General features: G+C 70.8%; 51 protein-coding genes, 1 pseudogene and 1 riboswitch (1 of these 53 running past the window's edge). Of the genes and pseudogenes, 33 read left to right on the top strand and 19 right to left on the bottom strand.

Features of this window, described 5'->3' with window-relative positions; translation table 11 throughout:
- Positions 1 to 1,356, top strand: the 3' portion of a protein-coding gene (locus tag ACGF2Y_RS04450; protein WP_392943197.1) for an ATP-binding protein. Its footprint begins 66 nt before the window's first position; 1,356 of the gene's 1,422 nt are visible here — the last part of the coding sequence; the start codon falls outside the window, past its left edge; it ends in the stop codon at positions 1,354 to 1,356.
- A gap of 342 nt (positions 1,357 to 1,698) precedes the next feature.
- On the opposite strand, the gene ACGF2Y_RS04445 is transcribed toward ACGF2Y_RS04450, so the two are convergent.
- A complete protein-coding gene (locus ACGF2Y_RS04445; protein ID WP_392943195.1) occupies positions 1,699 to 2,895 on the bottom strand; it encodes a serine hydrolase domain-containing protein in 1,197 nt (398 codons plus the stop codon).
- Between the two features lie 153 nt (positions 2,896 to 3,048).
- On the bottom strand, positions 3,049 to 4,254 hold the full coding sequence (locus tag ACGF2Y_RS04440) for a serine hydrolase domain-containing protein (RefSeq protein ID WP_392943300.1): 1,206 nt from the start codon (positions 4,252 to 4,254) through the stop codon (positions 3,049 to 3,051).
- Between the two features lie 155 nt (positions 4,255 to 4,409).
- On the opposite strand from ACGF2Y_RS04440, the gene ACGF2Y_RS04435 reads away from it, so the two are divergent.
- The 8 genes from ACGF2Y_RS04435 (at position 4,410) to ACGF2Y_RS04400 (ending at position 13,626) form a co-directional block, all read left to right on the top strand.
- On the top strand, positions 4,410 to 5,654 hold the full coding sequence (locus tag ACGF2Y_RS04435; protein WP_392943194.1) for a sensor histidine kinase: 1,245 nt from the start codon (positions 4,410 to 4,412) through the stop codon (positions 5,652 to 5,654).
- A 947-nt stretch (positions 5,655 to 6,601) separates the two neighbouring features.
- Positions 6,602 to 7,405 carry a class II aldolase/adducin family protein gene (locus ACGF2Y_RS04430; RefSeq protein WP_392943192.1) on the top strand — a complete coding sequence of 268 codons (804 nt, stop codon included), beginning with the start codon at positions 6,602 to 6,604 and terminating at the stop codon, positions 7,403 to 7,405.
- 16 nt (positions 7,406 to 7,421) lie between these two features.
- Positions 7,422 to 8,411 carry a hypothetical protein gene (locus tag ACGF2Y_RS04425; protein WP_392943190.1) on the top strand — a complete coding sequence of 330 codons (990 nt, stop codon included), beginning with the start codon at positions 7,422 to 7,424 and terminating at the stop codon, positions 8,409 to 8,411.
- 20 nt (positions 8,412 to 8,431) lie between these two features.
- The gene (locus tag ACGF2Y_RS04420; RefSeq protein ID WP_392943188.1) at positions 8,432 to 10,000 is read left to right on the top strand and encodes an FAD/NAD(P)-binding protein; all 1,569 of its coding nucleotides are present in this window, start codon (positions 8,432 to 8,434) and stop codon (positions 9,998 to 10,000) included.
- 20 nt (positions 10,001 to 10,020) lie between these two features.
- Positions 10,021 to 10,536, top strand: coding sequence for a tyrosinase family oxidase copper chaperone (locus tag ACGF2Y_RS04415; RefSeq protein ID WP_392943186.1), 516 nt, complete (start codon positions 10,021 to 10,023; stop codon positions 10,534 to 10,536).
- Between the two features lie 75 nt (positions 10,537 to 10,611).
- Positions 10,612 to 11,478 carry a tyrosinase family protein gene (locus tag ACGF2Y_RS04410; protein WP_392943184.1) on the top strand — a complete coding sequence of 289 codons (867 nt, stop codon included), beginning with the start codon at positions 10,612 to 10,614 and terminating at the stop codon, positions 11,476 to 11,478.
- A 119-nt stretch (positions 11,479 to 11,597) separates the two neighbouring features.
- Positions 11,598 to 12,077, top strand: a complete 480-nt coding sequence (locus ACGF2Y_RS04405) for a MoaF N-terminal domain-containing protein (RefSeq protein ID WP_392943182.1) — start codon at positions 11,598 to 11,600, stop codon at positions 12,075 to 12,077.
- Between the two features lie 157 nt (positions 12,078 to 12,234).
- Positions 12,235 to 13,626 carry an amino acid permease gene (locus tag ACGF2Y_RS04400; RefSeq protein WP_392943180.1) on the top strand — a complete coding sequence of 464 codons (1,392 nt, stop codon included), beginning with the start codon at positions 12,235 to 12,237 and terminating at the stop codon, positions 13,624 to 13,626.
- A gap of 39 nt (positions 13,627 to 13,665) precedes the next feature.
- On the opposite strand, the gene ACGF2Y_RS04395 is transcribed toward ACGF2Y_RS04400, so the two are convergent.
- Positions 13,666 to 14,607, bottom strand: coding sequence for a LuxR C-terminal-related transcriptional regulator (locus ACGF2Y_RS04395; RefSeq protein WP_392943178.1), 942 nt, complete (start codon positions 14,605 to 14,607; stop codon positions 13,666 to 13,668).
- Positions 14,608 to 14,782: 175 nt separating this feature from the next.
- On the opposite strand from ACGF2Y_RS04395, the gene ACGF2Y_RS04390 reads away from it, so the two are divergent.
- The gene (locus ACGF2Y_RS04390) at positions 14,783 to 15,493 is read left to right on the top strand and encodes an SDR family NAD(P)-dependent oxidoreductase (RefSeq protein WP_392943176.1); all 711 of its coding nucleotides are present in this window, start codon (positions 14,783 to 14,785) and stop codon (positions 15,491 to 15,493) included.
- The gene (locus ACGF2Y_RS04385) at positions 15,490 to 15,897 is read left to right on the top strand and encodes a nuclear transport factor 2 family protein (protein WP_392943174.1); all 408 of its coding nucleotides are present in this window, start codon (positions 15,490 to 15,492) and stop codon (positions 15,895 to 15,897) included. The genes ACGF2Y_RS04390 and ACGF2Y_RS04385 overlap by 4 nt, the downstream gene beginning before the upstream one ends.
- A 146-nt stretch (positions 15,898 to 16,043) precedes the next feature.
- On the opposite strand, the gene ACGF2Y_RS04380 is transcribed toward ACGF2Y_RS04385, so the two are convergent.
- Positions 16,044 to 16,601: a TetR/AcrR family transcriptional regulator gene (locus ACGF2Y_RS04380; RefSeq protein ID WP_392943172.1), complete on the bottom strand. Its 558-nt coding sequence runs from the start codon at positions 16,599 to 16,601 to the stop codon at positions 16,044 to 16,046.
- 94 nt (positions 16,602 to 16,695) lie between these two features.
- On the opposite strand from ACGF2Y_RS04380, the gene ACGF2Y_RS04375 reads away from it, so the two are divergent.
- Positions 16,696 to 17,304, top strand: a complete 609-nt coding sequence (locus tag ACGF2Y_RS04375; RefSeq protein WP_392943171.1) for a DUF2867 domain-containing protein — start codon at positions 16,696 to 16,698, stop codon at positions 17,302 to 17,304.
- Between the two features lie 115 nt (positions 17,305 to 17,419).
- Here the strand turns inward: ACGF2Y_RS04375 and ACGF2Y_RS04370 are convergent, their stop codons facing one another.
- The 4 genes from ACGF2Y_RS04370 to ACGF2Y_RS04355 all read right to left on the bottom strand — a co-directional run bounded on the left by ACGF2Y_RS04370 (position 17,420) and on the right by ACGF2Y_RS04355 (position 23,506).
- On the bottom strand, positions 17,420 to 18,436 hold the full coding sequence (locus ACGF2Y_RS04370; RefSeq protein ID WP_392943169.1) for an alpha/beta hydrolase: 1,017 nt from the start codon (positions 18,434 to 18,436) through the stop codon (positions 17,420 to 17,422).
- A gap of 265 nt (positions 18,437 to 18,701) precedes the next feature.
- Entirely contained in the window at positions 18,702 to 20,036 is a 1,335-nt protein-coding gene (locus ACGF2Y_RS04365) for a peptidoglycan DD-metalloendopeptidase family protein (protein ID WP_392943167.1), read from the bottom strand.
- Between the two features lie 133 nt (positions 20,037 to 20,169).
- Entirely contained in the window at positions 20,170 to 21,915 is a 1,746-nt protein-coding gene (locus ACGF2Y_RS04360) for a hypothetical protein (protein WP_392943165.1), read from the bottom strand.
- Positions 21,916 to 22,138: 223 nt separating this feature from the next.
- Positions 22,139 to 23,506 carry a peptidoglycan DD-metalloendopeptidase family protein gene (locus tag ACGF2Y_RS04355; protein WP_392943163.1) on the bottom strand — a complete coding sequence of 456 codons (1,368 nt, stop codon included), beginning with the start codon at positions 23,504 to 23,506 and terminating at the stop codon, positions 22,139 to 22,141.
- A gap of 521 nt (positions 23,507 to 24,027) precedes the next feature.
- Between ACGF2Y_RS04355 and ACGF2Y_RS04350 the strand changes: the two genes are divergently transcribed.
- The 3 genes from ACGF2Y_RS04350 to ACGF2Y_RS04340 are packed head-to-tail and all read left to right on the top strand — an operon-like array spanning position 24,028 to position 27,772.
- Positions 24,028 to 25,083, top strand: coding sequence for an iron ABC transporter substrate-binding protein (locus ACGF2Y_RS04350; RefSeq protein WP_392943161.1), 1,056 nt, complete (start codon positions 24,028 to 24,030; stop codon positions 25,081 to 25,083).
- Between the two features lie 5 nt (positions 25,084 to 25,088).
- Positions 25,089 to 26,696, top strand: coding sequence for an ABC transporter permease (locus tag ACGF2Y_RS04345; RefSeq protein ID WP_392943159.1), 1,608 nt, complete (start codon positions 25,089 to 25,091; stop codon positions 26,694 to 26,696).
- Entirely contained in the window at positions 26,693 to 27,772 is a 1,080-nt protein-coding gene (locus tag ACGF2Y_RS04340) for an ABC transporter ATP-binding protein (protein ID WP_392943157.1), read from the top strand. The genes ACGF2Y_RS04345 and ACGF2Y_RS04340 overlap by 4 nt, the downstream gene beginning before the upstream one ends.
- A gap of 92 nt (positions 27,773 to 27,864) precedes the next feature.
- Here the strand turns inward: ACGF2Y_RS04340 and cobN are convergent, their stop codons facing one another.
- Positions 27,865 to 31,470 carry a cobaltochelatase subunit CobN gene (cobN, locus tag ACGF2Y_RS04335; RefSeq protein WP_392943155.1) on the bottom strand — a complete coding sequence of 1,202 codons (3,606 nt, stop codon included), beginning with the start codon at positions 31,468 to 31,470 and terminating at the stop codon, positions 27,865 to 27,867.
- A gap of 93 nt (positions 31,471 to 31,563) precedes the next feature.
- Positions 31,564 to 31,643: riboswitch (cobalamin riboswitch) on the bottom strand.
- A gap of 374 nt (positions 31,644 to 32,017) precedes the next feature.
- On the opposite strand from cobN, the gene ACGF2Y_RS04330 reads away from it, so the two are divergent.
- The 3 genes from ACGF2Y_RS04330 to ACGF2Y_RS04320 are packed head-to-tail and all read left to right on the top strand — an operon-like array spanning position 32,018 to position 35,713.
- Positions 32,018 to 33,460 (top strand): cobalamin biosynthesis protein CobG, encoded by a 1,443-nt coding sequence (locus ACGF2Y_RS04330; RefSeq protein WP_392943153.1) that lies wholly within the window; start codon positions 32,018 to 32,020, stop codon positions 33,458 to 33,460.
- Between the two features lie 43 nt (positions 33,461 to 33,503).
- Complete coding sequence (locus ACGF2Y_RS04325; RefSeq protein WP_392943151.1) at positions 33,504 to 34,130, top strand: precorrin-8X methylmutase; 627 nt, start codon at positions 33,504 to 33,506, stop codon at positions 34,128 to 34,130.
- Positions 34,130 to 35,713, top strand: coding sequence for a precorrin-2 C(20)-methyltransferase (locus tag ACGF2Y_RS04320; protein WP_392943149.1), 1,584 nt, complete (start codon positions 34,130 to 34,132; stop codon positions 35,711 to 35,713). Before ACGF2Y_RS04325 ends, ACGF2Y_RS04320 begins: the two co-directional genes overlap by 1 nt.
- On the opposite strand, the gene ACGF2Y_RS04315 is transcribed toward ACGF2Y_RS04320, so the two are convergent.
- Positions 35,647 to 36,468, bottom strand: a complete 822-nt coding sequence (locus ACGF2Y_RS04315; RefSeq protein ID WP_392943147.1) for a cobalt-precorrin-6A reductase — start codon at positions 36,466 to 36,468, stop codon at positions 35,647 to 35,649. The two genes, ACGF2Y_RS04320 and ACGF2Y_RS04315, sit on opposite strands and share 67 nt — an antisense overlap.
- A 17-nt stretch (positions 36,469 to 36,485) precedes the next feature.
- On the opposite strand from ACGF2Y_RS04315, the gene ACGF2Y_RS04310 reads away from it, so the two are divergent.
- From ACGF2Y_RS04310 to ACGF2Y_RS04300, 3 genes are all read left to right on the top strand, one after another.
- Positions 36,486 to 37,595, top strand: a complete 1,110-nt coding sequence (locus ACGF2Y_RS04310) for a cobalt-precorrin-5B (C(1))-methyltransferase (RefSeq protein ID WP_392943145.1) — start codon at positions 36,486 to 36,488, stop codon at positions 37,593 to 37,595.
- A 165-nt stretch (positions 37,596 to 37,760) separates the two neighbouring features.
- Positions 37,761 to 38,984 (top strand): AAA family ATPase, encoded by a 1,224-nt coding sequence (locus ACGF2Y_RS04305; protein WP_392943143.1) that lies wholly within the window; start codon positions 37,761 to 37,763, stop codon positions 38,982 to 38,984.
- A gap of 74 nt (positions 38,985 to 39,058) precedes the next feature.
- Positions 39,059 to 39,655 (top strand): hypothetical protein, encoded by a 597-nt coding sequence (locus ACGF2Y_RS04300; RefSeq protein WP_392943141.1) that lies wholly within the window; start codon positions 39,059 to 39,061, stop codon positions 39,653 to 39,655.
- An 891-nt stretch (positions 39,656 to 40,546) separates the two neighbouring features.
- On the opposite strand, the gene ACGF2Y_RS04295 is transcribed toward ACGF2Y_RS04300, so the two are convergent.
- From ACGF2Y_RS04295 to ACGF2Y_RS04265, 7 genes are all read right to left on the bottom strand, one after another.
- Positions 40,547 to 40,912 (bottom strand): hypothetical protein, encoded by a 366-nt coding sequence (locus ACGF2Y_RS04295; protein WP_392943139.1) that lies wholly within the window; start codon positions 40,910 to 40,912, stop codon positions 40,547 to 40,549.
- Between the two features lie 14 nt (positions 40,913 to 40,926).
- Complete coding sequence (locus ACGF2Y_RS04290) at positions 40,927 to 41,139, bottom strand: hypothetical protein (protein ID WP_392943137.1); 213 nt, start codon at positions 41,137 to 41,139, stop codon at positions 40,927 to 40,929.
- A 325-nt stretch (positions 41,140 to 41,464) separates the two neighbouring features.
- Positions 41,465 to 42,577, bottom strand: a complete 1,113-nt coding sequence (locus ACGF2Y_RS04285; RefSeq protein ID WP_392943135.1) for a methyltransferase domain-containing protein — start codon at positions 42,575 to 42,577, stop codon at positions 41,465 to 41,467.
- The gene (locus ACGF2Y_RS04280) at positions 42,574 to 42,705 is read right to left on the bottom strand and encodes a hypothetical protein (RefSeq protein ID WP_392943133.1); all 132 of its coding nucleotides are present in this window, start codon (positions 42,703 to 42,705) and stop codon (positions 42,574 to 42,576) included. Before ACGF2Y_RS04280 ends, ACGF2Y_RS04285 begins: the two co-directional genes overlap by 4 nt.
- Before the next feature lie 220 nt (positions 42,706 to 42,925).
- On the bottom strand, positions 42,926 to 43,225 hold the full coding sequence (locus ACGF2Y_RS04275; protein ID WP_392943131.1) for a hypothetical protein: 300 nt from the start codon (positions 43,223 to 43,225) through the stop codon (positions 42,926 to 42,928).
- Positions 43,226 to 43,522: 297 nt separating this feature from the next.
- Positions 43,523 to 44,707 carry a helix-turn-helix domain-containing protein gene (locus ACGF2Y_RS04270; RefSeq protein WP_392943130.1) on the bottom strand — a complete coding sequence of 395 codons (1,185 nt, stop codon included), beginning with the start codon at positions 44,705 to 44,707 and terminating at the stop codon, positions 43,523 to 43,525.
- A gap of 45 nt (positions 44,708 to 44,752) precedes the next feature.
- On the bottom strand, positions 44,753 to 45,391 hold the full coding sequence (locus ACGF2Y_RS04265) for an HAD family hydrolase (RefSeq protein ID WP_392943128.1): 639 nt from the start codon (positions 45,389 to 45,391) through the stop codon (positions 44,753 to 44,755).
- A gap of 132 nt (positions 45,392 to 45,523) precedes the next feature.
- Here ACGF2Y_RS04265 and ACGF2Y_RS04260 point away from each other — a divergent pair, with 132 nt between their 5' ends.
- The 10 genes from ACGF2Y_RS04260 to ACGF2Y_RS04215 all read left to right on the top strand — a co-directional run bounded on the left by ACGF2Y_RS04260 (position 45,524) and on the right by ACGF2Y_RS04215 (position 52,745).
- Complete coding sequence (locus tag ACGF2Y_RS04260; RefSeq protein ID WP_392943127.1) at positions 45,524 to 45,838, top strand: 4a-hydroxytetrahydrobiopterin dehydratase; 315 nt, start codon at positions 45,524 to 45,526, stop codon at positions 45,836 to 45,838.
- A 46-nt stretch (positions 45,839 to 45,884) separates the two neighbouring features.
- Positions 45,885 to 46,463, top strand: a complete 579-nt coding sequence (locus tag ACGF2Y_RS04255; RefSeq protein WP_392943126.1) for an HD family hydrolase — start codon at positions 45,885 to 45,887, stop codon at positions 46,461 to 46,463.
- A gap of 367 nt (positions 46,464 to 46,830) precedes the next feature.
- A complete protein-coding gene (locus ACGF2Y_RS04250; RefSeq protein WP_392943124.1) occupies positions 46,831 to 47,955 on the top strand; it encodes a MarR family transcriptional regulator in 1,125 nt (374 codons plus the stop codon).
- 83 nt (positions 47,956 to 48,038) lie between these two features.
- Positions 48,039 to 48,275, top strand: coding sequence for a hypothetical protein (locus ACGF2Y_RS04245; protein ID WP_392943122.1), 237 nt, complete (start codon positions 48,039 to 48,041; stop codon positions 48,273 to 48,275).
- Complete coding sequence (locus ACGF2Y_RS04240; protein ID WP_392943120.1) at positions 48,272 to 48,676, top strand: type II toxin-antitoxin system VapC family toxin; 405 nt, start codon at positions 48,272 to 48,274, stop codon at positions 48,674 to 48,676. Before ACGF2Y_RS04245 ends, ACGF2Y_RS04240 begins: the two co-directional genes overlap by 4 nt.
- Before the next feature lie 422 nt (positions 48,677 to 49,098).
- Positions 49,099 to 49,263: a hypothetical protein gene (locus ACGF2Y_RS04235; protein ID WP_392943118.1), complete on the top strand. Its 165-nt coding sequence runs from the start codon at positions 49,099 to 49,101 to the stop codon at positions 49,261 to 49,263.
- Positions 49,264 to 49,273: 10 nt separating this feature from the next.
- Positions 49,274 to 49,567 (top strand): Dabb family protein, encoded by a 294-nt coding sequence (locus tag ACGF2Y_RS04230; protein ID WP_015610041.1) that lies wholly within the window; start codon positions 49,274 to 49,276, stop codon positions 49,565 to 49,567.
- A gap of 198 nt (positions 49,568 to 49,765) precedes the next feature.
- Positions 49,766 to 50,644 (top strand): RNA polymerase sigma factor SigF, encoded by an 879-nt coding sequence (locus ACGF2Y_RS04225; protein ID WP_392943116.1) that lies wholly within the window; start codon positions 49,766 to 49,768, stop codon positions 50,642 to 50,644.
- 234 nt (positions 50,645 to 50,878) lie between these two features.
- Positions 50,879 to 51,745 carry an RNA polymerase sigma factor SigF gene (locus ACGF2Y_RS04220; protein ID WP_030579030.1) on the top strand — a complete coding sequence of 289 codons (867 nt, stop codon included), beginning with the start codon at positions 50,879 to 50,881 and terminating at the stop codon, positions 51,743 to 51,745.
- Positions 51,746 to 51,884: 139 nt separating this feature from the next.
- Positions 51,885 to 52,745 carry a hypothetical protein gene (locus tag ACGF2Y_RS04215; protein ID WP_392943115.1) on the top strand — a complete coding sequence of 287 codons (861 nt, stop codon included), beginning with the start codon at positions 51,885 to 51,887 and terminating at the stop codon, positions 52,743 to 52,745.
- A gap of 224 nt (positions 52,746 to 52,969) precedes the next feature.
- Here the strand turns inward: ACGF2Y_RS04215 and ACGF2Y_RS04210 are convergent, their stop codons facing one another.
- The gene (locus ACGF2Y_RS04210; protein ID WP_392943113.1) at positions 52,970 to 53,185 is read right to left on the bottom strand and encodes a hypothetical protein; all 216 of its coding nucleotides are present in this window, start codon (positions 53,183 to 53,185) and stop codon (positions 52,970 to 52,972) included.
- A gap of 225 nt (positions 53,186 to 53,410) precedes the next feature.
- On the opposite strand from ACGF2Y_RS04210, the gene ACGF2Y_RS04205 reads away from it, so the two are divergent.
- On the top strand, positions 53,411 to 53,923 hold the full coding sequence (locus ACGF2Y_RS04205; protein ID WP_392943299.1) for a MarR family winged helix-turn-helix transcriptional regulator: 513 nt from the start codon (positions 53,411 to 53,413) through the stop codon (positions 53,921 to 53,923).
- Positions 53,924 to 53,954: 31 nt separating this feature from the next.
- A pseudogene (locus tag ACGF2Y_RS04200) lies at positions 53,955 to 55,604 on the top strand (MDR family MFS transporter); the annotation flags it as partial.
- Positions 55,605 to 55,994: 390 nt separating this feature from the next.
- Here ACGF2Y_RS04200 and ACGF2Y_RS04195 read toward each other — a convergent pair.
- A complete protein-coding gene (locus tag ACGF2Y_RS04195) occupies positions 55,995 to 56,750 on the bottom strand; it encodes a TetR/AcrR family transcriptional regulator (RefSeq protein ID WP_392943111.1) in 756 nt (251 codons plus the stop codon).
- Positions 56,751 to 56,921: the final 171 nt, after the last annotated feature.

Raw genomic sequence — 56,921 nt, 5'->3', positions numbered from 1 at the left:
GATGCCGTCGGCTCGGCAAAACCGGGACAGTGCATCCTCATGCGCGGGCGGAGACGAGTCGGCAAGTCCAGCCTCGTCGAAGAATTCCTCCGACGCACCGAGGTGCCGTACCTGTTCTTCACCGCGGCGGGCGGCACGGCGGAGGACGAGCTGACAGAGTTGCTCGACACCGTCGCCAGATCCACCCTGCCGGAGCGGGCACTGTTCTCGGAGGAGACACCAGAGCAGTGGAATGCGGCGTTCAGGCTGCTCGCGGAGATCCTTCCCGACGACAGCCCGAGTGTGGTCGTCGTGGACGAGGTTCCGTACCTCATGGACCGCATCGACGCCTTCGAGGGCATGCTTCAGCGGGCATGGGACCGTCTCCTGAGCCGCAAACCCGTACTTCTCCTCCTGGTCGGCTCCGATCTGTCGATGATGGAGGCGCTGAACAGCTACGACCGGCCCTTCCACCAGCGCGGCCGGGAAATGGTCGTGGGACCGCTGAACCCGGCCGACATCGGCGAGATGCTCGGTCTTGAGCCGGCTGCCGCATTCGACGCCGCCCTCATCACAGGCGGTCTTCCGCTGATCTGCGCGGAGTGGCGGCCCGGGGCCGATGTCTGGGGGTTCCTCCGGGACTCGCTGGACAACCCGATCTCGGCTCTGCTGGTCTCCGCCGAGCGGTCGCTTGCCGCGGAGTTTCCACCGCAGGCGATGAGCAGAGAAGTCCTACGGGCCATCGGAAGCGGCGAGCGAACCTTCACCAACATCGCTCGCGCCGCGGGCGGCATCGCCCACACCACGCTCACCCGAGCCACTGACGTCCTGACCGAGAAACGGGTGGTGGCAGCCGAGCTGCCCCTCTCGCTGAGACCGTCGAAGGAACGCCGCTACCGCGTGGCCGACCCCTACATCCGGTTCTGGCTCGCGTTTCTGGATCCGCACATGGCGGAGATCGAGCGTATGCGGGGGGATCTCACGCTGAGCCGGATCAAGGAGCAGTGGACGAGCTGGCGAGGCCGCGCGATCGAGCCCCTCGTCCGGGAATCCCTCGCCCGCCTCCTGCCGGACGGACTCCTGCCCGCCGCCCCGGCGATCGGCGGCTACTGGACCCGCAGCAACGATATCGAAATCGACTTGGTAGGCACCGACCGGCAGCCGGTGGCCAAGCAGTTGCTCTTTCTCGGCTCGGTCAAATGGCTGGAGAACTCTGCGTTCGACAGCCACGACCTGGCCGCGCTGCAGAAGCACCGGGCCGCGATCACCGACGAGCCGGTACCGCTCGTGGCGGTCTCGCGCAACGGGACCACCTGTTCCGGGCTCCGGGCGGCGTACGGCCCTGAGGAACTGCTCGGCGCCTGGCGTAGAGCGTAATCAGGCGCCGGACTCCTGTGGTTGCAGTTCTGGTTGCATTCGCCTCCGTTCGGGGCCGTCCAGAGAACGATCATCAGAACACTCCGCCGCAGGTCAGGACGGGTACGGCCCCCGTCGGACCCACGAGTTCGCATCTCGTGTCCTCCGCCATTGCTCTCACCGGGCAATGCGCAGCAGGCCCCGACCGGGAAATCGGCCGGGGCCTTCCGCGTGCCCTGGTCGCAACTGCCGCGGCGGCGGCCCGATGGGGGCTGGTGGCGCGGCGGCGGTGTGCTGACGCGGACGTGTGCCTGCGGCCGACGTCGGTTCGGGCCTCCAGGCATGAGACGTTCTCGGCGGGGTTCAGCGGCACAAGGCGGTGTCCACCGCGCGTTCCAGGCTTCTCCGGGCCGCCTCGCCGGTGAGTTGCATGGTGACCGCGACGTTGGCGGCGCGGCCGTCGTCGGTGGCGCCGCCGCGGGTCTCGTACCCCGGAAAACTGCCGCCGTGGCCCCAGGCCAGGCCGCCGCACGGCAGCGGCCTGCTGACGAGTCCCAGACCGTAGCGGGCGCCCGGACCGAAGGTCGCCTCGGCCGGGACGGTGGAGCGCATCTGGGCGAGCTGGGCCGGGGGCAGGAGGCGGCCGGTCAGGAGCGCGGTGAGGAAGCGGTTGAGGTCGGAGCCGGTGGAGATCATCTGGCCTGCCGCCCAGCCCCAGGAAGGGTCCATCTCCGTGATGTCGCGCAGCGGTGTCTCCGCCGACTCCTGGTAGTAGCCGTGCGGGTGAGGCTCTCGGATGCTCGCGTCACCCGGGGCGGGGAAGTAGGTGTGGCGCAGCCCTGCGCGTTTGACGACGCGCCGGTCGATCTCGTCGGCGAGGGGGCGGCCGGTGACCTTCTGGACGATCAGGCCGGCGAGCACGTAGTTGGTGTTGCTGTACTTCCAGCTCTTGCCGGGGGCGAATTCGGCCGGGTGGCGGAGAGCCGTGGCGAGCAGTTCACGGGGGTCGTAGTACCGGACGTCGTCCCCGAGGCGGTTGCTGTAGTCGGGAAGTCCGCTGGTGTGCTGGAGGAGCTGGCGGACGGTGATGCGGCGCCCGTCGATGCCCTCCCCTCGGACGAGACCGGGCAGGTGGGTGTCCACGAAGTCGTCCAGGCTTACCCTGCGCTCCGCGACGAGCTGGAGAACGACGACCGCGACGAAGGTCTTGGTGTTACTGCCTATCCGTACCTGGCCGTCCCTGGGCACCTTCGAGCCGGTCATCAGGTCACCGACTCCCGCGGTGTACGTACGGGCGCGGCCGTTCCGGTCCTTCACGCTCGCCAGCGCGGCGGGCGTACCGCCGTCGCGCACCAGCGCGTTCAGGGCCCGCTGTACGGCGTCCGGCCTGGCGGCGGCAGCATCGGCTGAGGCCGAGGCCGAGGCCGAGGCCGTGGGCGGGGCCAGGGCCCCCAGCGTCATGACACCGATGGCCACCGCGGCTGCGGCGGGCAGGACCTGTCGCCGCGTGCCGTGCTGCCGGCCCGTCGAGCGGCGTACTCGCCGCTTCTGTCCACGCATGAGTCAACTCCTGAGAAATCGTTGGATCGTCGTTCGGGGCTGCCGGTCACTCGTTGCCGGTTACCAGTTACTGGTTATTGGCTGCCGGTTACTCGTTGCCGGTTGCCGGTTGTTGGTTATTGGCTGCCGGTTACTCGTTGCCGGTTGCGTGATTCAGCCGCACAGGGCCTTGTCCACGGCGTCGTTCACGTGCTGTGCGGCCTCCTTGTCCGTCGGGATGCTGGTGACCGCGACATTGGCGGCGCGGCCGTCGTCGGTGACACCGCCCCGCGTCTCGTACCCCGCGATGTCACCGCCGTGGCCCCAGTAGACGCCGCCGCACGACAGCGGCCTGCTGGTGAGCCCCAGCCCGTAGCGGAGGCCGGAGGTCCCGGCGGGGACGGTCGTACGCATCTCGGCGAGCTGGGCCGCCGGGAGGAGGCGGCCGGCGAGGAGCGCGGTGAAGAAGCGGTTGAGGTCGGAGTTGGTGGAGATCAACTGGCCCGCGGCCCAGCCCGCGGAGGGGTCCATCTTCGTGAAGTCGCGCAGCGGTCCGTCCGCCGGGCTGCGGTGGTAGCCCCGGGGGTGCGGCTTCCGGATGGTCATCTCGCCGGTGGCGGGGAAGTACGTGTGGCGCAGCCCGATGCGCTTGATGATGCGCCGGTCCATCTCCTCGGCGAGGGGGCGGCCGGTGACCTTCTGGACGATCAGGCCGGCCAGGACGTAGTTGGTGTTGCTGTATCCCCAGGTCTTCCCCGGAGCCGCGTCGGCCTTGTGCTTGAGGGCGAGGTCAAGCAGCTCGCGGGGCTCGAAGTACCGGTTCCTGATCTCGTCGTCGTCGAGGTGAATGCCGTATTCGGGCAGGCCGCTGGTGTGCTGGAGGAGTTGCCGGACGGTGATGCGGCGCCCGTCGATGCCCTCCCCTCGGACGAGGCCGGGCAGGTAGGTGTCCACGTGGGCGTCGAGGTCGATCTTTCCCTCGCCGACGAGCTGCAGCACCACAACCGCCGTGAACGCCTTGGTGTTGCTGCCGATCCGCACCTGGCCGTCCCTGGGCACCTTCGAGCCGGTGGCCAGATCGCCGACTCCCGCGGTGTACGTACGGGCGCGGCCCTTCCGGTCCTTCACGCTCGCCAGCGCGGCGGGCATCTTGTCGTCGCGCACCAGCGCGTTCAGCGCCCGCTGTACGGCATCCGGCCTGGCGGCGGCATCGGCCGAGGTGGCGGAGTCGGGCGAGGCGGCGGAGCCGGAGTCGGAGGTGGAGGGCGGAGTGAGGGTGAGGGCGCCCAGGGTCATGACGCCGACGGCCACCGCGGCAGCGGCCGCCCAGGCTCGTCGCCGACTGCCCTGCCGGGTCGAGGAACGAAGGCTCTGCTTCATCTGATGAACACGCATGAGTCAACTCCTGGGAAATCGTTTCGTCGGGGCACGATCCTTGTTTCCAGGGCCCTTTGACCGCATCGCGGGAAAGCAGGAGAATTCGCTCCCCCGATCGAGGGAGGCCGTATGCGGGCCGCCCGGTGATACTGACGACCATGAACAGGGGAATTCGGGTGCTGCTGCGCGGCTCCACGTACTCAGGTGTGCTGTTCGCCTATTGCGGGGCGTTGGCGAGCCTTCCGCTGCTGCCGTTCGCCCTGTTGCCCGTGCTGTCGTGGCGATCCGCCCCCGAGAGCGTGCAGATCCTCGTCGTGCTGCTGGTCTGGGCGGCGCTGGTCGGCGTGGCCGGGCTGGCGCGCCCCGTACGGCGAGCGCTGATCGTGTCCGCCCGCCGGCTGCTGGGGGTGTCCCTGCCGAACCCGATGGCCGGTCGCCGCCCGTCCACCGGTTCGCTCGGCCTCGACCGCTGGCGGACTCCGCTCTGGCTGGTGCTGCACGTGTCCGTCGGGTGGACGGGGGCGCTGGCGAGCGGGGTGCTGTTCATCATGGGCCTCTCCCTGCCCATGAACTGGCTCGGCGGCGAGGTGCGGGCGAGCCTGTTCGGTACGTCGGTCCGGGTGTCGGGCGGATGGAGCTGGGTGGCGGCTGTCGCGTGCGTCCTGCTGGCGCTCGCCATCTGCGTACTGGTCACGAAAACCCTGCGGTGGTCGGCGCCCCGGCTGCTGGGCCCTTCGGCGGCCGAACGGCTCGCGCTGGCTGCCGAGCGGGAACGGCTGCTGGCCGAACGCAACCGGATAGCCCACGAGTTGCACGACTCGATCGGGCACACGCTGACGGCGGCCACCATCCAGGCGGCGGTGGCCGGCGAGCTGCTCTCCACCGACCCGGCCGCGGCACGGGCCACCATGCGCAGCATCGAGGACTCGACGAGGGCCGCGCTGGAGGACCTGGACTACGCACTCGGCGTACTGCGCGAGGAACAGTCGGGAACGGCACCGACCCGAACCCTGGCCGACCTTCCCGAGCTGCTGGAACGCCTGCGGCACACGGGCGCGGTGGTGGAACCGGAGCTGTCGGGTGAACTGGCGCGAGTACAGGGGACGCTCTCCCGCGCGGCGTACCGGATCCTCCAGGAGGGGCTGACGAACGCGCTGCGCCATGGGGCGGGCGGCCCCATCGAGGTCCGGGTGGCGGCCGGGACGGACGGTCTTGACCTCACAGTGGTCAACCGGACCGGAGCACGGACCGGGCCGAACCCGGGATCCTTCTCGACATCCGGCCACGGCCTGCCCGGACTGGCCGAACGCGTCCGGCTGCTGCACGGTGAGTTCCGGTCCGGCCCGGACGGTACGGGGCACTGGCGGCTGGCCGTCCGGCTGCCGGTGCGGGCGTCAGCCTGAGTGAATCCGGCGCGGACGGGGGCACGGCCCTCTCCGCGGAGCCGGCCCCGCCGCCACCCTCCTGGTCACGGGCGCCACCCGTCACCCGTCACCTGCCGGCCGCCACCCGCAGGCCGAAGCGGCCGCCCGCCGAGGATCGTGGGTGATCACCACGTTCGAGAACGGCGGTTACGTCACCGCCGCCCTCCTCCCGGCCCCCGCACGGCCCCGGCCTCGGCTCCGGCCCCGGCCCCGGGCCCCGGCTCCGACCACGGCTCCGGGCCCCGGCTCCGACCTCAGCTCCGGGCCCCGGCTCCGACCTCGGCTCCGGTCTCGTACGTACCCGCCCAAGGCCATCCGGAGCGACGGATGCGCCAGGCTTCGGGGGCCAAGCAGCACAGTGATCACCTGGCTGCGGCCAGGTCCTGGAGAGGGGTACGTCCGGCCAGATCGGTGCCCTTGGGCATCAGGTAACGGGGGGAGCCGGTGGCGATCAGCATCCATCGGTTTCCCTCCGAACATTTGCGCCTTTCGACGGAACCCAATGCCGTTGAGCCGTCGCCCGGAAAATGACGGGGTCCTCGCCGCTCGTCACAACAGGGCGCACCGGCGCGCGTATCGCCGGTCCCGCACACCATGCCGAATTCGCGTTCCTCCGCGAGCCCCCGGACCGGAAATACGGCCGACAGCACCGCCCGGCTGCCGGGGCGTGATCCGGACACGTCTTTCCGGAAACCCCGATGGCCCCATGCCCGTCAGGGCCCGGACTTTGCCAGCTCTTTCCAGGCATTTTCGGCCACTCTTCTCATGTGTGCAGCTGGCTGCACATTTCGGCAATGCAAGTTCGCGAAGTCCGAAATGCGCTAATTACCAACCCCGTTGACACGTGATCGGGCCAAGCTCACTGGCGTATTGGGCGCCGCACCGACGGCGCCCGCCGCATTCCCAGCACTACGAGAGGGACCGCTGTGACAGACAGCCCGCCGACCGGCTTCCTGGCCGACACCGCGACCGGACTGCCCATTCCCGACGACGCCGTGTTCGCCTCGGCCGAGGAGGAGCGCCGCCACCGCAAACAGCGCCTGGCCGCCGCGATGCGGCTGTTCGGGAAGGCGGGGTTCGCCGAAGGGATATCCGGCCACATCTCCGTTCGCGACCCCGAACACCACGACCGGTTCTGGGTGAACCCCTTCGGCCTGTCCTTCAACCAGGCCAAGGTGAAGGACCTGATCTGCGTGGATGCCACCGGCCGCGTGGTCGAGGGCGAGGGGAAGGTCAACCCCTCCGCCTTCACCATCCACTCGAAGATCCACGAGCGGCCCGAGGCCGAGGCCATCGCCCACGGCCACACCGTTCACGCGCGGGCCCTCGGCTCCCTCGACCGGCTTCTGGAGCCGCTCGACCAGGAGTCCTGCGCCTTCTACGAGAACCAGGTCCTCTACGGCGACTACGACGGCCCCGCGATCAGGATCGAGCACGGCGAGGACATCGCCCGCCGGCTCGGCGACAAGAGGGCCCTGCTCCTGCGGTACCACGGGCTGCTCACCGTCGGCGGCAGCATCGAAGAGGCCGTGCACTGGTTCTTCACCTACGAATCGTGCGCCCAGGTCCAGCTCGCCGCGCTCGCCGCGGGCACCCCCAAGCCGATGAGCCCCCAGCAGGCCCTCGCCGCTCGCGACGGATTCGGCGACGACCAGCTCGGCCGCTTCAGCTTCCAGGTCATGTGGGACGAGATCACCGCCGAGCAGCCCGAACTGCTCGACGAGCGATGAGCCCGGAGCACACGCCATGAGCGCACACCTCACATCAGCCAAGCGCGAGATGGCCAAGGCCGTCATCATCGTCGCCCTCGTGCAGTTCGTCGTCGGCGGCTGGTTCTCCTGGACGGCCTCCCGCTCGGAGCCCACCCGCGTGCCCGTCGCCGTCGTCGCCGACAACGGCCCGTACAAGCAGCTCGACGCGCTCCTCGGGGCACACGGCGACGACTTCGACACCCGTCGGGTCGACAGCGCGGGCCGGGCCGAATCGCTGCTGCGCGACCGCGAGGTCTACGGCGCCTTCGTCCAGGACGACGCCGCCGGTCACGGCTGGCGGCTCAAGGTCGCCTCCGCCGCCTCCCCCGCCGTGTCCGCCGCGCTGTCCGGGCTGCTGGCCGAGCTGACAGGCACCTCCGAGCTCGTCGAGGAGGTCGTCCCCGCCAACGGCAACGACCCGCACGGCTCCGGCATGACCATGGGGTTCTTCCCCCTGATCGTCACCTCCGTCATCATCGGCCTGCTCCTCGTCCTCAAGGTGCCCGACGCCCGCCTGCGCCTCGCCGGTGTCGCCGCGTTCGCCGTCCTCTCGGGACTTCTCAGCTCACTGATGCTGACCGTCGTCTCCGATGTGCTGCCCGGCTCCTTCCTGACCAACGCCGCCGCGATCCTGCTGCTGGAACTGGGCATGGCGGGCTTCATCACCGGCCTCGGCGGCCTGCTGGGACCGGGCGGAATCGCCGCTGGAGCCGTCGTCATGTTCCTGATCGGCAACCCCCTCTCCGGCATCGCCACCGGCCCCGACCTGCTGCCCGGACGGCTCGGCAGCATCGGCCAGCTCCTGCCGCCCGGCGCGGCGGGATCGTTCATCCGCGCCGAGGGCTCCTTCGCGGGTACGGGCAGCGGCTCCCCCCTCGCCGTACTGACCGGGTGGGCCGTCGTCGCCCTGGCCCTGCTGCTCCTCGCCGTAGTCAAGGGGCGTCGCAGGCGCCCGGAAGACGCCCGCGTGCTCCAGAACGTCTGACCAGGGAAACCACACACTCCATGAACGACATGACCGATCAGATGTCCCACGAGCGGATAGCCGACGATCAGCTGTCCCACGAGCGGACGGCCGATGAGCGGACGGCCGACGACATCGCCATCATCGGAGGCGGTGCGGCGGCCGTAGCGGTACTCGACCGTCTCGCCCGCCTGCCCGAACCCGGCAACGGCCGCGTGGTCGTGTTCGAACCCGACGGCTCCCGGCTGTGGCGGGGCCGCGCCTACCAGCACGACACCGACTCCGTGCTGGTCAACATCCTCCCCGCGGAGATGTCCGCCACCGCCGGCGATCCCGGCGCGTTCGCCGACTGGCTGAAGCGCACGGGATCCCCCTACGGCGGCGGCCCCTGGGACGAGGACGGCCACTTTCCGCCACGCCATGTCTTCGGCTCCTACCTGGAGCACACCGCCGAGCAGGCCGTCTCCTCCATGTCACTGCGCGGCAGGCCCGTCACCGTCGTCCACCGCCGGGTCACCCGGGTGCGGGACGCGGACTCCTTGCTCGACGTCACCGACGACAGCGGGGACACCTGGCGGTTCGGCCATGTCATCTGCGCCGTCGGACCCGGAATCCCGGCCGACCACTACGGGCTGACCGGCGAGGAAGGCTTCCTCCCCGACCCCTACCCGTTGGCCGACACCCTCGCCCCCATCCCCGCGGACGCGGCGGTCGCGGTGATCGGCACCGGCCTGGCCGCCGTCGACACGGTCGTGTCCCTGTACCGGGCCGGACACACCGGACCGGTCGTCATGGCCTCCCGCAACGGATGCCTCCCCGCGATCCGGCAGCGCCCGGTCCACCCCGAGATCCGCCACTTCACCCCGGCCCGCATCCACGACATCGCCGCCGACGGCCACCCGATCGGCCTGGAGCAGCTGACGGACCTGCTGGCCGAAGAGCTGCGCGCCCACGGCGCCGACCCCGCCATCGCCCTGGACGAGCTGATGTCGGCCGAGCGCGAGGACCCGCTGGTCAGGCTGCGCCGCCAGTACCAGGAGCTCGACCACCCCGACACCGGCATGCGCGTCATGCAGGAGGCCGTGCCGACGACCGGCCCGGACGCCTTCCCCCTCCTGCACCCCGAGCTCCAGGACTACATCCGCGAGAACCTCTACCGGGGCATCATGTCGCTGTGCTGCCCGATGCCGCCGGAGAACGCCCGCGTCCTCCTGGACATGGCCGACCGGGGCCAGCTGCACGTCGAGCGGGGCCTGCACACCGTCAAGCCACGTGACGGCGGGGGCTTCCTGCTCGGCGCGGACCGGTCGGAGGAGGCCGACCGGGTCGTCAACGCCGTCTCCGCACCGGCCCACCGCATCCCCGAGGCCGCCCGTGCCGTGTTCGCGTCCCTGACGGAGGCGGAGCACGCCGAGTACCACCCGGCGGGCGGGATCGCCGTCGAACCGGCCACCTCCCGGGCGACCGTCGACGCTCGGCCCCACCAGCGGCTGTACGCCATCGGGGACGTCGCCGGGGGCACCTTGTTCTTCACCTCCGGCATGCCCTCGATCGTCGACCGCGCCCAGGACATCGTCAACGCCGTCAGCGGCACCGGCCGGAAGGGCTGAGGACCATCAACACCTGCACCATGACCCGCCGTTCACTGCTCCGGAACGCCGCCATCGCGGCGACCGCCGCCGCCGGCGTCACCGCCGTCACCGCCATGGCCACCGCCTCCGCGTCGCCGGAGCGCCGGGTGCGGGCCGCAGCCGAGGAGACGGACCCGGCCGTCCCGTTCGACGAGGTCTACAAGGGCCGCCGGATCGAGGGCAGGCCGGTCCCGGAGGGCCACGCCCACCACGGCGGCGGAGCCGCCCACGGGGCCTCCGCCGCGGGCACGACCCGCACCGCGGGCACGACCCGGACCGCGGGCCTGGCCCGTACCGCCGCCGCCTCGTCGCACGAGCAGGGCTTCCCGCCCGCCCCGGCGGTCGAGATCAAGATCGACGGGAGGGTGCTGCACGTCATGCGCCGCGCCGACGGCACGTACATGAGCCTCCTCAACCACTACGAGTCCTTCCCGACCGCACGCGCCTGCGCCCAGGCCGCGGTCAACAACCTCGGGCCCAACTCCCAGCTGGCCCCGGGCAACATCCACGGCTGACCGGCAGCCCGCCACCGGCCGCCCGCCACCAGCCGTCCGTCTCCGCCCCAGCGACACCGCAGGAGCACCTTCTCCGTGCACATCCGCAAGAACTGCAAGGACCTGACCGCCGTCGAGCGCAAGCGCTTCATCGACGCGGTCCTCGAAGTGAAGAGCAAGGGCGTCTACGACGACTACGTCAGGACCCACGCCCACTATTTCGTCGCCGACGGCGAGGGCGGCAAGCGCTACGGCCACATGGCCCCCAGCTTCCTGCCCTGGCACCGCGCCATGCTCATCGACTTCGAGAACGAGCTGCGCGAGGTCGACGACCGCGTCACCCTCCCCTACTGGGACTGGACCTCCGAGCAGTCCACCACCGGCATCCCCTGGACCGAGGACTTCCTGGGCGGAAACGGCCGCGCCGGTGACCGCCAGGTCACGAGCGGCCCGTTCGCCCACCGGGCGGGCCGGTGGGACATCAACGTCCAGGTCACCAACGATCCCTTCCTGATGCGGGACTTCGGCGGCTGGAACAACGGGGTCTCGCTGCCCGGCCCGGCCGACCTCGAAGAAGCGCTGTCCGATGCGCGCTACGACAGCTACCCGTACGACTCCACCGCCACCACCACCGGCTTCCGCAACAAGCTGGAGGGCTGGACCGTCGGCCAGGACGTGGGCTGGAAGCTCCACAACCGCGTCCACGCCTGGGCGGGCGGCCAGATGACCGGCGGCAGTTCACCGAACGACCCGGTCTTCTGGCTGCACCACTGCTTCATCGACCTGATCTGGACGCGGTGGCAGGAACGCCACAAGGACGTGCCCCAGTACCTGCCGGAGAAGCCCATCGCGGCAGGCGACAGCCAGCACGGGCGCGTCCTGTCCCTCGACGAGAAGCTCACACCGTGGGACGTCACCCCGCGGCAGATGCTCGACCACACCGGGTTCTACCGGTACGCCTGACCTCCCCGGTTCCGGGGCGGCGCCCCCTGCGTCCGGTACCGAGAACACCGGACCGCGCGGGCGGCCAACTCATGCCATCCGTACACCACTTCATCACCGCAGCAAGGAGCTGATCCGTCATGCGCAAGACCACCAACACCACTCGGGCCGCCCGGGCCCTCGTCCCCGCACTCGCCCTCGCCTCCGCCGTCGCCCTCGCCGGGCCGGCCGCCGCCGACGCCCCCGCCCGCACCGGCACCACCGTCGGCGCGGCCGTCGAGCAGAACCGCAGTGAGCTGCCCGCCTTCGCCGGACACTCCTACCGCCTGGAGGTCGACAACGGCGTCGTCTTCCACAACAGCTACTCCGCCGACGGCACCAAGCTCCACTGGGAGGCGACCGCGGGCCCGATGAAGGGCAACAGCGGCGACCAGGACCTCGCGGTGAAGAAGGTCAACGACGGTGTCTACCACGTCAACTGGGTCGAGGAGTCCGGCATGACCGTCTCCCACGTCATGGACCTGAACTCCGGGAACGTCTCCGTCTACTGGACGTACGTCAACGAGAGCGGCGACCGGGTCGGCGAGCTGCACACCGCCACCCTCGCCCGCATCGCCTGACGCACCGGGTGACGCCACCGGGCCGGCCCGACCTCCACGGGCCGGCCCGGCCCCTGCTCCAGGCCCCGCCTGCTCTCCCGCCACCCGCCTGCTCTCCCAGGCCCCGCCTGTTCTCCCAGCGCCCGCCCTGCCTTCCGGCACCTTCCCGAGGAGCCCCGTGGCCGCACCTGCCGCTGCCCGTGCACCGCACCCCCCGCAGCACCCTCCCGCCGAGCACCGCCTCAAACCCCACCTGGCCTCCCGCCACCTGACCATGCTCGCCCTCGGCGGTGTCATCGGCGCCGGTCTCTTCGTCGGCTCCGGGCAGGGGCTGGCCCTCGCCGGGCCCGCGGTCCTCGTCTCCTATCTGCTCGCCGCGCTCATCGCCCTCGCCATCATGCGGATGCTGGGCGAACTGGCCGCCGCCCTCCCCGTATCGGGGTCCTTCTCCGTCTACGCGGACAAGGCGCTGGGGCCCTGGGCCGGGTTCACCACCGGCTGGCTCTACTGGTGGATCACCGCGATCGCCATCGCCGTCGAAGCCGTCGCCGCCGCGGGCATCGTCCACCAGTGGATACCGGCACTGCCCAGCTGGACCGCCGCCCTCGTCTTCATGGCCCTGTTCACCGCGCTGAACACGCTGTCGGTGAAGATGTTCGGTGAGGCGGAGTTCTGGTTCGCGTCCCTCAAGGTCGCCGCCATCATCGCCTTCATCGCGCTCGGCGTCGCGGCGCTCGCGGGCTGGCTGCCCGGTACTCCGTCCCCCGGCACGGCCCATCTCACCGGGCACGGGGGCTTCGCCCCGCACGGCGTCACCGGCATCCTCGCCGCTCTGCTCGCCGTCATTTTCGCCTTCGGCGGCATGGAGGTCATCGCCATGGCCGCCGCCGAGTCCGCCAACCCCTCGCTCGCCGTCTCCCGCGCCGTACGGTCCGCGATCTGGCGCATCGCCCTGTTCTACATCGGTTCGGTCGCCGTCCTGGCCGCCCTGCTGCCCTGGACCTCCGCCCGGCCCGGACACAGCCCCTACCCGCAGGTCCTGGAGCGGCTCGGCATTCCCGCCGCGGGCACGGTCACCGAGGCCGTCGTCCTCATCGCGCTCCTCTCGGCCCTCAACGCCAACCTCTACGGCACCTCCCGGATGCTGCACTCGCTCGCCCTGCGCGACGACGCCCCGGCAGCCCTCGCCCCGGTCAGCCCCAAGGGCTCCCCGCGCCGGGCCGTGGTCGCGTCCGCCGCCATCGGGTTCCTGTGCATCCCGCTGGAAGCCGCCCGGCCCGGAGACGTACTGCCGGTGCTGGCCGAGGCCATGGGCGGCGCCATGCTGTTCATGTGGCTGACGGTCGCCGTCTCCCACCTGGTCCTGCGCCGCCGCCTCGAACGGACGCGGCCCGACCTCCTCGTCCTGCGTACCCCCGGCTTTCCCGGTGTCACCATCGCGGTGATCGCCGTCCTCGTGGCCGTCATCGCGGCCATGGCCTTCGACCCGTCCGCCCGCGGCCAGATCCTCGCCTCCGCCCTGCTCGCCTGCGTTCTCGCCGGAGTCGGCCGGCTGCGCCGACGCGGCTGACGGCCGGCGACGAGGAACGCCGGGGAGCGACGAGAGGCGTCAGGGCACGGCAAGGTCCTCCGCCCCGTCGTGCGTGGCCTCCGCCCGGGCGATGAGATAGCCGAGCTGCGCCCGCGACCGCGATCCCAACTGCTGGGAGATCCGGGACACATGACCGGCCACGGTCCGCCGCGACACCCCCAGCCGGCGAGCGATCGCGTCGTCGGTGTGACCGGACACCAGGAGCCGCATCACCGCCCGCTCGACCTCGTCCACGATCACGGACTCCCGCGCGCGCACCACCGGCGCCGACACGGGCGTGCCCCGCTGCCAGGCATCCTCGAACACGCAGACGAGGAAGGCCACGATGCCCGGGTGGGTGATCTCCACCGCCCCCGCGTGCGGCGAACCGTCGCTGTGGACCAGGTAGGCGCTCGAACGGTCGCACAGCAGGAGCCGGCCGATCACCTGGTCCACGGTACGGACATAGCCGCCCGCCTCCTCCACCCGCGCGATGTGCCGCAGCAGTTGGGCGTTCGTCTGCGCCGCATGCGGATACAGCGTGCGGTGCGTCACCCCTCGCGGAACCAGCCGGGGGTCCTCCAGATCGAAGGCGTTGCGCTCGCCGAGCGGCTGGATCGTGGCCAGCTCGCTGCGGCAGGAGCGGACCGCCTTCTCCAGCGTAGGCATGACCACACCTTCGCCGTCGATCCGGGCCACGCTCGAACGGGCCTCGCGGACCGCTGCCCGGTACATCGCCTGGACCGAAGAGAAATCGGAACGGGTCCGCTGCACCCGCTGCCTGCCGCGCCGGATGTCCTCCTCCAGCGGTTGCAGCAACTCGTCGAGCGCTACGTCCGGCGCCACCGGCACCAGCAGCCTGGGGTCGTCCGGCGGAGGGGTCACCAGGCCGAGGCGCAGCAGGCACCCGGGCGCCTGGGCCAGCGGCATACAGCCCTTGATCACCGCGTAGCGGTACCTGGCCAGGCCCTGCGCGCACACCGTCGACGGGTCCTCCCCGCACGAGCACCCGGGCGACCGAGGGGTCTGTCTGTCCCTTTCATGATCCAGCATTTCATGATTATGCACTCTCTTTCCAAGGAAATCGGCCGAGTGGCCCCATAGCGTTCCAGTGCAGACCCAGCACCCACCTAGGAATCGCAGGAGAGACCTCCCTATGACCATCAGTGGCACCACCGTGCTCATCACCGGAGCCGGAGCCGGTATCGGCCTGGCCACGGCGCGACTGGCAGCCGAACGCGGCGCCCATGTCGTCCTCACCGACCGCAACGAGGACGCCGTACGCCAGGCGGCCGGGACCATCGGCGGCCGGGCCGAGTACCGCGTGCTGGACGTGACCGATCCCGCCTCCGTCGACGCGGCCGTGGGCTCGCTGGAGCGCGTGGACCACGTGTTCACCAGCGCGGCGGGCATCACCGTCGGCCCGTTCGAGGAGCTCGGCGAGGACGACTTCCGGCGGTTCTTCGAGATCAAGTGGTGGGGCCAGTACCGCGTCCTGAAGGCGGCCCTGCCGCGCATCCCGCGGGCGACCGGCTCGGTCACCCTCATGTCCGGCTACCTCTACCGCAAGCCCGAACTCGGCTACTCGGCCTTCGCCGCGGTCAACGGATCGATCGAGGGCCTGGTGAAGTCCCTCACCCACGAGCTCGCGCCGCTGCGGGTCAACGCCCTGGCCCCCGGCCCGGTGGACACCCACGCGTCCCGGATGCCCGCGGACGAACACGCCGCCTACCGGGAATCGGTGTCGCGGCGGCTGCCCGTCGCCCGGCCCGGGGAGGCCGACGAACTCGCGCACGCCGCCCTGTTCCTCATGGAGAACACCTTCACCACGGGCATCACCCTCGACATCGACGGAGGCATCCGATGACCACCGCCAACACCGCCGCGCACACCACCGCCGACGCCAACGCCAACGCCAAGGCCACACAGGTGCTGGGCGGCCTGCTCCAGGAGTGGCAGAGCCGGTTCAACGAGCCCGATCCCGAGCGGGCCGCCGCCCTGTTCACCGAGGACGCGCTCTTCCAGGGCCTGTTCCCGGACCCGGTCACCGGACCCGGGAGCATCGCCGGTTACTACCGGCAGGTCCCCCCGGGCACCCGGGCCGTCGCCCGCGTCCTGCACGCGTACCGGGGCGGGGACGACTGGATCGGCGGGCTCGCCCAGGTCGTCTTCCACCAGCACGACGGCGACATACCCGTACGTCTCTCCCTCGTCGCCGTCCGCGCCGACGCGGGGTGGCGCATCCGGCAGTACCACGTCTCGCGCCTCTGAGCCCCGGCCCCGCACGGCTCCTCGGCCCCGGCACCGGCCCCGGTCTCGGTCTCGGTTCCGGTCCCGGTTCCGGTCTCCTTCAGCCCCGCTCGGAGATGTCCGGAGCCGTGCGGAGCCGTCCGGGCGAGCCCATCCGCCGTACGGGCTCAGCTCAACAGCCGGTCCGTGACCGCGTCGAGTACGTCCGCGCGGTCGAGCGGGCCGTTGTCGGCCACGATGAGGCGGTCGCCGACGCGCAGCGAGAAGGTGATCAGGCAGCGGGCCTCGACATCGCCCGCGTCGGGGCAGAAGGCCCCGTAGAGCTCGCGCAGGTAGTCCATGCGGCGGTTGTCGGCCCGGCGGAGGCGGCGCGCGACTCCTTCGTCGCGCCGGGCCCACTCGCGGATCGCCAGCTCGACCCCGGCGTCGGTCGCGAGCACCCTGCCCGACCCCACGAAGTCGAAGAGATGCCGGAGCCGTTCACGGGCGTCGCCCCCATCGCGCTCGATCCGCTCGATGACGGCCTCGGTGACCTCGCGCTCCCACGTGTCGAGCATCTCCTCCAGCAGGGCGGCGCGGTTGCGGAAGTAGCCGTAGAAACCGCCCTTGCTGACACCGAGCGCCTGGGCGAGGACCTCGACCCGGACAGCCTCGGGGCCGCCGGCGGCGAGCATGCGAAGCCCCTCCTCGATCCACCTGTCGCGTGGCGTACGGATCGCACCCATGCCGTGTCCCTCCTCACGTACCCGACCAATATACGGAGCCGTACAGATGAGTCTATGCTCGTTCTATACGCCACCGTATAGACAGGAAGCTGCCATGAGTGACCTGCGCCTTCCCCCGACCGACCATACGTCCCGCCCCTGGCGGATCCACGAGATCGCCGACGACTTCCGGCTGGAGGATGTGTGGGCGCTGCCGACGCCGGGCGGCCCGGACGATCTGCACCATCTGGTCGATCAGATGGCGAACGGCAAGGACGGTCCGGACGGCGGCAACCCCGTGGGCCGCTTCCTTTTCGCGGTGCGCTGGAAACTCGGTGCGCTCCTCGGCTGGGACAAGCAGGACACCGGCGTCGGCGGCCGGGTGACGACGCTGCGCGACCGGCTTCCCGAGGATCTGCGCCAAGGGCTGCGGGGCCCCGACCTCAGCACGGCGTCCTTCACCTCGGTCTTCCAGACGCACGACGAATGGGCCGCCGAGTGCGCCAACAAGACCATGCACGGGGTGCTGCACATCGGCTGGGTCCCTGACGGGAACGGCGGCTTTCACGGCCAGTTGGCCGTGCTGGTGAAGCCCAACGGCCGCCTCGGCTCCCTCTACATGCTCGGCATCAAACCCTTCCGGTACCTGGGGGTCTACCCGGCCCTGATGCGATCGATCGGCCGGGAGTGGCAGGAGAACGCGGAGCGTCGGATCGCACCCTGACGCCTCCCGCCCCCCGCCTCCCCGCCTCAACAGCTCTGGCGAGGGCTCCAGCGAGTACGGGCCCGGCCCCGGCGGCCTCCCGACGGCGGGCGCCGCCGGGAGGCCGTTGGCCTGGCTACGCCTTGCGGAGGCGGCCGATGATGCCGTTGAGGTCCTGCTCGAAGAACCAGGGGTCGACCTTGTGGCCGCCGTCCCTCTCGTGCGACTCGTGCTGGATGCCCGCCCTGTCGAGGAAGCCGCGGAACTCCCGCTGGGTCTGGAGCACGCCGACCTCGTTGAACGTGTCCCAGAACGTCGGCTCGGGGGTGGTGCCGGCGACCATGAAGATCCGCTTGCCCCGGTAGCTCTCCAGCCGCTCGATCGGGTTGTCCGCGCTGACCCGGGCCTCGTCCCAGAGCGGCGCGCCGTAGACCGTGCCACCGCCCAGTTCGACGGCCGCGGACGAGGCGTTGGCCCAGTGCACGACCGCGCCGTTGACCCCGGCGACGGGACCGCGCAGGCTGGCCGGGCCGGAGTGGGAGCTCACCGAGGCGAAGTGCCCCCAGTACTTGGCCGCGTACTTCAGCGCGCCGAAGCCGCCCATCGAGAAGCCGGAGACGGCGCGGCCGTCGAATTCGGCGTACGTCCGGAAGTTCGCGTCGATCCACGGGATCAGCTGGCCGATGTGGAAGTGCTCCCAGTTACGGGCTCCGACGTTGGTGCTCACCGGGTTGGAGTACCAGCCCGCGCGTCCGCCGTCGGGCATCACCACGATGACCGGCTTGCCCGCGGTCGCCGCGCGGATACCCCAGCGGTCCCAGGAGATGAAGTCCTGCTCGCCGCCGTGGAGGAGGTAGAGGACGGGATAGGTGCGACCGCTCCAGTGGTAGTCGTCGGGGAGCAGGACGTTGACGGCAGGGGCCCAGCCGCCGATCGCACCGGTCTGGAACCGGTAGTACCACATGCGGGGGTCGTGCTCCATGCTGTCCACGATGTGCAGTCCGAAGCCGTCACCGGCGGCGGCGCCCCGGGCGGCCGCGCTCGCGGACGAGGCCGACGCGACGGCGCCCGCGCCGCCGAGGGCCACGGCGGCGGAGACTCCACCGACGGACTTGAGAAGGTTCCTGCGGGTGGTGCGGTGCTGCTCGCTCAACTTCGCCTCCTGGTCGGGAAAATGGTCCGGTGAGCGGTATGTGCCGGTGGTTCCGCCCGCTCGGAAGCTAGCTGCCCGGCGTTCTCTGCGGCATCCGGAACGATCCGGAGTGACAGGGCCCTCGGGCCCTGATGGGATGCGCCCGTGACGGCACCGGCCGGCCCCGGGCCGGCCCGTTCAGGAGACTGAGGTCCCCCCACACTCATGGGGGAACCTCAGTCGACTCGCCTGTGGCTCGGTATCGGCTTTCGGTACCGGCTTTCGGCTATCGGCCTGCGAGGGAGTGTGCGGGGCCGCCCACCTTGTTCCATGCGATCCCGGATCCCGACCACTGGAAGACGGCACTCCTGTCCGGGCTCAGCCCGTACAGATGACTACCGGAGACAGCGAACTGTGCCGCCGGACCACCGACCTTGACCCACTTGTCCGGCGTACCACTGAACTTGAACAGATCACCCGTCGACGGATTCGTCGCGAACAGCCCCGCTCCACCCGCGACCAACTCACCCGCAGCACCACCGACCTTGACCCACGACGTCCCGGATCCCGACCACTGGAAGACAGCGCTCTTGTCCGGGCTCAAGCCGTACAGATGATTGCCAGTGACCGCGAACTGCGCGGCCGGTCCACCGACCTTGCTCCACTTGTCGGGTGTACCGCTGAACTTGAACAAGTCACCTGTCGACGGATTCGTCGCGAACAGCCCGGCCCCACCGCCGTACAACTTCCCGGCCGCACCGCCGACCTTGACCCACGACGTCCCGGATCCCGACCACCGGAAGACAGCACTCCTGTCCGGACTCAGCCCGAACAGACCATCACCCGCGACAACGAACTGCGCCGCCGGACCACCGACCTTGACCCACTTGTCCGGCGTACCACTGAACCTGAACAGATCACCCGTCGACGGATTCGTCGCGAACAACCCAGCCCCACCCGCGACCAACTCACCGGCAGCACCACCGACCTTGACCCACGCGACACCCTGCCCGGAGTACTGGAAGACACCCGACCGGTCCGGCGACAACGCGAACAGGTCACCCCCACCCGGAACAGGATCACCGCAGTTGCGGCTGGTCTCGAAGTGCTCACCGTAGGACCAGTTGACCGGTACGGCATGACCGTCGATGGTGGCCTGCACCACGGAACCGTTCAGCTTCTGCTCGTAGTGCAGGTGTGCCCCCTCGGAGGCACCGGTGTTGCCGACGGTGCCGATCTGCCGGCCTCGCTCCACGTCGGTGCCGACCGAGACGTCGAGCCGGTCCAGGTGCAGGTATCGGGTCTGCCAGCCGCCACCGTGGTCGATGACGACGAAGTTCCCGGCGCTGCTGGAGTATTGGGACACCGTGACGCGTCCAGCCGCCGAGGCCAGCGCGGGCTTGCCCAGGGTGGCTCCGCTGGTCGGGACCATGTCGAGCATGTACTGGTTGGCGTGCCCGCTGTGCGTGGACGTCGTCCACACCTCGCCACAGGGAACGGGCAGCTGGAAGGCGGGAGTCGCGCTCGGCGCCTGAGCCGAGGCCGTGGCGGGCAGGGGCGAGAGCAGTGCGAGGAGCAGCGCTGCCACTGCCAGAAAGCCGGACCGTATGACGGTTCTCAATGCCTCTCCTTAGGAAGGGATACCAAGATCAGGAACGATCCTGGGCGCGTCACAGGACGGAGATGTTCTCCGCGCGTGCAGGTAGGACGTGCGGGTAGCGCGTGCGGGCAGCCCGTGCGGGCAGCGCGGATCTTCAGTCGGTCGCGATGCTCGCGGCGGGGCCGCCGACCTTGGTCCATGACGCCCCCAGGCCGGTCCACTGGTAGACAGCGCTCCTGTCCGGGCTCAACCCGTACAGGCGGTCGCCGGTGACAGCGAACTGCGCCGCCGGACCACCCACCTTGCTCCACCTGTCCGGCATACCGCTGAACCTGAACAGATCACCCGTCGACGGATTCGTCGCGAACAACCCGGCCCCACCGCCGTACAACTTCCCGGCCGCACCGCCGACCTTGACCCACGACGTCCCCGAACCCGACCACTGGAAGACCGAACTCTTGTCCGCGCTCAACCCGTACAGACGGTCGCCGGTGACAGCGAACTGCGCACCCGGTCCGCCGACCTTGCTCCACCTGTCCGGCATACCGCTGAACCTGAACAGATCACCCGTCGACGGATTCGTCGCGAACAACCCGGCCCCACCGCCGTACAACTTCCCGGCCGCACCGCCGACCTTCGTCCACGTGTCGCCCTGGCCGGAGTACTGGAAGACGGAACTCCTGTCCGGACTCAGCCCGTACAGACGGTCGCCCGCGACGACGAACTGCGCGGCAGGCCCACCCACCTTGCTCCACCTGTCCGGCGTCCCGTTGTACCTGAACAGATCCCCCGTCGACGGATTCGTCGCGAACAGCGCGCCGTCGCCTCCGATCAGCGTTCCGGCGGGCCCTCCGATCCTGGTCCAGGATGTTCCGCTGGTCCGCTGATAGACGGCGCTCCTGTCCGGGTTCAGCCCGTACACATGGTGCGGGGCGAACGGACGCGCGCGCCATGTGAGCGGAGCGAGGTCCACTCCGCCGTTGCCCCAGCCGGCGCTGCTGACCCACAGCTTTCCGTTCTGGTCCGGTACGACCTCCGCGGCATGTGAGGGCAGTCGGCCCACCTGTCCGGAGGATGAGAAGCGGAACGGGTCGGCGCTCGCGTAGACCTCGGCTCCCACATAGTCCGTAGCTGAGGAGCCGCCGATGAACAGGTGCCAGAGACCGTCTCGCTGCATCACGTACGGAGATTCCGTCCAGCCGTCTCCCGAGGCGGTGAACGCAATGCTCCGGGGACCCCAGGTGATGAGGTCGGAACTGGTCCGGTAGGCCACCACATTGCGGCCCCCGGTGGCTGTCTCCGTGGCCGTGTAGTACATGACCCACTGGTCCCCCACTCGGGTGACCATCGGGTCGCGCGCTTCCAACCCGTCACGGAACAGCGGCCCCTCGGCCCGGCGTTCCCAGTGGCGCAGATCCGTCGATGTGGCCAGATTGATCTGGCTTCTCGACAGATCTCCTTCGGTCTGACCACCGGCATAGAACATGTAGTACGTGGACCCGGAGCGGATGACGTGCGGTGCCCAGAGGTGGGACTCCCCGTAGGAAGGGTCGACGTTCAGCGCCATGGGCTGCTTCGTCCACGGCCCCTGCAAGCTGGGCGCTGTGGCATGGGCGAACGAGTCCTCGTCCTCGGGATCGGCGGGCTCGGCGTGGGTGATGCCGAACAGGTGCCAGGTCCCGGTGGCCTCGTCCCGGATGAAGGTGTGATCGTTGATGTACCAGGGCCGCGATTCCCCGGCCGACGGATCATAGATCCGGACGAAGTCTCCACTGGTCACGGACTCGGCGGACATCGCAGCGGACTCGACGGACGTCGCAGTCGGCTCGGTGGACATCGCAGCCGACTCGATGGATGCCGCAGCGGACCCGGTGGGCATCGCGGCAGACCCGGTGGGCATCGCGGCGGATTCGACGGACGTCTCAGCCGACTCGGCGGACTTCGCAACCGCTGCGGGCGCCGCCCCGAGTGAGACCGCCACAAGGACGGCGGCAAGAACCATGCGCGATTTCAGGATGGGGTGCCTCCAGGGAGATGGCCGCAGGCGGGCTGGGCTGTCGGCCCGCCTGCGGTTCGGCGTCGGCTTTCGGTACCGGCTTTCGGCTATCGGTACCGGCTTTCGGCTATCGGCCTGCGAGGGAGTGCGCGGGGCCGCCCACCTTGTTCCATGCGATCCCGGATCCCGACCACTGGAAGACAGCACTCCTGTCCGGGCTCAACCCGTACAGATGATTGCCACTGACCGCGAACTGCGCCGCCGGACCGCCCACCTTGCTCCACTTGTCCGGCGTGCCACTGAACCTGAACAGATCACCCGTCGAAGGATTCGTCGCGAACAACCCAGCCCCACCCGCGACCAACTCACCAGCCGCGCCGCCGACCTTGACCCACGCGACACCCTGCCCGGAGTACTGGAAGACGGCACTCTTGTCCGGGCTCAACCCGTACAGATGACTACCGGAGACCGCGAACTGCGCCGCCGGACCACCGACCTTGACCCACTTGTCCGGCGTACCACTGAACCTGAACAGATCACCCGTCGACGGATTCGTCGCGAACAACCCGGCCCCACCGCCGTACAACTTCCCGGCCGCACCGCCGACCTTGACCCACGACGTCCCCGAACCCGACCACCGGAAGACAGCACTCCTGTCCGGACTCAGCCCGAACAGACCATCACCCGCGACAACGAACTGCGCCGCCGGACCTCCCACCTTGACCCACTTGTCCGGCGTACCACTGAACCTGAACAGATCACCCGTCGACGGATTCGTCGCGAACAACCCAGCCCCACCCGCGACCAACTCACCAGCAGCACCACCGACCTTCGTCCACGCGACACCCTGCCCGGAGTACTGGAAGACACCCGACCGGTCCGGCGACAACGCGAACAGGTCACCCCCACCCGGAACAGGACCACTGCAGGAGTTCGTACTGATCATGTCCTCCGGGCGGTTGGGGTCCATGATCAGCAACCGCCCCTGGAGCTTGGGGTGGACCATGTGCTGGGTGTCCGCGTCCTGGTCGCTGTTGGGGTTGTAGAGCTGCTCGTAGTGCAGGTGCGGCTTGCCCGGCGATCCGACGTCCCCCATGTAGCCGATGATGTCGCCGCGCTTGACCCAGGTGCCGGCCTGCGCGACGCCGGTCATGTGGAGGTAGAGGCTGAACCAGCCGTTGCCGTGCCTGATCTCCAGCCCGCCGGACGACCAGAAGTTCTCGTGCACGAGACCGTCCGCCGAGGCGAGGATGGGGCTCCCCGACGGCATCCCGTACCGGTACATGTCGATCTTCTTGTCGTCCGGATTGTGACCCGGGTAGGTCTTCAGTTCGACCTTGACGCCGCACGGGAAGGGCAGCCGGAAGTCCGGCCGGGTGTCCTCGATCCCCGCTGCCCGTGCCGTGGGGACTCCGCTGACGCCCAGGGCCATCACAGCCGAGAGCCCGCCGGCGGACTTGAGGATGTTCCTGCGTGTGGGACGGTGCGCGCTCACATGACCTCCTGGTCACCGACAGGGCGAAGGCGGCGGGCGACCTCATGGATGGCCGAAGATGGGGTCCTGTTCGTCAAGCCAGGGGTTCGCCCGCTGCGTTGAGGAAGGTACGGGCGGGCGCAGGGGCGGGGAATCCGGAACCCTACGGAGTGACAGGAGCAGGGGGCTCGGGTATCCCGGAGGCCCCCCCTATGTTCTCGCCCTGCGGCGAGTCCCGGCTCCGCATCGACCGCGTGTATGACGGCGGCACGATCGTCGTGGTAGGTCAGAGCGCGACCGAGGCACCATCGCCATCGACAGCCGGAACCCGACCACGTCCGCGTCACCAAGGGCCATCGACGCTCGACGCTCCGGAGCCTCACACCGCCGCGGCGAGCCCTTGGGGCACCCGCGTATCCGGCTCGGCTCGGCTCCCGGATCACAACCTGGTGTCGAGCCATACCGGATAGGACACAAGCCTTGACGCTTAGGTTAGGCACACCTTATTCATGAGGGGTTCACAGGAACCAGGAAGGCATGCCATGCAAAGCCCCGCCCCTCGTCGATTCGCCACCCTTGCTGTAGGCGCCCTGCTCGCGCCGCTCGTCGCCGCCTGCGGCGGTGGCGAGGAGAAGGGCGCTGCCCCGGGCACAAAGGCCGAGAAGAAGAACGAAACCCTCGTCATCTACTCCGGCCGCAACGAGGAGCTGATCGACCCCCTGCTCAGGAAGCTGGAAGCCGCCACCGGCGCCAAGGTCGAGGTTCGCTACGGCGACAGCGCCGAACTCGCCGCTCAGCTGCTGGAGGAGGGCGACAGGACCAAGGCCGGCCTGTTCCTCGCCCAGGACGCCGGCGCCCTCGGCGCGCTCACCAAGGAGGGCCGCCTGGCGGCCCTGCCGAAGGAGTCCCTGGACAAGGTCGACAAGGCGTTCCGCGCCGAGGACGGCACCTGGGTCGGCGTCTCCGGCCGAGCCCGCGTCATCGCGTACGCCCCGGACAAGGTCGACAAGGCCCCGGACAGCGTGCACGAGCTGACCGGCCCCAAGTGGAAGGGCAAGGTCGGCTACGCGCCGACCAATGCCTCCTTCCAGGCGTTCGTCACCGGCATGCGCGTCCTGGAGGGCGACGACGCCACCCGCACCTGGCTCAAGGACTTCAAGGCCAACGACCCGCAGGTGTACGAGAAGAACGGCGCCGTCCTCAACGCCGTCAACGACGGCACGGCCGAACTCGGTCTGATCAACCACTACTACTGGTACGAGAAGGTCGCCGAGGAAGGCGCGGCCAAGGTCAAGGCCAAGCTGCACTTCCCGACCAAGGGCGACCCGGGCGCGCTCGTCAACGTCGCCGGCGTCGGCATCCTCAAGGGCAGCGACCAGAGCGCGGCCGCCCAGCAGGCCGTCGGGTTCCTGCTCTCCGCGGAGGCGCAGACCTACTTCGCCGACGAGACCAAGGAGTACCCGCTGGCCGCGGGCGTCACCAGCAAGGTCGAGAACCTTCCGCCCCTGAGCTCCATCGACGCCCCCGCCATCGACCTGAGCAAGCTGGAATCGCTCAAGGTGACCCTGGAGATGATCCAGGAAGCCGGGATGGTCTGAGCAGCATGAGCACACCGGGGACGCCGGTCCACTCGAACCGGTCGGCGCCCGCCGGTACCACCCCGCGCCCTGACGACGCCGACGTGTCGTCAGGGCGCGGGCGTGCCGGGCAGCGGCCTCCTCTTGTCCTCATCGTCTTGGCGTCGCTGGCCGCGGTCGTGGCCCTGCTGCCGCTGGTCTACCTGGGTGTACGGGCGCTGGAGCGCGGCCCCGGATACGCCTGGGACGTCGTCGCCCACGAGCGGACCGTCGAACTGCTCGCCCGCAGCCTGGGGCTGACCGCCGTCGTCGTCACCGGTTGTCTGGTCCTGGGCATCCCGCTGGCCTGGCTGACGGTCCGCACCGCGCTGCCCGGCGCCCGCGCCTGGTCCGTGCTGGCCACCCTGCCGCTCGCCGTGCCCAGCTACGTCGCGGCCTTCGCCTGGATCTCCGCCGATCCCGGCCTCGCCGGCTTCACGGGCGCCGCGTTCGCCCTCACCCTGGTCAGCTACCCGTACGTGTACCTGCCCGTGGCCGCCGCCCTGCGCGGTATCGATCCCGCCCAGGAAGAGGCCGCCCGGTCTCTCGGGCACGGCCCGGCGCGCACCTTCCTCCGCGTCACGCTGCCGCAGTTGCGCCCCGCAGCGGCCGGTGGCGGACTGCTCGTCGCCCTGTACGTGCTCTCCGACTTCGGCGCGGTCTCGATCATGCGGTACGAGACGTTCACCCGGGCGATCCACACCTCGTACAAGGCCAGCTTCGACCGCACTCCCGCCGCCGCGCTCAGCGTGGTACTCGTCGTGATGACCGTGCTGCTCGTCACCGCCGAGGCCCGCACCCGGGGCCGCGCCGGACACGCCCGCACCGGCGGGGGCGCGCCCAGGCCCGCGCCCCCGGCCCGACTGGGCGGGTTCACCTGGCCCGCCCTCGGCTGGTGTTCGCTCGTCGCGGCTGCCGGAGTGGCCTTCCCCGTCGGCACCCTCGTCTACTGGCTGGCCGTCGGCAGCTCCGGCACCTGGGAGCCCGGCAGGCTCCTCGAAACGGCCGGGACCACCCTGGGCGTCGCCGCGCTGGGCGCCGCGGTCACCACTCTCCTCGCCCTGCCCGTCGGCATCCTCGCCGCCCGCCACCGGGGGCGTGCCGCGCACCTCCTGGAGCAGGCCGCGTACGCCGGACACGCCGTGCCCGGCATCACCGTCGCACTCGCGATGGTCTTCCTCGCCGTCCGCTACGCGTACCCGCTCTACCAGCAGCTACCGCTGCTCGTCGCCGCCTACGCGGTGCTGTTCCTGCCCGTCGCCGTGGCCGCCACCCGGGCCGCCGTCCTCCAGTCGCCCCCCGTCCTCGAGGACGTGGCCCGCTCGCTCGGACGCGGCCCGCTGGGCGTCCTGCGCGAGGTCACCGTGCCGCTCGCGGCCCCCGGAGTCGCGGCCGGCGCCGCCCTCACCTTCGTCGTCTGCATGAAGGAGCTGCCCGCCACCCTGCTGCTGCGGCCCACCGGCATGGAAACGCTCGCCACCCGGCTGTGGACGGAGACCGGCACCGGTTCCTACGCGGCCGCCGCACCGTACGCCGCCGTCCTGATTCTGATCGCCGCCGTCCCCTCGTACCTCCTCGGAAGGCACCGCACATGACCGACCTGCGGATCACCGGGCTCGTCAAGTCCTACGACGACGCGACTCGGGTGCTCGACGGCCTGGACCTCACCGTGCCGACCGGCCGGCTGGCCGCCGTCCTGGGCCCCTCCGGCTGCGGCAAGACCACCATGCTGCGGATCCTCGCCGGCTTCCTGCGCGCCGACGGCGGCACGGTCGAGCTGGGCGGCCGGGTCGTCGCGGGCCCTGGTGTCCACCTGCCGCCCGAGCGCCGCCGGATCGGGATCGTGCCCCAGGAAGGCGCGCTGTTCCCGCACTTGAACGTGGCCCGCAACGTGGCCTTCGGTCTGCCGGGTGTCCCCGTGGCCGAACGCCGCGGGCGCACCGAGGAGATGCTCGAACTGGTGGGCCTGCCCGGGTACGGGAACCGGATGCCGCACGAGCTGTCCGGCGGCCAGCAGCAGCGCATCGCCCTGGCCCGCGCGCTGGCCCCCAAACCCGGGCTCGTCCTGCTCGACGAGCCCTTCAACGCCCTCGACAGCGCCCTGCGCGCGGGCGTACGCGCCGATGTTCGCGCCGCACTGCGGGCCACGGGCGCCACGGGCGTGCTGGTCACCCACGACCAGCAGGAGGCGCTCTCCACCGCCGACCTGGTCGCGGTGGTACGGGCGGGCCGGGTCGCCCAGTGCGCGGCCCCCGAGGAGGTCTACCGGAGCCCGGCGGACCCCTGGGTGGCCGGCTTCGTCGGCGACGCCGTCCTCCTGCCCGGTACCGCCGAGGGCGCCACGGCCCTCACCGCGCTGGGCCCGGTCCCGCTGGCGGCGCACGGCGGCACGGTCGGCGCAGGCAAGGGCTCCACCGTCAGCGGCGGCTCCGGGACGGTCGTCCTGCGCCCGGAGCAGCTCACGCTGACCGAGGCGGGCGTGGACCGCCCCCCGGGCACGGTGGTGGACGTGCACTTCTACGGCCACGACGCGATGGTCGTCGTCGCGGTTCCCGGGCTCGACACCCCGGTGTCGGTCCGGGTCTCCGGGCCGGTGGGGGTGCGCCCCGGCGAGAAGACCGGGATCGCGGTCACCGGCGGGACAGTGCTCTACGACCACAGCGCACCCTGACCGCGTACAGCACCCCCCGGGCACCCGGGGCCTCCCCGCGTCCCGCACGCCTACCGGGGCGGTGACGCGGGGAGGGCCGAAGGGCTGGAGTGTCAGTCCTCGCCCTCCAGGTTCCCCTCCGTCTCCAGGTACACCTGGCGCAGCGCGTCCAGCACCGCCGGGTCCGGCTTGGCCCACATGCCGCGCGACTCGGCCTCCAGCAGGCGTTCCGCGATGCCGTGCAGAGCCCAGGGGTTGGCCTCCTGGAGGAACTGCCGGTTCTCCGGGTCGAGCACGTACGTCTCGGTGAGCTTGTCGTACATCCAGTCGGCGACGACGCCGGTCGTGGCGTCGTACCCGAAGAGGTAGTCGACGGTGGCCGCCAGCTCGAACGCGCCCTTGTAGCCGTGGCGGCGCATCGCCTCGATCCACTTGGGGTTGACGACCCGGGCCCGGAAGACGCGGGACGTCTCCTCGACCAGCGTGCGCGTGCGGACGGTCTCGGGGCGGGTGGAGTCCCCGATGTACGCCTCCGGGGCCTTGCCCTTGAGCGCGCGCACGGTGGCCACCATGCCGCCGTGGTACTGGAAGTAGTCGTCGGAGTCCGCGATGTCGTGCTCGCGGGTGTCGGTGTTCTTCGCGGCGACCTCGATGCGCTTGTAGGCGCTCTCCATCTCCTCGCGGGCCGGGCGGCCGTCGAGTTCACGGCCGTAGGCGTAGCCGCCCCAGACCGTGTAGACCTCGGCGAGGTCGGCGTCGGTGCGCCAGTCGCGGGAGTCGATGAGCTGGAGGAGGCCCGCGCCGTACGTGCCGGGGCGGGAGCCGAAGATACGGGTGGTGGCCCGGCGTTCGTCGCCGTGCTCGGCCAGGTCGGCCTGGGTGTGCGCCCGTACGTGGTTCTGCTCGGCCGGCTCGTCCAGCGAGGCGGCCAGCCGTACGGCGTCGTCGAGCAGCCCGACCGTGTGCGGGAACGCGTCGCGGAAGAAGCCCGAGATGCGCAGCGTCACATCGATCCGGGGACGGCCCAACTCCTCGTACGGGATGGGCTCCAGGCCGGTCACGCGGCGCGAGGCGTCGTCCCAGACGGGCCGGATGCCGAGCAGCGCGAAGGCTTCGGCGATGTCGTCGCCCGCCGTGCGCATCGCGCTGGTGCCCCAGAGGGAGAGGCCGACCGAGGTGGGCCAGTCGCCGTTGTCGGTGCGGTAGCGGGTCAGCAGCGAGTCGGCCAGCGCCTGGCCGGTCTCCCAGGCGAGCTTGGAGGGGACGGCCTTCGGGTCGACCGAGTAGAAGTTACGGCCGGTGGGCAGGACGTTGACCAGGCCGCGCAGCGGCGACCCGGACGGGCCGGCCGGGACGAAGCCGCCGTTCAACGCGTGGACCGCGTGCGTGAGTTCGTCGGTCGTGGCCGCCATGCGCGGGACGACCTCGGTGGCCGCGAAGGTGAGGATGTCGGCGACCGCCTCCGGCAGCCCGGCGGCGACGCCCGCGACGGCGGCGGGGTCCCAGCCGGCGTCGTCCATCGCCTGGACGAGCGCGCGGGCCTGCTCCTCGATCGCGTCGGCGGCGGTGCGGGTGGCGGCCGACTCGTCGAGGCCGAGCGCCTCGCGCAGCCCCGGCAGCGAGGCCGTACCGCCCCAGATCTGGCGGGCGCGCAGCACGGCCAGCACCAGGTTGACCCGGTCGTTCCCGGCGGGCGGGTTGCCCAGGACGTGCAGGCCGTCGCGGATCTGGACGTCCTTGATCTCGCAGAGCCAGCCGTCGAGATGCATGATGAAGTCGTCGAAGCCCTCGTCCTCCGGCCGGTCCTCCAGGCCGAGGTCGTGGTCGAGCTTCGCGGCCTGGATCAGCGTCCAGATCTGCGCCCGGATCGCGGGCAGCTTCGCCGGGTCCATGGCGGCGATCTGGGCGTGCTCGTCGAGGAGTTGCTCCAGACGCGCGATGTCGCCGTAGCTGTCAGCGCGGGCCATCGGCGGCACCAGGTGGTCGATCAGCGTGGCGTGGACGCGGCGCTTGGCCTGCGTACCCTCGCCCGGGTCGTTCACCAGGAACGGGTAGACGAGCGGGAGGTCCCCGAGGGCGGCGTCCGGACCGCAGGCGGCGGAGAGCCCGGCGTTCTTGCCCGGCAGCCACTCCAGATTCCCGTGCTTGCCGAGATGGATCATGGCATCGGCGCCGAAGCCGTTGTCGTCGGCGGAGGCGGCGATCCAGCGGTAGGCGGCCAGGTAGTGGTGGGACGGCGGGAGATCGGGGTCGTGGTAGATCGCGATCGGGTTCTCGCCGAAGCCGCGCGGCGGCTGGATGAGGATGAGGAGGTTGCCGCGCCGCAGGGCCGCGAGGACGATGTCGCCCTCCGGGTTGGCGGACCGGTCCACGAACATCTCGCCGGGCGCCGGTCCCCAGTGCCGCTCCACCGCGTGGCGCAGCTCCTCGGGGAGCGTGGCGAACCAGCGGCGGTAGTCGGCGGCCGGGATACGGACCGGGTTGCGGGCCAGCTGCTCCTCGGTCAGCCACTCCTGGTCGTGGCCGCCCGCCTCGATCAGCGCGTAGATCAGCTCGTCGCCGTCGCCGGAGACCAGCCCCGGGATGTCGGCCTCCGGCCCGAAGTCGTACCCCTCGGCGCGCAGCCGGCGCAGCAGCGCGACGGCGCTGGCGGGCGTGTCGAGGCCGACGGCGTTGCCGATCCGGGAGTGCTTGGTCGGGTAGGCCGACAGCACGAGCGCGATCTTCTTCTCCGCGTTCGGGATGTGCCGCAGCTTCGCGTGCCGTACGGCGATCCCGGCGACCCGGGCCGCGCGCTCGGCGTCGGCGACGTACGCCGGGAGCCCGTCCTCGTCGATCTCCTTGAAGGAGAAGGGCACGGTGATCAGCCGCCCGTCGAACTCCGGCACCGCGATCTGGGTGGCGGCGTCCAGCGGGGAGACGCCTTCGTCGTTCTCCTCCCAGGCGCTGCGCGGGCTGGTGAGGCAGAGCGCCTGGAGGACCGGCACGTCGAGCCCGGTCAGCGCGCCCGCGTCCCACGACTCGTCGTCACCGCCGGCCGACGCCTCGGCGGGCCTGGTGCCGCCCGCCGCGAGGACGGTGGTCACGATGGCGTCGGCGGCGCGGAGCGCGTCGATCAGCTCGGTCTCGGGCGTACGGAGAGACGCGACGTACAGCGGGAGCGGCCGGGCGCCGGCATCCTCCACGGCGGTGCACAGCGCGTCGATGAACGCGGTGTTCCCGCTCATGTGGTGGGCGCGGTAGTAGAGGACGGCGACGGTCGGCGCGCCCTCGGGCACCGCACGGGCCTCCCGCTCCAGCGGGCCCCACGCGGGGGCCGGGGCGGGCGGCTCGAAGCCGTGGCCGGTCAGCAGCACGGTGTCGGAGAGGAACCGGGCGAGCTGCTCCAGGTTGGCGGGCCCGCCGTGCGCGAGGTAGGCGTGCGCCTCGGCCGCGATGCCGATCGGCACGGTGGACGCGGCCATCAACTGGGCGTCGGGGGCCTGCTCACCGGTCAGCACGACGACCGGGCGCCCGGTGGCCAGCACCGCGTCGAGCCCCTCCTGCCACGCCCGTACCCCGCCGAGGAGGCGTACGACGACGAGGTCGACGCCGTCCAGCAGGTCCGGCAGTCCGTCGAGGGAGACGCGGGAGGGGTTGGCGTACCGGTAACTGACGGGTCCCTCGGAAGCGCGGGCGCTCAGGAGGTCGGTGTCGGACGTCGACAGGAGCAGGATCATGCTGCGTCAGGCCTTCCTCGGGGTGTCCACGCCCCGGGCGGTGTCGGAGGGGTCTCCCCACGCCCGGCCGGAGAACCGGGCGCTCGGGGAAGGGAGTTCCTGACTCGCCCGGCCGGTGGTGGCGGCCGTGCTCACAGTGGCGGGACCGCGCCGGAATCTCACCGGGCTTCCTCCCCTGTCGCCGTCTGGCGATGGCGGCCTGAACGGACCACCGCCTGCATCCTAAGCGGCGGAGGTGGGGGCGGGGCAGGGGGCGGGGGTGCGGTGGTGATCACTGTTTGCGGGTCGGGGTCCGAGCCGGGTGCCTCCCGCGTCCCCGCGCACCGGGGCGGGGCGGTGAGCCGCTGTCGCTGCGGACCGGGGCGCGGGCGGTGAGCCGCGCGGAGCGGGGCGGGGCGGGGCGGGGCGGGGTTCGCCGCGGTCCGCTGTCCCGCCGGGCACCAGGCGCAGGCCGCGGGTCGCGGGCCGCACGTCACAGGCCGCAGGCCGCAGGTGGCGGATCGCAGGTCACAGGAGCGAGCCCGCCGATCGGATCGGCTCGGTCGGTATGCTCGCCGCCATGCCCGATTCCGCCCCCTCGCCCCTTTCCACGGGCGGCTCATCCCCCCGCGACGGCGGCGACGCCTGCCCGGGGACACTGCGGCTGCACCGGGCCGACGACGGGGCGCTGGCCCGCGTACGCGTCCCCGGCGGGGTGCTGAGCGCGGACCGGGCGGACGCGCTGCTCGCGGTGGCCGGCCGGTTCGGCGACGGTGACCTGCATCTCACCTCGCGGGGCAACGTACAGCTGCGCGGCCTCGACGCGGAGTGCGGCGGCGGCCCGGCCGGACTGCTCACCGCCGCCGGGCTGCTGCCGTCCGCCGCGCACGAGCGGGCCCGCAACATCGTGGCCTCGCCGCTCGCAGGACTCGACGGATCGCCCTCGCTCAGGGGCTGGTTGTCCGAACTGGACGGCCTGGTGTGCGGGTCGGCCGCCGCCGCTTCGCTCTCCGGCCGCTTCCTCTTCGCCCTCGACGACGGGCGCGGGGACGTGGACGCGCTGGGCGCGGACGTGACCCTGATCGCGGAGGGCCGCAGTGCCCCGGGCGCCCCGGACGCGGCCGGCGGCAGCGCCCTCCTGCGGATCGGGGACGACGAGGACCGGCTGTTCCGGCTGTCCGCCGCCGACGCCCCGCGCGCCGCGCTCCTGGCCGCCGAGACGTTCCTCCGCGCCGCCCGGGACTCCGGCGCGTGGCGGGTGAAGGACCTGCCCGAGGACGTACGGGCGACGCTGCCCGGCGAGATCGCCCAGGCCATCGGAGCGACGGTGGCGGCGACGGCGGATGTGCACCGCCCCCGTCCACGTACGGCGACAGCTCCGCGACCAGGCCTGATCACCGCACCGGACGACAACGGCGGCGGCGCGACCGCGAACGCGACCGCAACCACGACCACAACCACGACCGCGACCGCGACCGCGATCAGCATCGGCGTACCCCTGGGACAGCTGTCCCCCGCCCAGTGGCGGCTGCTCACCGAAACGGCCCGACGGTACGGGAACGAGCTGCGGCTCACCCCGTGGCGCGGAGTCATCATCCCCGGCCCCTTCAGGCAGGGCAGGCAGGACGGGCAGTCCGAGCAGGACAGGCATCCCGGGCAGGACGACGCGACGGAGGCACTCCGCACCCTGGCGGCGGCCGGGCTGATCACCGGCCCGGACTCCCCGTGGACCGGGGTGGGGGCCTGCATCGGGCACCCTGGCTGCGCGAAGTCGCTGGCCGATGTGCGGGCCGAAGCGGGGGCCGCTGTCGGACCGGCCGGACGGCTCCCTGTGTACTGGTCCGGGTGCGAACGGCGCTGCGGCCACCCCCACGGGGAGTGGATCGACGTGGTCGTCACACCCGACGGGCACCGGATCTCGCATGTACGGGGCGACCGCCGGGACCCCCCGGCGACGGTCCGGAACAACCCTGCGGCACTCGCGGCGACGGTGGCCGCGGCCCGCGCCTGAGAGACCTCACCTTTACCCATCGGCAGAAGAAAGCGACAGCACTGTGCACCAGTACGAGAAGGACGGACCGGCGATCTACCGCCAGTCCTTCGCCACCATCCGCGCGGAGGCGGATCTGACCGGGCTGCCCGCCGACGTGAGCCAGGTCGCCGTCCGGATGATTCACGCCTGCGGCATGGTCGACCTCGTACGCGACCTCGCCTTCTCGCCGAACGCCGTGGCCGACGCCCGCGCGGCCCTGCGCTCCGGCGCGCCGATCCTCTGCGACGTGGCGATGGTGGCCAGCGGGGTCACCCGCAAGCGGCTGCCCGCGAACAACGACGTGGTGTGCACGCTGTCCGACCCGTCCGTGCCCGAGCTGGCCGCGAAGATGGGGACCACGCGCAGCGCGGCGGCCCTGGAGCTGTGGCGGGACCGGATGGAGGGGGCGGTGGTCGCGGTGGGCAACGCCCCGACCGCTCTCTTCCGCCTGCTGGAGATGATCGAGGAGGGCGCCCCGCGCCCGGCCGCCGTGATCGGCGTCCCGGTCGGCTTCATCGGCGCGGCCGAGTCCAAGGAGGCCCTGGCCGAGCACGCGTCGGGCCTGGAGCACCTGATCGTGCGCGGCCGGCGCGGCGGCAGCGCGATAGCGGCCGCGGCGCTCAACGCCATCGCCAGCGAGGAAGAGTAGTGACTTCTCCAGTGAACGGGATCAAGAGTGCCGGCGGCGGCAAGCTGTACGGCGTGGGGCTCGGCCCCGGCGACCCGAACCTGATGACCCTGCGGGCCGTCCAGGCCATCGGCGAGGCGGACGTCGTCGCGTACCACAGCGCCCGGCACGGCCGCTCGATCGCCCGGTCCATCGCGGCGGCGCACCTGCGGCCCGACCACGTCGAGGAGGCCCTGGTCTACCCCGTCACGACGGAGACCACGGACCACCCGGGCGGTTACCGGGGCGCGCTGGAGGAGTTCTACGAGAAGGCCGCGGCCCGGCTCGCGGCGCATCTGGACGCGGGCCTGACCGTCGCGGTGCTCGCCGAGGGCGACCCGATGTTCTACGGCTCGTACATGCACATGCACAAGCGGCTGGCCGACCGGTACGCGACCGAGGTCGTCCCCGGCGTGACGTCCGTCAGCGCGGCGGCGGCCCGGCTCGGCACCCCCCTGGTCGAGGGCGAGGAGATCCTCACGATCCTGCCCGGCACGCTGCCGGAGGAGGAGCTGACGGCCCGTCTCGCCGCCACGGACACGGCGGTGGTGATGAAGCTGGGGCGTACGTTCCCGGCGGTGCGCGGGGCGTTCGAGGCGTCGGGGAGGCTGGCGGAGGCGCGGTACGTGGAGCGGGCGACGATGGCCGGGGAGCGCACGGGCGACCTGGCGGACATCGACCCGGCGTCGGTCCCGTACTTCTCGGTGGCGGTGCTGCCGAGCCGCGTGGACGCACCGCGCCCTTCCGGGGAGGGCGTCCCCGGTGAGGTGGTGGTCGTCGGCACCGGCCCGGCGGGCCCGCTGTGGCTGACGCCGGAGACGCGCGGGGCGCTGGCGGCGGCGGACGACGTGGTCGGCTACACGACCTACCTGGACCGGGTGCCGGTCCGCCCCGGCCAGGCGCGGCACGGCTCGGACAACAAGGTGGAGTCGGAGCGCGCCGAGTTCGCCCTGGACCTGGCCCGGCGGGGCCGCCGCGTCGCGGTGGTCTCCGGCGGCGACCCCGGGGTCTTCGCGATGGCGACGGCGGTGCTGGAGGTGGCCTCGCAGGAGGCGTACGCGGACCTTCCGGTACGCGTCCTGCCCGGCGTCACCGCCGCCAACGCGGCGGCGGCCCGCGCGGGCGCCCCGCTGGGCCACGACTACGCCACGATCTCCCTCTCGGACCGGCTCAAGCCGTGGGAGGTCATCGCGGAACGCCTGCGCGCCGCGGCCTCGGCGGACCTGGTGCTGGCCCTGTACAACCCGGGCTCCAAGTCCCGTACGTGGCAGGTGGGCATGGCCCGCGATCTGCTGCTGGAGCACCGCTCGCCGGACACGCCGGTCGTCCTCGGCCGGGATGTGGGCGGCCCTGCGGAGAGCGTACGGACGGTACGGCTGGCCGATCTGGACCCGGCGGAGGTGGACATGCGGACGCTGCTGATCGTGGGCTCGTCGCAGACGCGGTGGGTACGAAGAGGCCAGGACGGCCGGGGCAGCATCGTCTGGACACCGCGCCGCTACCCGGAGGCGCCGGAGCCCTCGGAGCCTTCCGAGCCTTCCGGGCCTTCCAGGCCTTCCGCGTAGAGCCGGCGCACCCAGCGGACGGCCTCGTCGGACGTACGGGCCACCGGCACCCCTTCCGGCACCGGTGGCCGCCGGACGACGACGACGGGAATCCCGGCTTCACGGGCGGCGGTGAGCTTGGGGGCGGTGGCGCTCCCGCCGCTGTCCTTCGTCACGAGAACATCGATCCGATGCCGCCGGATGATCTCCCGCTCCCCTTCGAGGCCGAAGGGGCCCCGGTCGAGCAGGACCTCCATGCGGGCCGGCCAGGGCGGCTCGGGGGCGTCGACGGACCGCACAAGGAACCACAGCGCGTCGAGTCCCGGCCCCGCGAAGGCCGAGAGCCCCATCCGCCCGGTGGTGAGGAAGACCCGCTCCCCGAGTGCGGGCAGCAGCCCGGCGGCCTCAGCGAGCGATCCGGCGGAGTGCCAGCGGTCACCGTCCTGGGCGGCCCAGCCCGGCCGGCGGAGAGCGAGGAGGGGAACATGGGCCTGCGCGGCGGCCTCGGCCGCGTTCCGGCTCATGGCCGCGGCGAAGGGATGGGTGGCATCGACAAGGGCGTCCACGCCATGCTCACGTACCCAGGCGGCGAGCCCGTCGGCCCCTCCGAACCCGCCGACGCGCACGTCACCGGGGAGAGCTCCGGGCGAGGCGACGCGCCCGGCGAGCGAGGTGGTGACACGGACCCCCGGGTCATGGGCGGCAAGGTGCTCGGCCAGACGGCGGGCCTCGGTCGTACCCCCCAGAACGAGAACATGCACGGGCAGCACAGGCATCGGAACGGACTCTTCTCATGAACGCTGAGGCGCGGGGCGGTCGCAGTGCCCAACTCAAACACACCGGCCTGCGCCCCGGCTGGACGACCGGGGCCTGCGCGACGGCGGCGACGACGGCCGCGTACACGGCACTGCTGACCGGCGACTTCCCGGACCCGGTGAGCATCACGCTGCCGAAGGGCCAGACACCGGCGTTCGCGCTGGCGGTGGAGGAGCTGGCGGCCGGGCAGGCGAGCGCCGGGGTGGTCAAGGACGCGGGCGACGACCCGGACGTGACGCACGGGGCGCTGGTGAGGTCGACGGTACGGAGGCTGCCGCCGGGCTCCGGCGTGGTGTTCCGGGCGGGGCCGGGCGTCGGTACGGTCACCCTTCCCGGCCTGCCGCTGGACGTCGGGGAACCCGCGGTGAACCCGGTCCCGCGCCGGCTGATGCGCGAGCACGTGGAGCGGGTGGCGGCCGAGCACGGCGGGTCGGGGGACGTGGAGATCACGGTCTCGGTCGACCACGGCGAGGAGATCGCCCGCTCCACGTGGAACGGCCGCCTCGGCATCCTGGGCGGCCTCTCGATCCTGGGCACCACGGGCGTCGTGGTCCCGTACTCCTGCTCGGCCTGGATCGACTCGATCCGCCGGGGCGTGGACGTGGCGCGGGCGGCGGGCCTGACGCACGTGGCGGGCTGCACGGGCTCGACGTCGGAGAAGACGGTGACCGCGGAGTACGGCCTGCCGGACATCGCACTGCTGGACATGGGCGACTTCGCGGGCGCGGTCCTCAAATACGTACGCCGTCATCCCGTCGCCCGCCTGACGATCTGCGGCGGCTTCGCCAAGCTCTCCAAACTCGCCGCGGGCCACCTGGACCTCCACTCGGCCCGCTCCCAGGTCGACAAGCCCTTCCTGGCCGCCCTGGCCCGCCGGGGCGGCGCGGACGAACCGCTGGCTTCCCGGATCACCACCGCCAACACGGGCCTGGAGGCACTGCGCCTGTGCGAGGCGGCGGGGGTCCCGCTGGGCGACCTGGTGGCGGCACGGGCCCGCGACGAGGCCCTCGCCGTACTGCGGGGCGCGCCGGTCGCGGTCGACGTGATCTGCATCGACCGGGCGGGGGTGGTGGTGGGGCGGGGGTAGGGCGGTGAAGCATCGGCCTTCCCTGCTTCGCACCGCCGAAAATGTCGTGTCAGCCGCACGGTCTACGCTGCACAGAGGCTGTCGCCACCCGAGCACATCAGGCTGGACGCTGTTCCTCAAGGCACTTGCGCCGCCCGGCGACCTGCTACCCGATAGGTTCATCCCATGTCCGGCCGTCTTCTGGAACTACACGTCGAGAACTTCCGCAGCCTTCGTGATGTGACGATCCCCCTCGGGCCGCTCACCGTCCTGGTGGGCCCCAACGGGGTGGGCAAGTCGAACGTACTCAAGGTGTTCGACTTCCTTGCTGCGATCATCCGCACCGACCTGCAGCCGGCGCTCGACGAGCGCGGCGGATTCGACGAAGTAGCCTTCTGGGGAGGCGAAAAGCCGCCCACTTCCATGGTTGTTCGTCTCACAGCGGACTGGACCACGCATGCGAGCGCGAAAGCTCCGGACGAGTACTCACTGACCATTCGCAGGCGTTCCCTGCCTGGCAGTCGCGATTCCTACACCTTGTCACGCCAGGAGAGCTTCCAGTTCAAGCGAACTCAGGGCCGGGGCCGTCGGATCACGATCTCCGGCGATGAAGCCCGAGTCGTGGACAAGAGGGCCGGCCGTGAGTCCGACGGAGGCAAGTTCGGTATCCAGCGGCTGAGCAGCGGACTGTCCACCCTGCCCCGGCTGGGACGGTCGGACGGCGGGGAGGAAGTGACGAGGGTCGCGGAGCGCTTGTCGTCCTTCAGGGTCTTCGACGTGGACCTCACGGCTGCTCGACAGCCGACACGCACCCACTCGATCAATGCCGGCCGGCTGGAGCCGCACGCGAGGAACCTTGCGGCGTTCCTGATCCAGCTCAGCACCGACGAGGAGCGCTGGGATCATCTGACACACGATGCCCGCCGCGTTCTTCCGCAGCTGGATGCCATCGAGTTCGAGCAGGTCGGGGGCTTCGCCGATCGCCTGGCGGTGGTGCTTCGCGAACGCGGCCTGCGCCGGCCCACTCCGCTGGCTGATGCCTCATTCGGGACCGTACGCCTCCTGGGTCTCCTGGCCATGCTCTACGACCCTCAGCCACCGGCCCTGACATGCGTCGAGGAGATCGACCACGGCCTGCACCCGCAAGCTCTCGAACTCATTGTGGAGCGGATGAGGGAAGCCTCGGCGCGCACGCAGTTCATCGTGGCGACGCACTCTCCCGCACTCGTCGACCGACTGGAACCCCACGAGTTCATCGTGTGCGATCGGGACGAGGACGGAGCTTCCATCATCCCCGCCCTGACGACGACCGAGATCCGGACGATCGTTGCGGAGACAGGTGACCAGCCCCTCGGCGAGCTGTGGTTCTCCGGCGTGCTGGGGGGCGACCTGACAGAGGACGAGCTGTGAGTCGCAGGCGGATATCCAAGCCGTCCGGCCGGGGCGTCGTCGTGCTTGCGGGCGAAAGCGCGAACGATCGCCGCATGCTCGCCGCGTTCATCAAGGCAGCCCATCCGGCCCTTGCCGCTGCCGTCACTCTCACCGAGATCACCGACCCCGTACGCCTACGGAAGAAGTCGGGCGCTGAACTGGCCACAGCAGCGAACGCCCTGGTCAGCAAGGCGCGAGGCAAAGCCCTTCTGAAGGCGGGCGAGTTCGTCGGGATCGCCGTGCACGAAGACATGGATGCCTGCCCCGGCCCTGCTTACGACGCCGCACGAAAGGCTGTCTCGGCCGCGCTGGGCAAGGCGGCCGGCGACTCCTCATCCGTGTACGCGCTCGCCGCCGCCGAGTCCGAAGCCTGGCTCCTCCTCTTTCCCGAGGCGTTCACGCTGCACCGGGCTTCCTGGAAGATTCCAGCGACGTGGAAGGGCAAGGACAGCGGGCGTCGCCAGAATCCGAAGGAAGATCTCGAAGGTCTCCTCACGAGCCCCCGCTTCAGGGAGAGCGACGGCCCGGAGATCGTGTCCAGAGCCCTGGCGCAAGGGTTGCTCACCGAACCCAAGGGCTCGAATCGTTCCTACCAGGAATTCATCGCGGACATCCGCGCCTGGAAGGTCCCCCGCCCGCCCGGCCGCTGACTCCCGCCCCTACCCCGGGACCGCTCCGCTGCTTTGCCCCCGCCGTCGGCCTTCTCGCACGCATACCGTCGGGCCAGGCCGTTCGACGTGCTTGAACATCCGGCCGCCCGCGAGGTACGCCCTTCCTCTTGCAGAGAACGAGACGCCTCTCACGGCCGGCAAAGGGCAGAATCACTCCTGAACATGCCCAGCTTTAAGCCAGGACGGTTTGCCGCATAAGGGGGGTTACGTCCGTTTCTCAAGAAGTAAGTAAAAACAGCCCCTCGGCCGCATGAACCCGCAGGTCACGAACTGTGGTCCCCGCGCATGCGGGGGTGGTCCCGGGTGACGGAATATTGGCTTCCGAGTGCAACTCGGGTGGCCCGGTGGTCCCCGCGCACGCGGGGGTACTCACCAGCCCTCCGCCAGTCGGCTCATGGAATCAGCGCGCAACAGCGCCAAACACCTCGCCCTCCACCCCACCCACCCACCCACCCCGAACTAGTCTGAAAGCCCCATGGGCAGCACCATGCGAAGCGAACATCGACAAGTCCGCTTTATCGTGACCGAGATCGATCAAAGAGGCACTTAAGATCGTTCTCGGATATTGCACCCGTAGGTCGCTCCAAAGATGTCCAATACGCCTATGAGCCGCGCTGCGGGGCGCGCCGGTCGCGGTCGACGTGATCTGGATCGACCGGGCGGTGGTGGGGCGAGGGCAGGGCTCCCTACGAAGCCCCGGATCCCCCAGGCTCCCGACGTGGCGACAGCGAGCCGCTCCCGCCAGCCGTCCGGATCACGCCCGGCCTCCACGGCAGGCGGGGCGGCGTCTCCGGTCCGGGCGTCGTCGCTTCCCGTACGGGAGTAGCAGGACACGGGCCGGACCTGATGCAGAACACCGACCCGGTCGGCTCAGGGCTGTCCCTTCTCGATGGCGTCGAAAACGTCGGCATCGGTTTCCTGCTGCCAGGCCGGAAGTCCGGGCCAGTCCGCGACGTAGCCCGGCTTGGGGTCTTCGAAGTGCTTGAACATCTGGGCCGTCCAGCAGGTCGCGACGAAGCGCCCGCGCTGTTCACGCGAAAGCCGGGAAGCATGCCCACCGCTGATCTCGACGAACTGACGCACCTGCTCGTACACAGCCCCGGCCGCTTCGCGTTCCCACTGCAGGGTGTCCTCCCACGGGGTGACGTAACCGGCCTTCGGCTCGCCGGGGAAATGCCGACGCACTCCCGCGATCCAGGCTTCCCGGAACAGTCGTGCACCCTCGGTCTGCGACATGCCATTCCCTCTCGTCACGGTGTACCCAGCGCGGCGATCTCCGCCCCCAGCTCCGCCACGCGGTGGTCACGGCTCAGCGGGCCGAACTCGCCGTACAGGTTGCGGAGTCTACGGACGACGTATCCGGATCCGGATGCTCGCGCCAGGGCGACGGCCTCCTTGCCGTACGCGACGACCTGCTCGGGGTCTCGCCGTCTCGCCCCGATCGCCGCCAAGTCCGTCAGCACCGCGCCCCTGCGCCGATCCTGGTTGCGGTGCTCACTCTCAGCACGACAGACGCCTGGTTGCGACGCCCGCAGCCCCGCCGGCACTGATGCGCCCGCTTCACGCCCTGCCGACTGTGCTACTTGTGAACACACTTGCGCACCAGCCTTGGCACACCCCGCAGAGTGGCTCCGGCGCAGATGGAGTTGGGGCCACTCGGCCTGTTTGTTGCGCCGCGCCGAGCGCCCCTGCATCGCGAGTGCATAGCGGTAGGACCCACGCACGCGGGCAGTGCCCTGCTGTCGGAGATACTCCAGCTCATCGTGGTACCTGCACAGAGCTGAGCCCCTATACCGGGTGCCTCCTACCAGGCCGGATGATCTCGCGCGGGTCGCGGAGCCATACGTGCTGTCCCCGGTCGGTGACGGTCAGCCCGAACTGCTGGGCGTCGGGCCGTCCCGCTGACTCGTACTCCCACCAGGTCTGCTCGATCTTCTCCCACAGGAACCCGGGCCCGTACTGCCACACCTCCTCCCCCGTGGCGGCCGTCGCAGCGCCTCCGTCCTCCCGGGTCACCCACACCTGAACACCCTCATCGGTGTCCTGGTGGATGAGGCGTACGCCGGGCAGCCGCGCCCCCGCGAACAGCGCGAACCCGAGGCCGAGGAGCCGCGCGGGGTCCAGGCCCGCCGCACGGGCCCGCCCCTGGCCCCGTACCTCGTGGAGATCGGGTACGCGATGGGCCCGCATCGGCATGTACGTGGCCCCGCCGCAGAACCGGCCCACCGCCGTACCGTCATCCTGAACGCGGAGCCGGACCAGCGCACCCGACCAGAACTCCCGGGCCAGCGGGGCCACGACGACCCCGCCGGGCCGGACCTGCCGCAGCAGCGCGTACGGGACGTACCGCAGCGCGCACGTGGCGATCAGCCGGTCCACCGGTCCCAGGCCGGGCCAGGGCCGCTCACCGTCCCCGACCCGCAGATGCGGCCGGTACCCGGCCTCCGCGAGAGCGCCGGCCGCCTGCCGGGCCACCACCGCATCCACCTCCACACTGTGGACCAGATCGTCACCGAGCCGCTCACAGAGCAGCGCGGCGACGTACCCGGTGCCGGTGCCGACCTCCAGCACCCGCATCCCGTCATCGACATCGAGCAGCGTGAGCATCCGGGCGACCATCGAGGGCATCGAGTTCGACGACGTGGCGGCACCGGGCCCGCCCACGGCCCCGTCGTCGAGCTGCGTGACGACCGGCTCGTCACTGTTCACCAAGGCCAGCCAGGCGTCCGTCCCCACCACCGGCTCACACCGGTCGGGCAACTGCCTCCAGACGTCCGGCGGAACGAACCGGCTGCGCGGCACGGCCTCGAACACCCGCCGCCAACGGCCGCTCAGCAGCCCGCGATCGGCAAGAGCCTGGCCCAGATCCGGGTAGGTGGGCACCTGGTGTGGGGTGCTCATGGCTGCGGGACGTACGTGGGGCGGCTGCCGTCCGGGGACGGCTTCGGCTCCGACGGCGGCGTCCACGGCTTGTCCGACGGCGGCCCGCCGTGCTTGCCGCCCTCAGCCTGTACGGGGGTGGTGGTCATCGTCCAACTCCTCTGCTCGGTGGAATGGTTCGATCGGCGGGGCGGCGGTGCAGCCGGTAGATCCCGTACGGCGGGAAGAGGCCGACGCGGCACGGACGGCCGCTCTCGGCACACGCCCGGCAGAGAAGGTCCCGGCCCTGGACGGTGTGCCGTACGGCGGTGACCGGGGAACGCCAACACGCCTCACAGGTACGGACATCCGTCACCGACAGGCTGACCCTCATCCGGCACCCCGGAGAACAGCGGCCTGCGCATGGCACAGGCAGACACAGTCCGGCCGCCGGCACAGGGCATGCACGGCAGGCAGACCCGACACCGAAGCACTGCGACAGGCGACGCCGCACGGACCGTCCGCCCCGGCCGACAGCCCGCCCAGGTGGGCGCCCGCCCCATCGGCCACATCGACGGCGGTGATCGGATCACCACGCCACAACAACGTCACCCCGTGCTCCGGACAATAGGCACCCGACCCGTCCTCGACCGGAAAGTCATGCACGCCGCCCTCCGCATAACACCTCATCCGCGGGCCTCCCGCCACGCCCGGCCCAAACCCACAGCCGTCGAACACGACACTCCGGCACGGCAGGTCGGGCAACGTTGGGTGTGCCCGAGCCACGTCCTGTAGGCGGTGTCGTCGCTCTCGCTCTCGCTGCTCCTCGCGCGGCCTGCCTCGGCATGCGGCTGGGCGATCTTCAGTTGCTCCACGAGCACGGGAATGTTCATCCAGTCTCCTCAACTACCCGTCTGGTGCGGACGGATAGAGCATGGATGCCAGGACGAGGCCTGACTGCTACAGCGTGTAGCAGCCCGGCACGGTTCAGACCGCTCCAACCCAGTGGGCGAAGTGCGTCAGACTCTCGGAGTCGGAGCGATGGAAGCGGCGTAGATTTCGGGCGACCTCGCGCGTCCAAGGGTGCTCGCGCGTGTGCTGGGGTGCCGTAGCACGTGCCATCCGGAGGCTGGTGAAGGCATCTACGGGGCGGCCCGCCCAATCCTGAGCCCTGGCGAGTTCAATGTAGAACCCGCTGCGGCGCTCGGCCGGCAGATCGATGCCCGGTGTCCATGCGGCGGCGGCACGGAGAGCCCGGTCGGCGTGGTCAGGTCCGAGGCTGACCGCGACGGACACCTCGTGGATGCGGACACTTTCAGGCCCGAAGGCCGTGCCCAGATAGCTGCCTTCTCGGCCGACTTGTTCGCTCAGCTGGCGGGCATGAGCCAGGTGAGTGTCGGCCGCTCCTACGTTCTGGGCGCGACTCGCGATCACTGCGGCCCTCATGTGGAGTGCGCCGCGAACGGCTGCCCGTGTGCGTCCGTCCGGTGGCGGGGCGGCCTCGATGGCCTGCTCCAGCGCTACCAGGCCGGCTGTGTGAGCGCGGGCGGCGAAGAACGTCTCGGCGCGAACATATGAGGCGGTCGCCTGGACGAGGGGGTCTGCTGCGCGGTCGGCTGCCCAGCGCATCAGGTCGATGAGGCGCGCGGAGAGGTCATGTGCCCCGTGCTTGTAGGCGACCGCATCGGCGGTTCGAGCAGCAGAGGCCAGCATCCGCGCGGCATCCTGGTGTTCGGCACCAGGAGCGGTGTGAACGTACCGAATCGCATCGGTCAGCAAACCAGGGATGGCGGTAGCGATCCGGCCGTACTGGGCAGCGAGACGCCAGCCCACCGCCGTGGTGATCTCATCTGCCAGTCCTTCCGGTCTACGCACCGGCGGGCCCAGAGCCAGGTCGTACCCGGCGATCGCTTCCGACAGGGCCGGCAGCGCCCGGTGGACGCGTCGCTCCGTGCCGCCGTGATCCGTGCGCAGACGCGCGACGTCCACCTGAAGAACGTCCGCGATCGCTTCGAGTAGCTCGTCGCTGGGCCGGCGGGCACCTCGCTCGATGGCGCGAACCATGGCGTAGGACACATGAGAGGCCGCCGCGAGTGCGGTTTGGGTGTACCGGTGTGCACGGCGGCAGGCGGCGATCCGCCTGCCGATCTCCTGCGGGCTGTCGGAAGACACCCACTGACCGTACGCACGCGATGACGTTGTGGAGGCTGATTCCTCTTACTTTCCGGCAATTGCGGTGAGTTCCGTGAGCGACTGGATCACCCAGTCGGCAGACGCGTGCACCTGGTCGTCAGTGCCCCATAGGTACCCCCAGGGGCCGCGCCGGATGTGTGCGGTCCGGAGCCCGGCCCTGGCGGCAGGGAACGTGTCGTTCGCGGGGTGATCGCCGACGTACACGGTGTCTCTCGCGGGAACACCGGACACCTCCAGGACCTTCGCGAAGAACTCCGCCGAAGGCTTGGCGCAGCCCCACTCCTCAGAGGTTGCGACGAGATCGGCGGGCAGGTCGAGTGACCGGAGCAATTCGCCCGCGCGCACGGTCTGGTTGCCCGCGACGACGACGCGCATCCCGAGTTGCCGTAGCGTCGCAAGCGTCGGGCGGACGTCCTCGTACAGGTCATCCTCATCGAGACGTTCACCTCGTCCGGCTGCCTCACGGGCCGCGTATTCGGCCGGAATATCGATGCCCGGCCTCACAAGCTTCAGCGCTTCGGAGTTGTCGAGCCCCTGGGCGGTCACGGCACCGACAAGGGCGGACAGCGTGTGCCTGGGCGTGCCGAGCCAGTCGGCCCAGGAACCCCAGTAGCGGTCGTCTCGGACGAGAGTCTCACCTATGTCGAACACGAACGTCTTCACACGTCGAGCCTAGGGCGACAGCCAGGTATCGCGACATCCTCCCGGCCATGTGCCCGGGACTCCGTGGCACGATGCCCCGGTCGGCCGGGGCATCGCGGAGATCCTGGCACCGGGGACCGAGGGGAACTGACGATGGGCAAGGATCCACTGCCGGACGAGGAGATCACCCTACGGCTGGCCGAGCTACCGGGCTGGGCGCGCGAAGGGGACGCGATCACCCGCACGTTCGAAATGCGTTACCACGGTGGCGTCTCGCTGATCGTGAACGTCGCGGACGTCGAACGGCTCGTCGGGCATCACGCGGACATCGACCTGCGGTGGGACCACGTGCGGTTCGCGATCACGACGCACGACGCCGGGCACCGGCTGACCGCAGCCGACTTCGACCTGGCCGCACGGATCGACCGGATCGCGGCGGCGCACCAGTCGCAGCCTCACAACGCCTGATCAGGGCAAGCAGATCCGCCTCGCCGAGGCGTGAGAGGAGGGGGTCGTGGCTGACGACCTGTCTGCGGTGGGCCGTTTCCTGTACGAGGCGGGCACGCTCAAGCAGACGCGGCGCACCGGCTGGTGGATGGCCGGGGTACGTGACCCCGAGAGCGTCGCCGAGCACTCGTGGCGTACGGCGCTGATCGCCACGGTCATCGCGAAGCTGGAGGGCGCGGACCCCGCCCGCGCCGCCTACCTCGCCGTCTGGCACGACACGCAGGAGAGCCGGACCGGCGATGTGAACCATCTCGGGAAGAAGTACGCGCCCGCCGGCGACCCGCAGGAGGTCACCGCCGACCAGACGGCGGGCATGCCCGAGGTGCTGGCCTCGGCGGTCCGCGAGCTGGTCGCGGAGTACGAGGCGAAGGAGTCGCCGGAGGCGGTCTGTGCCCAGGACGCGGACAAGCTGGAGTGCATGCTCCAGGGCATCGAGTACAGGGCCCAGGGCTACGAGAACGTCCAGCGCTGGATCGACAACAGCCGAGCCCGCCTCGTCACCGGGACCGCCAACCGCCTGGCCGACGAACTCCTGGCACAAGCAAGCCTCGACTGGCTGCGCACCGCCCTGGGCGAGGGCAAGTAGCAGCCCAGGCCCGTGACTCCGCTCTCGAAACCCGGGTTCCGAGCCTCGGGCTTCGGGAGAGCCCGTTCACTCTTCCGGGTGTACGCGGGCAGTGCCCCGGCCCGAGGCTCGGGGCTCAGGCTTCGGGTGTCGGGATGCGGGACCCGGGGTTCGAGCGCCTTCTTTAACCGGTGGGTAGATGAAGGGGTTTGGGGAAAACCTCCCCTCCTCCCTGCCCTCGTCGCGGCCGGGAAGTATGACTAATCGTGACAGCTTGCGGCGCAGCGTCACGACTGCTTACGGTGCGAGAACCAAACGACCCCGACACGGTGTTGCAAGCACCAGGCCGGGGTCTCACCGCAAGATCGCTCCCGTGGAAGGCGACCCCGTGGCTACACAGCACCCTAGCTCCGCCCTGCATACCCCCGCACGCTCCGCCGCGTACCCGATGGCCAAGCCCGGCTACGGCAAACGCACAACACCCGACCAACTCCCCCGTGCGCGTGATGATTTCGCTTTGCTGCCGACGCGTGAGCGGTACGTCGCCGGGTTCGTCGACCACCTCCCCGAGGGCGCGGCGATGAGCGTGAAGCACCTGGCCAAGCAGCTCCCGCTCTACGGGCAGCAGGCCATCTCCACCGCCCTGACCGCCCTGTCCGTCGCCGGGCACCTGCGGCGCGTACGGTGCCCGGTCGTCGGTGCGGGCGACGAGACCCGCTGGGTCTTCCGCACCTTCTGGTCCCGCACCGCCCACGACAACGAGTGGTGGAACACCTACCTCGCCACCGAGAAAGCCACCCTCACCGTCAGCTCCTCACCGGGTGCCCCGGCCCCGGACGCGGCACCGCCGCCGCCGTGGGGCGCGGCCGAGGAACCGCCACCGCCCGCCCCGCAGGGCCCCGGTGCGGAACCGGTGCCCGAGCCCACCGGCGTACCGCAGCAGCGCACCCGGAACCGGAGCCGGGGACCGGCACCGGACGCCGAGCCCGCGACGCCCGCACCGGACACGGCCCCCGCGACGCCCCCCACCTCCGTAGCTCCCACCTTCGCAGCCGGCCCTTCCCCTGCCTATCTCGCCCTGGCCCGCCTGGGCCGCGACGACCACCGCCTCACCCTCTCCGCCGACGACTGCACCACCCTCGAACCACAGGCGGCGGAATGGCTCGCCCGGGGCGTCACCAGCGACTACCTGACCAGCGCCCTCACCGCAGGACTCCCCGCCAGGATCGACAGCCCCCTCGGATTCCTCCGCCGCCGCCTCACCGACAAAATCCCACCCCAACTGCCCACCGAGAACACCCACCCCGCCACCCCCACCCCACACCGCCGCATCCTCCTGGAATGCACCGACTGCGGCCGCCCCGGCCCCCCGGAAGCCCTCCCCGACGGCCTCTGCCACCCCTGCCGCACCCACCACCACTCCACCACCGCCAAAACCCCGACCCACCCCACCGAAATCGCCGACATCAAAGCCCGCATGGCCAACCTCCGCGACCTCCTCAAACCCGTCTGAGACCGGAAATCGCGGATCAGCTCGCGTCTCCCAGCCGATCAAAGGCGCTAGCAGAATGCACGCAGTGGGACTAAGATGCTTGCATGGCTACCATTCATCTCCGAGCGGTCCCGGACGAGACGATGACGACCCTGAAGGTCCGGGCCGCCCGGTCCGGACAGTCCCTGCAGGCTTACCTCCTGCAGCTCCTGGTTGGCGAAGCGGCCTTGCTGACCCCGGAGGAAGCAGCCGAGCAGGCACGCGGGATCGCCGCACGCGGACAGGTCACTGCCGACGACGTATCCGAGGCCCTGGCCCAGATGCGTGAGGCGCGTTCGTGAAGGTGCAGGTTCTCGACACCTCCGCGCTCGTGGAGTTCCTCGTGGGGTCGGACCCCCTCGCCGAGCGGGTCCGGAGCCACACGGCCGGCAACCGGCTCGCGGCCCCGCACGCAGTAGACCTGGAGTGCGCTTCGGTCCTGCGGGGCCTGGTTCGCGGAAACAAGCTTCCCGAGAACGAGGCCACCCACGCGCTGGACCTGTTGGGCCACATGCAGTTGCACCGCTACGACCACACGCCCCTCATGCCTCGCATCTGGGAGCTCCGACACAACATGTGGCCTTACGACGCCGCTTACATCGCCCTGGCAGAGACACTGGGCGCCGAACTCGTCACAGCGGACCGGAAGCTCGCGGGAGCCCCCGGCCTTCGCTGCGCGGTGACTGATCTGCGGGACAGCTGAGGCCCTGCCAACGGCCCTCCCCGTTCAGTGACGCCGGACAGCAGAGTGCCCGGCCGCCGCACAGAGGATGTGCGGCGGCCGGGCGCTCCGGGTCTGGTCGGGGGAAGCGGCATCGGGGGGACAAGCCGCTTCCCCCGGTGAGAACAGGGCCTGCCGGCCGTCCGCCGCGGTCAGGGGGTATCGCGCGGCGGTGAGCCCACGGAGAGGCCCTGTTCCGGCCCTCCGGGTCCTGCCTGGTCCCCTCGGGCTTCCGGTGTCCATCCTGCCGGGCGGCAGGAGCCGTGAGGCCGGGCAAAGGGCCTTGATGGCGGGGCCGTAGGTCCTTAAAGAGCGCATCAGTGATCAGAAACGGCCACCGGATACGGCCATCCGTGCGGATAGACTCGCTCGATCGCATGCGGGGTCGATGGGGAGGCAGGATTGTGGCCAAGGCAAAGACGGTCATCATCTACATACTGATGATCTTCGTGCTGTACACGATCATCATGTCGCCTCAGCGGGCCGCCGAGCTGGTCCAGGTAGGGTTCGAAGGCATTTCCACCGCCGCGCAGAGCGTCGGTGACTTCATGTCAGAGCTGGTGAAGTAGGAGACGAACGATGATCCGCCACCTGGTCCTCTTCAAGCTGAACGAGGGCGTCGAGCGGGACGACCCGCGGGTCGTCGCCGGGGACCGGGCCTTCCGGGAGCTGGCGGGGCAGGTCCCCGAGCTGGAGTTCTGGGAGTGCGCCTGGAACATCACCGACCGGCCGATCGCGTACGACTACGCCATCAACTCCGCCGTCGCCGACGAGGACGCGCTCAAGCGGTACATCGAGCACCCGGCCCACCAGGCCGCCGCGGGACAGTGGCGGGAATTCGCCACTTGGGTGATCGCCGACTATCCCTTCTGACGCCTTCCCCTCGCCGGTTCGTCCCGGTTGCGCCGACCCCTCGCCGTTCAGGCGGGGGGTTTCTTTGTTCTGTTTAAACCCTTATGACCTCAACACGGCACTTTGCGGTGCTTGCACACAGTGGACATGTCTTGTGATGCTATGACCGCTTTTGACGGATGAGTTGACCGTAGTTGACCGCGAAGGGGTGGCGTCACCGTGCCGGCCAGTACAGCGCCTCAAGTGCCTCCCCAGACCGGCCAGGCCGTCCAGGCCGTCCGGACCGAGGACATCCAGACCGAGACCCCCGACCCCTCCGCCAGGCCCGCCAGGGCCCGCGGTGCCGATACCCGGGCGCTCACCCAGGTCCTCTTCGGCCAGCTCAAGGACCTGGAGCCGGGCACTCCGGAGCACCGCCGGGTCCGGGCCGCCCTCATCGAGGCGAACCTCCCCCTCGTGCGCTACGCCGCAGCACGGTTCCGCAGCCGTAACGAGCCGATGGAGGACGTCGTCCAGGTCGGCACGATCGGCCTGATCAACGCCATCGACCGGTTCGACCCGGAGCGCGGGGTCCAGTTCCCCACCTTCGCGATGCCCACCGTCGTCGGTGAGATCAAACGTTACTTTCGCGACAATGTGCGCACCGTCCACGTCCCCCGCCGACTGCATGAGCTCTGGGTCCAGGTCACCGGCGCCACCGAGGACCTGACGACCGCTCATGGCCGCTCCCCGACCACCGCCGAGATCGCCGAGCGGCTGAAGATCTCCGAGGACGAAGTGCTCGCCTGCATCGAGGCGGGGCGCTCGTACCACGCCACATCCCTGGAGGCGGCCCAGGAGGGCGACGGACTGCCCGGCCTCCTCGACCGGCTCGGCTACGAGGATCCCGCGCTCGCTGGCGTCGAACACCGCGACCTCGTCCGGCACCTCCTCGTCCAGCTCCCCGAACGCGAGCAGCGCATCCTCCTCCTGCGCTACTACAGCAACTTGACCCAGTCTCAGATCAGTGCGGAACTGGGCGTCTCCCAGATGCACGTGTCAAGGCTTCTCGCCAGAAGTTTCGCCCGACTGAGATCCGCAAACAGGATCGAGGCGTAACCGGAACGGGTAGACCGTGCAGAGAGCAGTTCTGACGGCATAAAAGGCCTACACCCCCTGTTTCCAGGGCGGATTCGGCGCTGACATGTCGACAAGTCACTACAGCGCGTTGCCGACATGTGACATTCTGCTCGAAGCGCGTTTGCCGCAGCCCCGCCTCCGGTATTCAGGTGGAGGCTGCGTTCCTCCGATGGTCGCGGCCACCGCGACCGTCCGCGACCTCAAGGGGGTGGCATGTCCGAAGAACAGGGCAGCTCGAAGGTGCTCACGCTCACGAAGAGCGTGCCGGCACCCGCCGTGCTCACCAGCTCGCCGGAAGCCATCGACACCCGCACGCTGTCCCGCTCCCTGTTCCTGCGGCTCGCCGCGCTCGGCCCCGCCTCGGGCCCCGAGGGAACGGACAGTCCGGAGCGGACCTATGTGCGGGACACACTGATCGAGCTGAACCTCCCGCTGGTGCGGTACGCCGCGGCGCGGTTCCGCAGCCGCAACGAACCGATGGAGGACATCGTCCAGGTCGGCACGATCGGCCTGATCAAGGCGATCGACCGGTTCGACTGCGAACGGGGCGTGGAGTTCCCGACGTTCGCGATGCCCACCGTCGTCGGCGAGATCAAACGCTTCTTCCGCGACACCTCCTGGTCCGTGCGGGTCCCCCGCCGCCTCCAGGAGCTGCGTCTCGCGCTGACCAAGACCAGCGACGAGCTCGCGCAGAAGCTCGACCGCTCGCCGACCGTGCCGGAGCTGGCCCGCGCGCTCGGGGTCTCCGAGGAGGACGTGGTCGACGGTCTCGCCGTCGGCAACGCCTACACCGCCTCCTCCCTGGACTCCCCCTCCCCCGAGGACGACGGCGGCGAGGGCTCGCTCGCCGACCGCCTCGGGTACGAGGACACGGCACTGGAGGGCGTCGAGTACCGCGAGTCCCTCAAGCCCCTGCTGGCCAAGCTCGCCCCGCGCGAGCGCCAGATCATCATGCTGCGGTTCTTCGCGAACATGACGCAGTCACAGATCGGCGAGGAGGTCGGCATCTCCCAGATGCACGTCTCCCGGCTGCTGACCCGCACGCTCGCGCAGCTCAGGGAAGGGCTCATCGCGGACTGAGCCCGGTACGGGACCGGACGGGACCGGACAGGCCGAGCCCCGCACCGGACCGGACGGCCCGAGCCCGGTACGGACCGGCAGGATCGTCGGTCTCTGCACAAGGGTTCAGATGTGACGGTGCGTCAGACACACTGGTGCGATGCGACGTCGGATACGTCAGACCCCGCGGACCCGCCCGGCACACGGCCCGGCCGGCCGCCGGGGCAGCGCCATCGCCGCCTCGGCTGCCGCGCTGTGTCTGGGCACCGGCCTCCTGTCCGGCTGCGGGAGCGGGCCGGGAGACGGTTACGTGGCCGTGGGCGCGGCCGCCGAAGGCTCGAAGAGCCCCTCGGGCGGGGACGGAGAGCCCTCGGGCAAGGTGACACTCACCCCCCTCGACGGGAGCGGGAGCGACGGGAACGGCGAGAACGGTGGCCGGGGCGGCAGCGGTACGTCCCCGCCCCCGCCCTCCTCCCCGAGTACGAGCGGGTCCGGGCGCGCCCCGGACGGGCCCGGTGGGGGGCATACGCAGACGCCGGGCGGCCAGGGGGGCGGGTCACGCGACGGGGCAGGCCCGAATCCCGCAGGTCCCGCGAAGCCCTCGGCCCCCGCGAAGCCCTCGGCGCCCACGAAGCCCTCGAAACCGGGCAGCGGAACCGGGTCGCCGCCCGCCGGCACCCCCGGCACCCCGAAGCCTCCCCCGCCGCCCGCGACCCCGGCCGCGCTGAAGCTGAGCGCCCCGCAGCGCGCGGCGGCGGACAAGCGGTGGTGCGAGAAGGTGACCGTGGAGTTCCGCAACACCGGCGGCTCCCCGGCACGCTCGGGGACCGTCACCTTCGCCACGCACATCATCGGCGCCCTCGGCGTCGACTGGGCGACCATCACCTCGTACCGGCCCCTGCCCGCCCCGATCGGCGCGGGCTCGGCGCGCTCGGAGACGTACACCGTCTGCGTGGAGTCCTGGCGGGTTCCGTTGGGGATGCGCGTCGAGACGCAGGACGTCTCCGCCGTGTGGGAGTGACCCGGGCCGGGGCCCGTGAAGGGAGCGGGTGCTCGGGGCCGGAACGTACGAAGGCCGCCCGGGTGCGGAACGGCGGCCGGTTGTCGCGGCTCCGCTGCCCGTCCCCGTGCGGCCGGATCGTACGGTCGTGCTGTCACACGGTCGTGTCGTGCAGAAGTACGGCCTGCCGTCGTGCGGCTGTGTCGTCGTACGGCCGTGCTGTCATACGGCTGTGCCGTCGTGGGTCAGCTCAGTGCGAGCCAAGCCACCGCACCGAGGACGGCGACGACCGCGACCACCGCCGCGATCACCCCGGTTCTCGGCCCGGACGAGGTCGCCGCGGGCTGCTGCCGGCGCTGCGGCTCGCCCTCGTCGACGAAGGCGCGGAACATCTGCGTGCTGCCCGCCGGATCGGGGTTGCCCTCGGGGCCCGGGTGAGGGGCGTGGGGGTTGTGTGCCATGGGGCAGGACCCTAGCGAACTCGGGCCCCCGGCCCAACCCCCGGGGCCGCCCGGCAACCCGCCCGACCTGCGGCGGCACCCGCGGAGAACGGGCTTGACCTCGACCCTACGGAGGCTTTTGTGTTCCTTTACTTCTGCAAGGCCATTTTCGTTTGCCTGTAGCAACCAATGGCTTCTATCGTTGCCCTAAGCAACAACATAGTCGTGAGCGTGCTGGGGGTTCCCGTGGCCGCACGGAGTAGTTACGAGGAACTGGCCCGGCAGCTCAGCGCCGTCGGGGCCGTCAAGAGAGGGCTGTCCCGCGCGCTGCCCGCCGAATGTCCGGCGGGTTCCGCCGCCGTGCTGACCCTCCTGGACCGGCACGGCGAGATGCGGATCAGCCGGCTCGCCGAGCTGCTGTCCGTGGACATGTCGGTGACCAGCCGCCACGTGGCCCACGTAGCCGATCGGGGCTGGATCGAACGGTCCCCGGACCCGGCGGACAAGCGGTCCCGCATCCTGCGGCTGACCCCCGGCGGGCACGAGCAGCTCGACGAGCTGACCCGGCGGACCACCGAGATATTCGCCCACAACCTCCAGGACTGGTCCGACGGCGACGTCGGCCGGCTCATCGCGCTGCTGTCCCGGCTGCGCGACAGCTTCGCCTGTCGCGGATCCGGCGGCTGCGCCCCCGGAAGCCACACCGGTGAGTGCAGGACCCGCCTCGGCGACGAGACACACACCCGTACACCTGTGTAACAGAAGCAAATACGCACGGATAAGGAACTCAATGGCTAGGACCACACCCACCGGTGTGCGGGGCGGCCACGCCAAGCACGGAGGGCACGGGGGCACCACCGCCGCCACCGCCTCCGACGCCCCCGACGGCACGCCGATGACACACCGGCAGATCATGGAGGCACTGACCGGGCTGCTGCTCGGCATGTTCGTCGCGATCCTGTCGTCGACGGTCGTCTCCAACGCCCTGCCCGAGATCATCTCCGACCTCGGCGGCGGCCAGAGCGCCTACACCTGGGTCGTCACGGCCTCGCTGCTGGCCATGACCGCCACCACCCCGCTCTGGGGCAAGCTCTCGGACCTCTTCAGCAAGAAGCTGCTGGTCCAGATAGCCCTGGTCATCTACGTCCTGGGCTCGGTCGTCGCCGGTATGTCGACCAGCAGCGGCATGCTCATCGCCTGCCGTGTCGTCCAGGGCATCGGCGTCGGCGGTCTCTCCGCCCTCGCGCAGATCGTCATGGCCGCGATGATCGCCCCGCGCGAGCGCGGCCGCTACAGCGGCTACCTGGGCGCGGTCTTCGCCGTCGCCACCGTCGGCGGCCCGCTGCTCGGCGGTGTCATCACCGACACCAGCTGGATGGGCTGGCGCTGGTGCTTCTACGTCGGCGTGCCGTTCGCGATCATCGCCCTCATCGTGCTCCAGAAGACCCTGAAGCTCCCGGTCGTCAAGCGCGAGGGCGTGAAGATCGACTGGTCCGGCGCGTTCTTCATCAGCGCCGCCGTCTCCCTGCTGCTGGTCTGGGTGACGTTCGCGGGTGACAAGTACGACTGGCTGTCGTGGCAGACGTACGTGATGGTCGCGGGCTCGGTCCTGCTCGGCCTGGTCTTCGTCCTCATCGAGTCGCGGGCCGCCGAGCCGATCATCCCGCTGCGCCTCTTCCGTAACCGCACCATCACGCTGGCCTCGATCGCCTCGCTGTTCGTCGGCGTCGCGATGTTCGCGGGCACCGTCTTCTTCAGCCAGTACTTCCAGCTGGCGCGCGGCGAGTCGCCGACGATGTCCGGCGTCATGACCATCCCGATGATCGCGGGACTCTTCCTCTCCTCGACCGTCTCCGGCCAGGTCATCACCAAGACCGGGCGCTGGAAGGCGTGGCTGGTCAGCGGCGGCTTCCTGGTCACGGCCGGGCTCGGGACGCTCGGCACGATCCGGTACGACACCGCGTACTGGCACGTCGCGGTCTTCATGTTCGTCCTGGGTCTCGGCATCGGCATGATGATGCAGAACCTGGTTCTCGCCGCACAGAACCAGGTCGCTCCCGAGGACCTCGGTTCCGCGAGCTCCGTCGTCACGTTCTTCCGGTCCCTCGGCGGCGCGGTCGGCGTCTCGGCGCTCGGCGCGGTCCTGGGCAACCGGGTCACCCACTACGTCAAGGACGGCATCGCCGCCCTCGGCCCGGAGGGTGCGGCGTTCGGCCACGGCGGCACCGGCGGCGGGGGCATCCCCGACCTGGACAAGCTGCCCGAGCCCCTGCGGCTGATCATGGAGGCCGCGTACGGGCACGGCGTCGGCGACGTCTTCCTGTACGCCGCTCCGGCCGCGCTCGTCGCCTTCATCGTGACGATCTTCATCAAGGAGGTCGCGCTGAAGAGCAGCGCCGCGAACGACACCTCCGCCGACGCTCCGGCCGCCGACGCCCCGGTCGCCGGTCCTCCGGTCGCCGGTCCTCCGGTCGCCGTCGAGGCTGCCGCCACCGTCTCTGGCTCGGCCACCGCCTCTGGCTCTGGCTCGTACGGAGCCGGCGGGCACGACACCGAACTCGCCCACCCGGGTAAGTGACTGATCCCTCCGGTGCGCGCGTGCGCCTGAAGGGCTGCGCGTGAGCACGTGGAGGGATCGCGAAGACCCCTGGTCGGACGGCACTTCCAGCGGAAAGGCTGTCGCGACCGGGGGAAACGGGACCCGGCGGCGGCTACGGCAGGCAGGGGACGGCCGGCCGTACCCGCCCCGGGGCCCGGCTCATGTGCCCCACGGGCGGGCCGGCGGGCCGAGCCGCCGGCGGACGTGGCGCGCGGCTACCGAAGCGGCCGGCTACTGGAGCGGCTGCCGGGCGGGGGAGCCGGTCCGGTCGCGCATCGCCTCGATGCCCGCGATCACCACGTCCAGCGCGAAGACGAAGTCCCGCTCGCGCATCTCCTCGACCGTCGTCCCGCCCCGGGCCGCCATCAGGGCGTCGGAGGACGCGGCGATCTCCCGCAGGTGCGGCTGTGCCCGGATCGTGCCCATCGCCTGCTGGTGGTACTCGTCCTGAGTGAGCCCGGTCGCGTCGCACCGCGCCTTGAAGTGGCCCTCGACGGTGCCGAATCCGTACACGAACTGGAAGACCGCCGAGAGCGCGCCCGTCTGCCGTTCCAGGGGCAGGCCGGTGGCCCGGATCACGTCCTGGACGGCGTACGAGAACAGCATGGAGTTCGGGCCGATGTTGAGGAAGGTCCCGGCCAGCGGGGAGATCCAGATGTGGCGGACGAGGAGTTCGCGGTAGCTGCGGGCCAGCTGCCGCAGCCGGTCCTGCCAGTCGGCGTCCTCGCGGGGCGGGGCGATCTCGGCGTAGACCGAGTCGAGCGCCAGTTCCAGGAGGTCGTCCTTGGTGTCGACGTACCAGTAGAGGGACATCGCGGTGACGTCCAGCTCGGCGGCGAGCCGGCGCATGGAGAACTTGCCGAGGCCGTCGGCGTCCAGCAGCCGCACCGACGCCTCGGTGATCCGGTTACGGTCCAGGCCCGCCGGGGACTCCGACCTGCGCGAGCGCGAGGACGCCCGCTGATCCAGCCATACGCTGGTCCGCACGGCATTGTTCGCGCGGCCGGACTCGGGTGCGGAGCCGGATGCGGATGCGGATGCGGATGCGGAGTCAGACGCAGACGCGGAGCCGGACGCAGACTCGGAGCCGGACGCAGACGCGGAGTCGGACGCGGAGCCGGGCTCCGACTCCGGCTCGGACTCCGGCTCGGACGCGGA

This window comes from Streptomyces sp. NPDC048142, from assembly GCF_043202835.1.
Lineage (GTDB): Bacteria > Actinomycetota > Actinomycetes > Streptomycetales > Streptomycetaceae > Streptomyces.
The sequence above is the reverse complement of the archived record's forward strand: the minus strand, read 5'-3'. Positions and strand labels throughout refer to the sequence as shown.

Coding starts and splice junctions, on each gene's coding strand:
- ACGF2Y_RS04245 (WP_392943122.1), top strand. CDS start 48,039: ATGGCTACCATTCATCTCCGAGCGGTCCCGGACGAGACGATGACGACC.
- ACGF2Y_RS04380 (WP_392943172.1), bottom strand. CDS start 16,601: ATGGGTGCGATCCGTACGCCACGCGACAGGTGGATCGAGGAGGGGCTT.
- ACGF2Y_RS04310 (WP_392943145.1), top strand. CDS start 36,486: ATGAACGCTGAGGCGCGGGGCGGTCGCAGTGCCCAACTCAAACACACC.
- ACGF2Y_RS04220 (WP_030579030.1), top strand. CDS start 50,879: ATGTCCGAAGAACAGGGCAGCTCGAAGGTGCTCACGCTCACGAAGAGC.
- ACGF2Y_RS04360 (WP_392943165.1), bottom strand. CDS start 21,915: ATGCCCACCGGGTCTGCCGCGATGCCCACCGGGTCCGCTGCGGCATCC.
- ACGF2Y_RS04215 (WP_392943115.1), top strand. CDS start 51,885: ATGCGACGTCGGATACGTCAGACCCCGCGGACCCGCCCGGCACACGGC.
- ACGF2Y_RS04340 (WP_392943157.1), top strand. CDS start 26,693: ATGACCGACCTGCGGATCACCGGGCTCGTCAAGTCCTACGACGACGCG.
- ACGF2Y_RS04315 (WP_392943147.1), bottom strand. CDS start 36,468: ATGCCTGTGCTGCCCGTGCATGTTCTCGTTCTGGGGGGTACGACCGAG.
- ACGF2Y_RS04375 (WP_392943171.1), top strand. CDS start 16,696: ATGAGTGACCTGCGCCTTCCCCCGACCGACCATACGTCCCGCCCCTGG.
- ACGF2Y_RS04385 (WP_392943174.1), top strand. CDS start 15,490: ATGACCACCGCCAACACCGCCGCGCACACCACCGCCGACGCCAACGCC.
- ACGF2Y_RS04415 (WP_392943186.1), top strand. CDS start 10,021: ATGACCCGCCGTTCACTGCTCCGGAACGCCGCCATCGCGGCGACCGCC.
- ACGF2Y_RS04275 (WP_392943131.1), bottom strand. CDS start 43,225: ATGAGGTGTTATGCGGAGGGCGGCGTGCATGACTTTCCGGTCGAGGAC.
- ACGF2Y_RS04420 (WP_392943188.1), top strand. CDS start 8,432: ATGAACGACATGACCGATCAGATGTCCCACGAGCGGATAGCCGACGAT.
- ACGF2Y_RS04445 (WP_392943195.1), bottom strand. CDS start 2,895: ATGCGTGGACAGAAGCGGCGAGTACGCCGCTCGACGGGCCGGCAGCAC.
- ACGF2Y_RS04440 (WP_392943300.1), bottom strand. CDS start 4,254: ATGAAGCAGAGCCTTCGTTCCTCGACCCGGCAGGGCAGTCGGCGACGA.
- ACGF2Y_RS04280 (WP_392943133.1), bottom strand. CDS start 42,705: ATGACCACCACCCCCGTACAGGCTGAGGGCGGCAAGCACGGCGGGCCG.
- ACGF2Y_RS04345 (WP_392943159.1), top strand. CDS start 25,089: ATGAGCACACCGGGGACGCCGGTCCACTCGAACCGGTCGGCGCCCGCC.
- ACGF2Y_RS04435 (WP_392943194.1), top strand. CDS start 4,410: ATGAACAGGGGAATTCGGGTGCTGCTGCGCGGCTCCACGTACTCAGGT.
- ACGF2Y_RS04390 (WP_392943176.1), top strand. CDS start 14,783: ATGACCATCAGTGGCACCACCGTGCTCATCACCGGAGCCGGAGCCGGT.
- ACGF2Y_RS04425 (WP_392943190.1), top strand. CDS start 7,422: ATGAGCGCACACCTCACATCAGCCAAGCGCGAGATGGCCAAGGCCGTC.
- ACGF2Y_RS04295 (WP_392943139.1), bottom strand. CDS start 40,912: ATGTCGCAGACCGAGGGTGCACGACTGTTCCGGGAAGCCTGGATCGCG.
- ACGF2Y_RS04230 (WP_015610041.1), top strand. CDS start 49,274: ATGATCCGCCACCTGGTCCTCTTCAAGCTGAACGAGGGCGTCGAGCGG.
- ACGF2Y_RS04305 (WP_392943143.1), top strand. CDS start 37,761: ATGTCCGGCCGTCTTCTGGAACTACACGTCGAGAACTTCCGCAGCCTT.
- ACGF2Y_RS04260 (WP_392943127.1), top strand. CDS start 45,524: ATGGGCAAGGATCCACTGCCGGACGAGGAGATCACCCTACGGCTGGCC.
- cobN (WP_392943155.1), bottom strand. CDS start 31,470: ATGATCCTGCTCCTGTCGACGTCCGACACCGACCTCCTGAGCGCCCGC.
- ACGF2Y_RS04330 (WP_392943153.1), top strand. CDS start 32,018: ATGCTCGCCGCCATGCCCGATTCCGCCCCCTCGCCCCTTTCCACGGGC.
- ACGF2Y_RS04300 (WP_392943141.1), top strand. CDS start 39,059: ATGCTCGCCGCGTTCATCAAGGCAGCCCATCCGGCCCTTGCCGCTGCC.
- ACGF2Y_RS04285 (WP_392943135.1), bottom strand. CDS start 42,577: ATGAGCACCCCACACCAGGTGCCCACCTACCCGGATCTGGGCCAGGCT.
- ACGF2Y_RS04350 (WP_392943161.1), top strand. CDS start 24,028: ATGCAAAGCCCCGCCCCTCGTCGATTCGCCACCCTTGCTGTAGGCGCC.
- ACGF2Y_RS04405 (WP_392943182.1), top strand. CDS start 11,598: ATGCGCAAGACCACCAACACCACTCGGGCCGCCCGGGCCCTCGTCCCC.
- ACGF2Y_RS04210 (WP_392943113.1), bottom strand. CDS start 53,185: ATGGCACACAACCCCCACGCCCCTCACCCGGGCCCCGAGGGCAACCCC.